The organism is Duganella hordei, assembly GCF_040369125.1.
GTDB classification, from domain to species: Bacteria; Pseudomonadota; Gammaproteobacteria; order Burkholderiales; family Burkholderiaceae_D; genus Rugamonas; species Rugamonas hordei.
Map to the genome: position 1 here is coordinate 1 of NZ_BPWI01000015.1, position 55,668 is coordinate 55,668.

Annotated in this window: 52 protein-coding genes and 1 tRNA gene (1 of these 53 only partly in view); 20 read left to right on the forward strand and 33 right to left on the reverse strand. The window is 64.9% G+C overall.

The features are described from left to right. Positions 1 to 223: 223 nt before the first annotated feature. Entirely contained in the window at positions 224 to 2,662 is a 2,439-nt protein-coding gene (locus ABWW33_RS25820) for a TonB-dependent receptor (RefSeq protein WP_353404325.1), read from the reverse strand. 243 nt (positions 2,663 to 2,905) lie between these two features. On the opposite strand from ABWW33_RS25820, the gene ABWW33_RS25825 reads away from it, so the two are divergent. After that, on the forward strand, positions 2,906 to 4,489 hold the full coding sequence (locus ABWW33_RS25825) for a tryptophan halogenase family protein (RefSeq protein WP_353404326.1): 1,584 nt from the start codon (positions 2,906 to 2,908) through the stop codon (positions 4,487 to 4,489). A 5-nt stretch (positions 4,490 to 4,494) separates the two neighbouring features. On the opposite strand, the gene ABWW33_RS25830 is transcribed toward ABWW33_RS25825, so the two are convergent. Beyond that, entirely contained in the window at positions 4,495 to 5,640 is a 1,146-nt protein-coding gene (locus ABWW33_RS25830) for an MFS transporter (RefSeq protein ID WP_353404327.1), read from the reverse strand. 157 nt (positions 5,641 to 5,797) lie between these two features. Here ABWW33_RS25830 and ABWW33_RS25835 point away from each other — a divergent pair, with 157 nt between their 5' ends. Then, positions 5,798 to 6,700 (forward strand): hypothetical protein, encoded by a 903-nt coding sequence (locus tag ABWW33_RS25835; RefSeq protein WP_353404328.1) that lies wholly within the window; start codon positions 5,798 to 5,800, stop codon positions 6,698 to 6,700. An 82-nt stretch (positions 6,701 to 6,782) separates the two neighbouring features. Here ABWW33_RS25835 and ABWW33_RS25840 read toward each other — a convergent pair whose 3' ends face one another. Both ABWW33_RS25840 and ABWW33_RS25845 read right to left on the reverse strand, forming a co-directional pair. Further along, positions 6,783 to 7,787: an alpha/beta fold hydrolase gene (locus tag ABWW33_RS25840; protein ID WP_353404329.1), complete on the reverse strand. Its 1,005-nt coding sequence runs from the start codon at positions 7,785 to 7,787 to the stop codon at positions 6,783 to 6,785. Continuing rightward, entirely contained in the window at positions 7,784 to 8,155 is a 372-nt protein-coding gene (locus ABWW33_RS25845; protein WP_176655686.1) for a GFA family protein, read from the reverse strand. The genes ABWW33_RS25840 and ABWW33_RS25845 overlap by 4 nt, the downstream gene beginning before the upstream one ends. Before the next feature lie 149 nt (positions 8,156 to 8,304). Between ABWW33_RS25845 and ABWW33_RS25850 the strand changes: the two genes are divergently transcribed. From ABWW33_RS25850 to ABWW33_RS25865, 4 genes are all read left to right on the forward strand, one after another. Next, entirely contained in the window at positions 8,305 to 8,760 is a 456-nt protein-coding gene (locus ABWW33_RS25850; protein ID WP_176655687.1) for a MarR family winged helix-turn-helix transcriptional regulator, read from the forward strand. A 45-nt stretch (positions 8,761 to 8,805) separates the two neighbouring features. After that, positions 8,806 to 8,943 carry a hypothetical protein gene (locus ABWW33_RS25855; protein ID WP_353404330.1) on the forward strand — a complete coding sequence of 46 codons (138 nt, stop codon included), beginning with the start codon at positions 8,806 to 8,808 and terminating at the stop codon, positions 8,941 to 8,943. Between the two features lie 112 nt (positions 8,944 to 9,055). Beyond that, positions 9,056 to 9,346 carry a CopG family ribbon-helix-helix protein gene (locus tag ABWW33_RS25860; RefSeq protein WP_353404331.1) on the forward strand — a complete coding sequence of 97 codons (291 nt, stop codon included), beginning with the start codon at positions 9,056 to 9,058 and terminating at the stop codon, positions 9,344 to 9,346. Continuing rightward, positions 9,334 to 9,627, forward strand: coding sequence for a type II toxin-antitoxin system RelE/ParE family toxin (locus ABWW33_RS25865; RefSeq protein ID WP_353404332.1), 294 nt, complete (start codon positions 9,334 to 9,336; stop codon positions 9,625 to 9,627). Before ABWW33_RS25860 ends, ABWW33_RS25865 begins: the two co-directional genes overlap by 13 nt. Positions 9,628 to 9,664: 37 nt before the next feature. Here the strand turns inward: ABWW33_RS25865 and ABWW33_RS25870 are convergent. Beyond that, positions 9,665 to 9,738, reverse strand: a tRNA-Gly gene (locus ABWW33_RS25870). A gap of 191 nt (positions 9,739 to 9,929) precedes the next feature. Between ABWW33_RS25870 and ABWW33_RS25875 the strand changes: the two genes are divergently transcribed. From ABWW33_RS25875 to ABWW33_RS25890, 4 genes are all read left to right on the forward strand, one after another. After that, positions 9,930 to 11,504: a methyl-accepting chemotaxis protein gene (locus ABWW33_RS25875; RefSeq protein ID WP_353404333.1), complete on the forward strand. Its 1,575-nt coding sequence runs from the start codon at positions 9,930 to 9,932 to the stop codon at positions 11,502 to 11,504. Positions 11,505 to 11,602: 98 nt separating this feature from the next. Then, on the forward strand, positions 11,603 to 13,366 hold the full coding sequence (locus ABWW33_RS25880) for a glycoside hydrolase family 9 protein (protein WP_353404334.1): 1,764 nt from the start codon (positions 11,603 to 11,605) through the stop codon (positions 13,364 to 13,366). 191 nt (positions 13,367 to 13,557) lie between these two features. Continuing rightward, positions 13,558 to 15,195, forward strand: coding sequence for a methyl-accepting chemotaxis protein (locus tag ABWW33_RS25885; RefSeq protein ID WP_353404335.1), 1,638 nt, complete (start codon positions 13,558 to 13,560; stop codon positions 15,193 to 15,195). A 73-nt stretch (positions 15,196 to 15,268) separates the two neighbouring features. Beyond that, a complete protein-coding gene (locus ABWW33_RS25890) occupies positions 15,269 to 16,534 on the forward strand; it encodes a M28 family peptidase (protein WP_353404336.1) in 1,266 nt (421 codons plus the stop codon). Between the two features lie 15 nt (positions 16,535 to 16,549). On the opposite strand, the gene ABWW33_RS25895 is transcribed toward ABWW33_RS25890, so the two are convergent. The 5 genes from ABWW33_RS25895 to ABWW33_RS25915 all read right to left on the reverse strand — a co-directional run bounded on the left by ABWW33_RS25895 (position 16,550) and on the right by ABWW33_RS25915 (position 20,358). Next, the gene (locus ABWW33_RS25895; RefSeq protein WP_353404337.1) at positions 16,550 to 17,212 is read right to left on the reverse strand and encodes a DUF799 domain-containing protein; all 663 of its coding nucleotides are present in this window, start codon (positions 17,210 to 17,212) and stop codon (positions 16,550 to 16,552) included. 1 nt (position 17,213) lies between these two features. After that, positions 17,214 to 17,582: a DUF4810 domain-containing protein gene (locus ABWW33_RS25900; RefSeq protein WP_353404338.1), complete on the reverse strand. Its 369-nt coding sequence runs from the start codon at positions 17,580 to 17,582 to the stop codon at positions 17,214 to 17,216. An 8-nt stretch (positions 17,583 to 17,590) separates the two neighbouring features. Further along, the gene (locus ABWW33_RS25905; RefSeq protein WP_353404339.1) at positions 17,591 to 18,271 is read right to left on the reverse strand and encodes a CsgG/HfaB family protein; all 681 of its coding nucleotides are present in this window, start codon (positions 18,269 to 18,271) and stop codon (positions 17,591 to 17,593) included. A gap of 116 nt (positions 18,272 to 18,387) precedes the next feature. Further along, positions 18,388 to 19,404, reverse strand: coding sequence for a TraB/GumN family protein (locus ABWW33_RS25910; RefSeq protein ID WP_353404340.1), 1,017 nt, complete (start codon positions 19,402 to 19,404; stop codon positions 18,388 to 18,390). A gap of 51 nt (positions 19,405 to 19,455) precedes the next feature. Beyond that, positions 19,456 to 20,358: a LysR substrate-binding domain-containing protein gene (locus tag ABWW33_RS25915; protein WP_176655694.1), complete on the reverse strand. Its 903-nt coding sequence runs from the start codon at positions 20,356 to 20,358 to the stop codon at positions 19,456 to 19,458. Positions 20,359 to 20,461: 103 nt separating this feature from the next. Here ABWW33_RS25915 and ABWW33_RS25920 point away from each other — a divergent pair, with 103 nt between their 5' ends. Together ABWW33_RS25920 and ABWW33_RS25925 are read left to right on the forward strand one after the other, a co-directional pair. Continuing rightward, positions 20,462 to 20,866, forward strand: a complete 405-nt coding sequence (locus tag ABWW33_RS25920) for a tautomerase family protein (RefSeq protein ID WP_353404341.1) — start codon at positions 20,462 to 20,464, stop codon at positions 20,864 to 20,866. Further along, complete coding sequence (locus ABWW33_RS25925) at positions 20,863 to 21,429, forward strand: DUF4865 family protein (protein ID WP_353404342.1); 567 nt, start codon at positions 20,863 to 20,865, stop codon at positions 21,427 to 21,429. The genes ABWW33_RS25920 and ABWW33_RS25925 overlap by 4 nt, the downstream gene beginning before the upstream one ends. 9 nt (positions 21,430 to 21,438) lie before the next feature. On the opposite strand, the gene ABWW33_RS25930 is transcribed toward ABWW33_RS25925, so the two are convergent. The 12 genes from ABWW33_RS25930 to leuS form a co-directional block, all read right to left on the reverse strand. Further along, positions 21,439 to 22,896 carry a flagellin N-terminal helical domain-containing protein gene (locus ABWW33_RS25930; RefSeq protein ID WP_353404343.1) on the reverse strand — a complete coding sequence of 486 codons (1,458 nt, stop codon included), beginning with the start codon at positions 22,894 to 22,896 and terminating at the stop codon, positions 21,439 to 21,441. 81 nt (positions 22,897 to 22,977) lie between these two features. After that, positions 22,978 to 24,573, reverse strand: coding sequence for an SEL1-like repeat protein (locus ABWW33_RS25935; protein ID WP_176655698.1), 1,596 nt, complete (start codon positions 24,571 to 24,573; stop codon positions 22,978 to 22,980). Positions 24,574 to 24,579: 6 nt separating this feature from the next. Next, the gene (locus tag ABWW33_RS25940) at positions 24,580 to 26,856 is read right to left on the reverse strand and encodes a putative bifunctional diguanylate cyclase/phosphodiesterase (RefSeq protein ID WP_176655699.1); all 2,277 of its coding nucleotides are present in this window, start codon (positions 26,854 to 26,856) and stop codon (positions 24,580 to 24,582) included. Positions 26,857 to 26,860: 4 nt separating this feature from the next. After that, positions 26,861 to 28,954, reverse strand: a complete 2,094-nt coding sequence (locus tag ABWW33_RS25945; protein WP_176655700.1) for an HDOD domain-containing protein — start codon at positions 28,952 to 28,954, stop codon at positions 26,861 to 26,863. A gap of 183 nt (positions 28,955 to 29,137) precedes the next feature. After that, complete coding sequence (locus tag ABWW33_RS25950; RefSeq protein ID WP_176655701.1) at positions 29,138 to 30,418, reverse strand: multidrug effflux MFS transporter; 1,281 nt, start codon at positions 30,416 to 30,418, stop codon at positions 29,138 to 29,140. Between the two features lie 92 nt (positions 30,419 to 30,510). Then, on the reverse strand, positions 30,511 to 31,713 hold the full coding sequence (locus ABWW33_RS25955) for a THUMP domain-containing class I SAM-dependent RNA methyltransferase (RefSeq protein WP_444551018.1): 1,203 nt from the start codon (positions 31,711 to 31,713) through the stop codon (positions 30,511 to 30,513). 54 nt (positions 31,714 to 31,767) lie between these two features. Continuing rightward, on the reverse strand, positions 31,768 to 32,370 hold the full coding sequence (locus ABWW33_RS25960) for a 2-hydroxychromene-2-carboxylate isomerase (RefSeq protein ID WP_353404344.1): 603 nt from the start codon (positions 32,368 to 32,370) through the stop codon (positions 31,768 to 31,770). Between the two features lie 10 nt (positions 32,371 to 32,380). Further along, on the reverse strand, positions 32,381 to 32,797 hold the full coding sequence (locus tag ABWW33_RS25965; protein WP_176655703.1) for a CopD family protein: 417 nt from the start codon (positions 32,795 to 32,797) through the stop codon (positions 32,381 to 32,383). A gap of 8 nt (positions 32,798 to 32,805) precedes the next feature. After that, positions 32,806 to 34,071 carry a glutamate-5-semialdehyde dehydrogenase gene (locus ABWW33_RS25970; protein ID WP_353404345.1) on the reverse strand — a complete coding sequence of 422 codons (1,266 nt, stop codon included), beginning with the start codon at positions 34,069 to 34,071 and terminating at the stop codon, positions 32,806 to 32,808. 99 nt (positions 34,072 to 34,170) lie between these two features. After that, the gene (gene holA / locus ABWW33_RS25975; RefSeq protein WP_176655705.1) at positions 34,171 to 35,190 is read right to left on the reverse strand and encodes a DNA polymerase III subunit delta; all 1,020 of its coding nucleotides are present in this window, start codon (positions 35,188 to 35,190) and stop codon (positions 34,171 to 34,173) included. Positions 35,191 to 35,199: 9 nt separating this feature from the next. After that, positions 35,200 to 35,757, reverse strand: a complete 558-nt coding sequence (locus ABWW33_RS25980) for an LPS-assembly lipoprotein LptE (RefSeq protein WP_176655706.1) — start codon at positions 35,755 to 35,757, stop codon at positions 35,200 to 35,202. Between the two features lie 11 nt (positions 35,758 to 35,768). Then, complete coding sequence (gene leuS, locus ABWW33_RS25985) at positions 35,769 to 38,396, reverse strand: leucine--tRNA ligase (protein WP_353404346.1); 2,628 nt, start codon at positions 38,394 to 38,396, stop codon at positions 35,769 to 35,771. 106 nt (positions 38,397 to 38,502) lie between these two features. Here leuS and ABWW33_RS25990 point away from each other — a divergent pair, with 106 nt between their 5' ends. The 3 genes from ABWW33_RS25990 to map all read left to right on the forward strand — a co-directional run bounded on the left by ABWW33_RS25990 (position 38,503) and on the right by map (position 40,566). Then, positions 38,503 to 39,270 (forward strand): DUF6597 domain-containing transcriptional factor, encoded by a 768-nt coding sequence (locus ABWW33_RS25990; protein ID WP_353404347.1) that lies wholly within the window; start codon positions 38,503 to 38,505, stop codon positions 39,268 to 39,270. Positions 39,271 to 39,345: 75 nt separating this feature from the next. Next, positions 39,346 to 39,711 carry a VOC family protein gene (locus tag ABWW33_RS25995; protein ID WP_353404348.1) on the forward strand — a complete coding sequence of 122 codons (366 nt, stop codon included), beginning with the start codon at positions 39,346 to 39,348 and terminating at the stop codon, positions 39,709 to 39,711. A 45-nt stretch (positions 39,712 to 39,756) separates the two neighbouring features. After that, entirely contained in the window at positions 39,757 to 40,566 is an 810-nt protein-coding gene (map, locus tag ABWW33_RS26000; RefSeq protein ID WP_353404349.1) for a type I methionyl aminopeptidase, read from the forward strand. Here the strand turns inward: map and ABWW33_RS26005 are convergent, their stop codons facing one another. The 5 genes from ABWW33_RS26005 to ABWW33_RS26025 are packed head-to-tail and all read right to left on the reverse strand — an operon-like array spanning position 40,567 to position 43,483. Then, positions 40,567 to 40,893 (reverse strand): barstar family protein, encoded by a 327-nt coding sequence (locus ABWW33_RS26005; RefSeq protein ID WP_353404350.1) that lies wholly within the window; start codon positions 40,891 to 40,893, stop codon positions 40,567 to 40,569. It abuts the gene before it with no gap. After that, a complete protein-coding gene (locus ABWW33_RS26010) occupies positions 40,893 to 41,318 on the reverse strand; it encodes an ExbD/TolR family protein (protein WP_353404351.1) in 426 nt (141 codons plus the stop codon). The genes ABWW33_RS26005 and ABWW33_RS26010 overlap by 1 nt, the downstream gene beginning before the upstream one ends. 27 nt (positions 41,319 to 41,345) lie before the next feature. Then, complete coding sequence (locus tag ABWW33_RS26015) at positions 41,346 to 42,005, reverse strand: MotA/TolQ/ExbB proton channel family protein (RefSeq protein ID WP_176655713.1); 660 nt, start codon at positions 42,003 to 42,005, stop codon at positions 41,346 to 41,348. Then, entirely contained in the window at positions 42,005 to 42,811 is an 807-nt protein-coding gene (dapB, locus tag ABWW33_RS26020; protein ID WP_176655714.1) for a 4-hydroxy-tetrahydrodipicolinate reductase, read from the reverse strand. Before dapB ends, ABWW33_RS26015 begins: the two co-directional genes overlap by 1 nt. A gap of 30 nt (positions 42,812 to 42,841) precedes the next feature. Beyond that, positions 42,842 to 43,483 carry an outer membrane protein assembly factor BamE gene (locus tag ABWW33_RS26025; RefSeq protein ID WP_176655715.1) on the reverse strand — a complete coding sequence of 214 codons (642 nt, stop codon included), beginning with the start codon at positions 43,481 to 43,483 and terminating at the stop codon, positions 42,842 to 42,844. A 268-nt stretch (positions 43,484 to 43,751) separates the two neighbouring features. Between ABWW33_RS26025 and fur the strand changes: the two genes are divergently transcribed. Continuing rightward, entirely contained in the window at positions 43,752 to 44,180 is a 429-nt protein-coding gene (gene fur / locus ABWW33_RS26030; RefSeq protein WP_176655716.1) for a ferric iron uptake transcriptional regulator, read from the forward strand. A gap of 93 nt (positions 44,181 to 44,273) precedes the next feature. On the opposite strand, the gene hrcA is transcribed toward fur, so the two are convergent. Both hrcA and ABWW33_RS26040 read right to left on the reverse strand, forming a co-directional pair. Further along, positions 44,274 to 45,290, reverse strand: coding sequence for a heat-inducible transcriptional repressor HrcA (hrcA, locus tag ABWW33_RS26035; RefSeq protein ID WP_353404352.1), 1,017 nt, complete (start codon positions 45,288 to 45,290; stop codon positions 44,274 to 44,276). 79 nt (positions 45,291 to 45,369) lie between these two features. Further along, positions 45,370 to 46,077, reverse strand: a complete 708-nt coding sequence (locus ABWW33_RS26040) for an HAD family hydrolase (RefSeq protein ID WP_353404353.1) — start codon at positions 46,075 to 46,077, stop codon at positions 45,370 to 45,372. 94 nt (positions 46,078 to 46,171) lie between these two features. Here ABWW33_RS26040 and ABWW33_RS26045 point away from each other — a divergent pair, with 94 nt between their 5' ends. From ABWW33_RS26045 to ABWW33_RS26055, 3 genes are all read left to right on the forward strand, one after another. Next, a complete protein-coding gene (locus tag ABWW33_RS26045) occupies positions 46,172 to 47,575 on the forward strand; it encodes a metallophosphoesterase (protein ID WP_353404354.1) in 1,404 nt (467 codons plus the stop codon). A 155-nt stretch (positions 47,576 to 47,730) separates the two neighbouring features. After that, positions 47,731 to 48,336 carry a hypothetical protein gene (locus ABWW33_RS26050; protein WP_353404355.1) on the forward strand — a complete coding sequence of 202 codons (606 nt, stop codon included), beginning with the start codon at positions 47,731 to 47,733 and terminating at the stop codon, positions 48,334 to 48,336. A gap of 32 nt (positions 48,337 to 48,368) precedes the next feature. Beyond that, complete coding sequence (locus ABWW33_RS26055; RefSeq protein WP_353404356.1) at positions 48,369 to 49,007, forward strand: hypothetical protein; 639 nt, start codon at positions 48,369 to 48,371, stop codon at positions 49,005 to 49,007. A 164-nt stretch (positions 49,008 to 49,171) separates the two neighbouring features. Here the strand turns inward: ABWW33_RS26055 and rsmA are convergent, their stop codons facing one another. From rsmA to ABWW33_RS26075, 4 genes are all read right to left on the reverse strand, one after another. Next, positions 49,172 to 49,954, reverse strand: coding sequence for a 16S rRNA (adenine(1518)-N(6)/adenine(1519)-N(6))-dimethyltransferase RsmA (gene rsmA, locus ABWW33_RS26060; RefSeq protein ID WP_353404357.1), 783 nt, complete (start codon positions 49,952 to 49,954; stop codon positions 49,172 to 49,174). A gap of 8 nt (positions 49,955 to 49,962) precedes the next feature. Next, positions 49,963 to 51,072, reverse strand: a complete 1,110-nt coding sequence (gene pdxA / locus ABWW33_RS26065) for a 4-hydroxythreonine-4-phosphate dehydrogenase PdxA (protein WP_353404359.1) — start codon at positions 51,070 to 51,072, stop codon at positions 49,963 to 49,965. An 18-nt stretch (positions 51,073 to 51,090) separates the two neighbouring features. Next, positions 51,091 to 52,539: a peptidylprolyl isomerase gene (locus tag ABWW33_RS26070; RefSeq protein WP_353404361.1), complete on the reverse strand. Its 1,449-nt coding sequence runs from the start codon at positions 52,537 to 52,539 to the stop codon at positions 51,091 to 51,093. A 116-nt stretch (positions 52,540 to 52,655) separates the two neighbouring features. Next, the gene (locus ABWW33_RS26075; RefSeq protein ID WP_353404362.1) at positions 52,656 to 54,917 is read right to left on the reverse strand and encodes an LPS-assembly protein LptD; all 2,262 of its coding nucleotides are present in this window, start codon (positions 54,915 to 54,917) and stop codon (positions 52,656 to 52,658) included. Between the two features lie 107 nt (positions 54,918 to 55,024). Between ABWW33_RS26075 and ABWW33_RS26080 the strand changes: the two genes are divergently transcribed. After that, a protein-coding gene (locus tag ABWW33_RS26080) for an aminoglycoside phosphotransferase family protein (RefSeq protein ID WP_353404363.1) crosses the window boundary here: on the forward strand, positions 55,025 to 55,668 show its 5' portion. Its footprint extends 412 nt past the window's final position; only the first 644 of its 1,056 coding nucleotides appear in the window; its start codon is at positions 55,025 to 55,027; the stop codon falls past the right edge of the window.

The window sequence follows — 55,668 nt, forward strand, 5'->3', positions numbered from 1 at the left end:
CGTGGTCAAAGGGAGAACGTCGGAAAGCATGGCGCGAAGGTTAACAGCCTTCGCGCATGTTTACAACAACTAACTGGGGCCGGCCTAGTTCCTTAACTTAACGGCATTAGGATCTGCCCCCGGATTTTAGGTGCAAAAAAAACCCTCGGCCCGGGAGAGGACGAGGGTTTGAAGACCACAAACAACACAGGACTTACATGAAACTCCGTGCTTACTGCTTAACTTAGAACGTCTTGCCGACGTTGACGCCGAAGGTGCGTGGAGGCAGATACTGTGCCTGCCAGGCGCCGTTCGCGCTCAAGGCGCTGGTCTTGATCTTCGCGTCTTCCGCATTGCGTACGAAGGCGTCGACATACCACTTCGAATCCGCATCGAAACGCAGACCCAGATCGGTGCGGGTGTACGACTTCTGCTGGTCCGGCGCACCCAGGTTGAACACGCTCAGCCAACTGGCGGTTTCGTAGTGGGCGCTGATGCGCGGTACCAGCGTGCCGCCGGCCAGCTGGAAGCTGTGCTGGTACATCACTTGCGCGCTGAACTTCGGCGAGTGCGGCATGGTGTTGCCGGTGACGTCCAGGCAGGTGCTGATGCCCGGCACCGAGCAAGCCGGCAGCACGTAGTCGTTGCTGCCGCCGATCAGGTGGCCCAGCTCCGCGTGGGTGTAGGCGGCGGTGAACTGCACGCGGTCTTCCTTGGTGATCTTGGCGGCGATCTCGGTTTCCAGGCCCCAGATCTTCGCGCCTTCCGCATTGGTGGTCGCCAGGCCGCGCGAGCCGTCAGGATTGGTGATCGGTGCGCTGAACTGGAAGCCCTTGAACTTCTCGTAGTACGCCGCGTTGTTCATGCGTACCGCGCCGCCCAGGAAGGTGCTCTTCGAGCCGACTTCGTAGTTGGTCAGCGTCTCGGAACCGTAAGGTACGCCGCCATCCTGCAGGCCGCCCGACTTGTAGCCGGTCGATACGCTGGCATAGACCATGTTGCTCTTGTCGATGTCGTAGTTGACGCGAATCAGGCCGGTCAGCTTGTGATCGTTGAACACGCCGTCGTTCTTCTGGTAGGTCGAGAAGCCCGACGATGGATCCAGCGGGTTGGTGCTCGGGCTCACCGGCACTTGCGGCGCGGTCGCGGCGCAGCAGCTGTTGTTGGTGCCGCCGATGTTCTTGCGCTCGTCCGAGGTGTAGCGCAGGCCGCCGGTCAGGTGCAGGCTGTCGGTCGCGTTCCACGTCGCCTGGCCGAACACCGCTTTCGAATCCACGGTTTCCTTAGGCTGGATGAAGGAACCCTGCCAGCCCACGCTGCCCTGCTGGGTACCGTTCATGATCGGGATGTCGAAGCGGATGCCGTTGTCTTCGTTGGCGTAGTACAGGCCGAGCAGCCAGTCGACATCGCGCTTGCCGGTCGATTGGATTTCCAGTTCGTGGCTGTAGTTCTTGTACTTGGACCAGACGGTGTTGTCTTCCTGGTGGTTGCCGCCGCTGGTGAAGCTGGTCGGCACCACGGCGCCGCCGTCCTGGTCGTAGGTCGACGAACCGTTGAAGCGCGAGTAGCCGGCGATGTAGGCCAGGCTGATGTCCGGCGAGATCGCATAGTCGACGCGGCTGCGCAGCGAGTTCGAATCGCGGTTGACGTTAGGCGCGGTGTCGATCAGCGCCGACCAGAACTCCTGGCCCGCGCGCGGCGTTTGCATCAGGTTCATGTTCGGCGTGCCGCGGTCGACGTAGTGCTCGTACGCGACGTTCCATTTCAGCGCAGCCGACGGTTGCCACAGGAAGCTCAGGCGCGCAGCGGTCTGGTCTTGCGCGCCGTATTTCTGGCCGTTGCGCACGAACAGGTTCTGGTTCAGCGGCTGGAAGGCCATCGGATTGCCCGGATGAGCCGTGTTCCAGGCGGCGATGACCGGATCGGCCGCCGCGTGCTGGTCCGCCAGCGAGATGTTCGGCGGCGCCTGGTAGTCGACGTAGCCGTCGTGCTGCTCGTGGACCACGGCAAAGCGCATCGCCATCGTGTCGTTGATCGGGATGTTGACGGCGCCGCGGGCGCCGAAGCGCGCGTAGCTGCCGTAGCCGCCTTCGAAGCTGCCGGCACTGCTGCCGATTTCCGGCTTCACGGTCTGCATGTTGACTGCGCCGACCGACGAGTTGCGGCCCCACAGCGTGCCTTGCGGTCCGCGCAGCACTTCGATCGCTTCCAGGTCGAACAGCAGCGCGGTCGCGCCTTCGGGACGCGGCGAGTAGATGCCGTCGACGAAGCTGGCCACTTCCGGGTCGGCGTATTCGGTCTTGGCGCTGTCGTTGCCGATGCCGCGCAAGGTCATCGTGATGACGCCGTGGTCGCCCTGCGAGGTGGCGGCGAAGCCTGGAACCAGGTTGACCACGTCCTGGATGGTCTGCACGTGGTTGTCGTCCAGCGCGGCGGCATTGAGCGCGGTGACGGCGACCGGGGTCTTTTGCAGCGAGGTGGTGCGCTTGGTCGCGGTGACGTAGACCTCGGTGATGGAGGTGGAGTTCTTGTCGGCGGCAGCGGTGGCGGCGGCCGATTGTTCGGCTGCCTGAGCGGCCGGGGCATCGGCGGCGTAGACATTGGTGCCTGCCATCAGCGCGAGGATGGCCATCTGGATAGGGGAGCGCAGGCGCTTCCCGGACTGGGGTACGTGGGTATTCATAAGTCTCCTAAGCTGGCGATCGCGGCGTGTTGGCGATGCCACATTTATCATGGAAAACGATTTCATGTTGTTTGAAAACGTTATCATTTTATCTGAAATCGTTTTCATTATTTGTGAAATCGTTTTCATGGTACATAATTAAAAACACGGATGTCAATTTAAAAATTGTAGCGTTGTTGTTTCATTGGCATTTTCATCAATGCTCAGGAGCAACAAATGCTATTTACGGAGGCGGAAGCGACCATGAAAACGTTACCAAATGTTGGCGTCAAAAACGTACTGATCGTTGGCGGCGGCACCGCCGGCTGGCTGACGGCCGCTTTTCTGGCCCGCACCCTGGGCACCGGCGCGGACGCCGACAGCGTGCGCGTCACGCTGGTGGAGTCGAAGGAGATCGGCATCATCGGCGTCGGCGAAGGCACCTTCCCCTCGATCCGCGGCACGCTGGCCGCCATCGGCATCGAGGAAGCACGCTTCGTCCGCGAATGCAACGCCACCTTCAAGCAGGGCATCAAGTTCACCGACTGGGTGCGCGAACCCGGCACGCCCGGCAACGACCACTACTTCCATCCATTCAGCCTGCCGAGCCAGCGGCCCGGCGGGCCCGAGCTGCTGCCCTACTGGCTGCAGGGCGCGGCCGCGCCGGGCGCCGGCTTTGCCGCCGCAGCCACCATGCAAAAGCGCGTGGCCGACGCCGCGCACGGGCCGAAGCGCTTCAACGACGCCGACTTCATGGGCCCTTTGAACTACGCCTACCATTTCGACGCCGGCAAATTCGCCACCCTGCTCAGCACCCACGCCCAATCGCTGGGCGTGCGGCATCTGCAGGCGACGGTGGATCGGGTGGAGCTGGACGAGCAAGGCGCCATCGGCGCCGTACACACGAAGGAAGCCGGCGCGCTGACGGCCGACCTGTACATCGACTGCACCGGCTTCCGCGCCGCGCTGATCGGCGAAGCGCTGGGCACGTCCTTCCGCAACATCAACGACACGCTGTTCGTCGACCGCGCGCTGGCGATGCAGGTGCCGTATGAGACGGCCGACGCGCCGATCCCGTCGTACACCATCGCCACCGCGCACGAGGCGGGATGGACCTGGGACATCGGCCTGCAGCAGCGGCGCGGGGTCGGCTACGTGTATTCGAGCCGCCACACCGACGACGCCAGCGCCGAGCAGGTGCTGCGCGACTACATCGGCAAGGCCAGCGAGGGACTGAATCCGCGCCAGCTCAAGCTGAACGTCGGCTACCGCGAGCAGCACTGGGTCAAGAACTGCGTGGCGGTCGGGCTGTCGGGAGGCTTCCTGGAGCCGCTGGAATCGTCCGGCATCGGCTTGATCGAAACGGCGGCCTACCTGGTCAGCTACCTGTTCCCGCACAACGGCGACATGGCGCCGGTGGCCAAGACGTTCAACGAAATGATGAAGGCGCGCTACGAGCGCATCGTCGATTTCGTCAAGCTGCACTACTGCCTGACGCAGCGCAGGGACAACCAGTTCTGGATCGATAACGCCGACCCGGCCAGCATTCCGGAATCGCTGCGCGACAAGCTGTCCATGTGGCGCCGCCGTCCGCCGCACCGCATGGACTTCGTGGTGGACCTGGAGATGTATCCGCCGTCAAGCTGGCAGTATGTCCTGTACGGCATGGAGTTCCCGACCGAGCAATACGCCAACGCCTTGACGCTGCCGCGCCTCGACGAGGCGCGCAAGGAATTCCAGATGATCGAGCTTATGTCGCACCGCGCCGTCGCCGACCTGCCGACGCACCGCGCGCTGGTCGAACACATGGTACAGCGCGGCGAACGCGGTCAGCGCAAGACAGCCTGAGCCAGCTACGCCGGCTTGCTGGCGGCGCCCAGCCGGGCGCTGGCTGCGATCAGCAGCATGGCGCCGCCCAAGCCGGCAAAGGCCACGTTCAGGCTGAGGGCATGCGCCACGAAGCCTATCGCCGCCGGGCCGGCGAGGATGCCGGCGTAACCGAGCGTGGTGATGGCGCCGATCGCCAGGCTGGCCGGCATCGCGCTCTGGTTGCCGGCGGCGGTGAACAGGATCGGCACGATGTTCGACGCCCCCAGCCCGATCAACACAAAGCCCACCAGCGCCAGCGGCACCGTCGGCGCCAGCACCGCGCCGAAGAAACCGGCGGCGCTGCATAGCCCGCCCAGCAGCAGCACGCGCTTGCCACCCAGCTTGCGCACCACACGGTCGCCGGTCAGGCGGCCGGCGGTCATGGCAATCGCAAAGGCCGCGTAGCCCAGGCCGGCGCGGCTGGCATCGAGCCCCTGCTCAGCCGTCAACAGCAAGGCGCTCCAGTCAAGGATCGCGCCTTCGGCCAGGAAGCACAGGAAGCACAGCACGCCGATGAAGATCACCGCGCCGTGCGGCACCACGAACAGCGGCGCATCGCGCTCGGAGGCATCCGGTTCGTGCAGCAGATGCGGCGCGCACACCGCCAGCGACAAGGCCACCAGCACCGCGACCACCACGCTGGCCGACACCGGACCCAGTCCCGCATACAACATCGCCGCCATCAGTCCCGCGCCGATAAAACCGCCGACGCTGAACAAGCCGTGAAAGCCGGACATCATCGACCCGCCGCTCTCGCGCTCGACGATCACGGCCTGCACGTTCATTGCCACGTCCAGCGTGCCGATGGCGGCGCCGAAGGCGAACAGCGTGCAGCCCAGCAGCAGCGGCGTCGGCGCGAAGGCCAGTCCCGGCAGCACCAGGCAGACCAGCGCGCCGGACGCCAGCACCACGATGCGGCAGCCGAAGCGCGCCGCCAGCAGGCCGGTCGCCGGCATCGCCAGCAGCGAGCCTGCGCCGAGGCATAACAGCAGCAGGCCCAGTTGCGCTTCGCCCAGCGCCAGCCGGGCCTTGGCGAACGGCACCAGCGGCGCCCAGGCCGACATGGCCAGGCCGGCGGCGAGAAAAGCGAGACGGGTAGACAGGCGCTGTTTGGGGCCGACGGTATTCATGCGTAGGACTTTCTGTGGATGAGCGGGACGGGATGCGCGGCCACAGTATAGACAAATATTCCGGGCAAAGCGCGCCGAATGTACGCGCACTAACATACCGCCCTTCCGGGTCGGGAGATGATCGGCTTCGCATCTACACCACAACAGAGGAGAAAAAATGATTACTCAACCATTGCATGCCGGCGTCGCAGTCGCCGGCGGGGAAACGGACGACGGCTACGCATCCGGCGTCTCGTGGGGCGCCGTGTTCGCCGGCGCGGCAGCTGCGGCCGCACTGTCGTTCATCCTGCTGATACTGGGCGTGGGCCTCGGCCTGTCGTCGGTATCGCCCTATCAGTACCACGCCGCGCCGATGGGCACCGCGACCATCGCCTGGATAGCCTTCGTGCAGCTGGCCGCATCGGGCATAGGCGGCTATATGGCCGGCCGCCTGCGCGTCAAATGGGCCAGCATCCACGGCGACGAAGTGCACTTCCGCGACACCGCGCACGGCCTGCTGGCCTGGGCGGTGGCGACGCTGATCACCGTGGCTGTACTGGCCGGCGGCGCCCGCGCGGTGCTGAGCGGTGCGATCGACACAGGCTCCGCAGCGGCACCGGTCGCAGCCTCGGTCGTCGGCGCGGCTGCCTCGCCGAATGGCGCCGGCCGTTCCAACACCTACTTCGCCGACATGCTGCTGCGTTCGCCGAACGGCGACGTCGCCACCGACGCGCAGCGCAGCGAAATCAACCGCATCCTGATCACCGACCTCGCGGCGGGCAAGATCAACGCGGATGATCGCAGCTACCTGGCGCAACTGATCGCCAAGCGCACAGGCATGGCGCCAGCGGAAGCCGAACAACGCGTCGACACCATCTACGCCCAGGCCGCCCAAGCCGCCAACGACGCCAAGGCCAAAGCGATGGCCGCCGCCGAAGAGGCACGCAAGGCAGCCGCCCATTCGGCGCTGTGGATGTTCGTTGCCCTGCTGCTGGGCGCCTTCATCGCCGCGCTGCTGGCCACCATCGGCGGCCGCAACCGCGACCATGCGCGCGTCATCGTGCGCACCACCACCAACTAAGGGAGAATGAAATGCGCTCAATCCTGCTTCTGTTACTTGGTATTCCACTCCCTATCGTCATCCTGATCGCGCTGTTCGTTCGTTAGAGGCGGTCGACATCGATCACGGCCTGGGCAAACGCCTGCGGCGCTTCCTGCGGCAGGTTGTGGCCCACGCCCTTGATGACGCGGTGTTCGCGCTTGCCGGAAAAGCGGGCGGCATAAGCCTTGCCGTCCGTGGCCGGCGCGACGCCGTCGCTGTCGCCGTCCAGCGTGATTGTCGGCGCGGCGATCACCGGACCGGCAGCCAGCTTGCGCTCCAGCGCATCCAGCTTCGGATCGCCTTCCGCGATGCTCAGGCGCCAGCGGTAGTTGTGGATCACGATGGCGATGTAGTCCGGGTTGTCCCACGAGGCCGCGCTGCGGTCGAAGGTGGTCTGGTCGAAGTTCCATAGCGGCGAATTGGCTTTCCAGATCAGGTTGCCGAACTCGCGGCGGTTGGCCTGGTAGCCAGCCTGGCCGCGATCCGTGGCGAAGTAGAACTGGTACCACCAGCCATGTTCCACCTTCGGCGACAGCGGCAGCTTGTTGCGTTCGCGGTTGTTGATCAGATAGCCGTTCACCGACACCATCGCCTTGCAGCGTTCCGGCAACAACGCCGCGATGATGTTGGCTGTACGCGCGCCCCAGTCGTAGCCAGCCAGGATGGCCTTGTCGATCTTCAGCGCGTCCATCAGGGCGATGATGTCCAGCGCCACCGCCGCCTGCTGGCCGTTGCGGAAAGTGGCATCCGACAGGAAGCGCGTGGTGCCATGGCCGCGCAGGTGCGGCACGATCACGCGATAGCCCTGCGCCGCCAGGATGGGCGCGACGTCGGCGAAGCTGTGGATGTCGTAAGGCCAGCCATGCAGCAGCAGCACCGGCTTGCCGTTGGCGGGACCGGCTTCGTAGTAGCCCACATCCAGCTCACCGGCGCGGATTTGCCGGATCGGCGCCAGCGCCTGCGGCACACCGGCGGCGCGCGCCAGCGAAACGAAAGGCAGCTCGGTGGCGGCCAGACCGACAGCGGCCAAAGCGCCGGTCAGCAGATTGCGACGATAGGTATTCATGCATCCTCCACGACAGATAAACTTGCGCCGTCATTGACGCCGGCGTCCAGGGAATAAGGATCGACGCCTTCGAGGCAGCCGACGTTGACGCGCCACAGCAGCGGATCCTTGCGCGTTTGATGGAACGGGTAGATCCCGCAGTGCTTGCAGAAATAATGCTTGGCCACGCGCGTGTTGAACTGGTACAGCGTCAGCGCGTCCTCGCCCTGCACGATCTTCAGTTCGGCGGCCGCGAACGGCGGCGACATCAACGCGCCCTTGCGGCGGCACAGGCTGCAGTTGCAGCGCGCGGCCGGCGCGACGGCGGTACGGACTTCGAATTTCACGGCCCCGCAATGGCAGGAACCTTTCAGCAGCTCGGCGCTCATGGCGGCCTCCTCGGGTTTTGATGTTTTTTAATCGCATCCGATGAAATCGGATAAGTCGAATAATATAGCAACCAAAAACAAAGTCAAGCAATTCCGATCAAATCGGATCCGATGTATAATATGCTCATAATTTCATCACGAGGACCATCATGACCACTCCCGCCAAAGCCGAGCCGCGCAAGCTGGCCGATTTCCTGTGTTTCGCCATTTACTCGACGAACCTGGCGTTCGGCCGCGCCTACCGCCCCATCCTCGACAAGCTGGGCCTGACCTACACGCAGTACATCGCCATCGTGGCGTTGTGGGAAGAGGATCACCAGACGGTGGGGGCGCTGGGCGAAAAGCTGTTCCTGGAATCGAACACGCTGACGCCCATCCTGAAGAAGCTTGAGGCCATGGGCTATCTGCGCCGCGAGCGCGACCCCGGCGACGAGCGCCAGGTGCTGGTCAGCCTGACGGCGGCCGGCCGCGAGCTGCGCGAAAACGGCCTGAACATCGACCTGGTCCAGGCCTGCGGCCTGACGCCGGAAGAGTTCCCGCAAATGCGCAACGCCGTCAAGACGCTGCGCGACAACCTGATCAAGTCGACGGCGGACAAGGGGTGAGCGGTGCTAGTATCAGGTTGGAGTATGACCGGATAAGGGGTCCTCATGAACATCATCGCTTTGATCACCGCTGCGTGGGAGCAATTCCAAAACCTGCTGGAAGATAAAGAGCTCCTCAAGATTGCAGAGGAAAGATTGAATGACGGGCTGGCGCCGATAGAGGTCAGCCTAGATGATTTGTGACCTTCAATTCCTCCAAAAGGCGAGACAGCGTGCGAGCTCGGATCAGCGCGAATAGGTCCGAAAGTATGCTAAGGTAATACCAATACAGACCAACCGATTCCTGAGGTGCACTGTGACAATCGCATCCACAAAACCCATAGCGATCAAAATCGATCAGGAAACTCGAGACCGCGTCAAACGTCTCGCGGATTTGCGCCAACGTACGCCTCACTGGTTAATGAAAGAAGCCATCGCGCAATACCTTGATCGCGAAGAAAAACGCGAAGCATTCCGCCAGGACGCGATCAATGCGTGGACGGAATACAAGGATACCGGCATGCATGTCGATGCGGCAGAAGTGACAGCATGGCTGGAAACGTGGGGGGATGAGAACGAGTTGGCACCGCCCAAATGCCACAAGTAAGATTTGCTCCGGCCGCGCTGCGTGATCTCGAGCGGCTACGTGAGTTCCTGCGGGCGAAAAATCCGACGGCGGCAAAGCGTGCGGCAGCAACCATCATCAAGGCCATTCAACTGCTAGGCCAACAACCGCAGATTGGCAGACCGGCACCAGAAATGGATGCTGTCTACCGGGAACTCCTGATCGACTTCGGTGACTCCGGCTACAGCGCACTATATCGCTACGACGACGGGGACAGCGTGACAGTTCTAGCTGTACGCCATCAGAAAGAAGCTGGATATTGATTCGACGCGGCCGTCCGTCAATGCCATCAGATAGGTATGGAGCGGGTGAAGGGAATCGAACCCTCGTCGTAAGCTTGGGAAGCTTCTGCTCTACCATTGAGCTACACCCGCATTAGCCGCGATTCTACGCGGCTTTGCGCATCGCTGACAACTTTTCACGCCAGACAACACGCCAAGCCTGACTGCTTGCCATCCGTCAGCCTGTTGCGCCCATGCAAAAATAATACTAACCAGAAATTAGTTGCCACTTAAGTCTGTTAGTATGCTGACCACCTTAGTCAACCCCATGCACAGGATCGTCCATGCGCAGCACATCTCACGCGACCGGCCAGGAAACCATTCTTGAAGACGGCAAGCCCATCGTCACCACCAGTGACCTCCAGGGCCGCCTGACCTACGCCAACTCCACCTTCATCGACGCCGGCGGCTACGCCGACGAGGAGCTGCGCGGGCAGTTGCAAAAATCGCTGTACCACTCCGACATGCCGTCCGAGGTGGACGCCGACATGTGGCGCACCGTGCTGTCGGGCGAGCCGTGGCGCGGCCTGGTCAAGTACGCCCGCAAGGACGGCGGCTACTTCTGGTGCATCGCGAACGCCACGCCGGTGATTGAAAAGGGCAAGACCACCGGCATCATGTCGGTGTGCACCAAGCCCAAGCGCGAACAGATCCAGGAAGCCGAGCAGCTTTACCGCAGCGTCAAGGGCGGCAATCCGGACGGCATCCGCATCGTGCGCGGCGCCGCCGCCGCGCGCGGCTGGCGCAGGCTGGCCAACGCGCTGCGCGACATCACGCTGGCGCAACGCCTGGCCGCATGCTTCGGCGGCATGGCGCTGCTGGCGCTGTCCATGGCCGCGCACGCGCTGCTGCCCTATTCCGACACGGCCCTGCATGTGCAGGCGGTGCTGATGGTGGCGCTGGCCCTGTACGGCTGGCGCAACCTGCACCTTGCCGTGGTCGCTCCGATCCAGGCCAGCATCAACGCCGCCCGCATCCTGGCCGGCGGCGACCTGACCACGCGCATGGCGGTCGACCGCCACGACGAGCTGGGCCAGCTGCAAGCGTTCGTGCGCCAGCTGAACCTGAACCTGGCGTCCATCCTGGTCGACATCCGCAGCAATTTCACGCTGACCCGCAGCACCACCACGCTGGTGCGCGCGGCCAACGTCGACCTGTCGGCGCGCACCGAGGCGCAGGCGTCCAACCTGGAGCAGACCTCGGCGCACATGGGCCAGATCACCGGCATGGTCAGCCAGACCGCCGACAACGTCAACACCGCCAGCGGCGTGGCAAGCGAGGCAACCGCGCTGGCCGAACGCACCGGCGTCGCGGTGGCGCAGGTGGTGGCGGCCATGAACGACATCAGCAGCTCCTCGCGCCAGATCGTCGACATCATCAGCCTGATCGACGGCATCGCCTTCCAGACCAATATCCTGGCGCTCAACGCGGCCGTCGAAGCGGCGCGCGCCGGCGAACAGGGGCGCGGCTTCGCCGTGGTGGCCACCGAAGTGCGCAACCTGGCTCAGCGCAGCGCGGCGGCGGCCAAGGAGATCAAGGCCTTGATCGACGTCTCGGCCGGCAAGATCGAGATCGGCGCCGGCGTCGCCGGCACCGCCGGCCAGGACATGGATGCGGTGATCGCGGCCATCGGCCGGGTCGCCTCCATCATGGGCGACATCAGCGGCTCGACGCGCGAGCAGAGCAGCGGCGTCAACCAGGTCCAGGACGCCATCATGCAGTTGGACGAGGTGACCCGCCAGAACGCGCAGATGGTCGATGAGGCATCGGCCGCCACCGGCGTGCTCGACGTGCAGGCGCAGGCGGTGGCCAAGGCGCTGGAAGTGTTCAAGCTGCCGCCGCAAACCCGCCGAGCCTGAGGCTGTCAGCGGAAAGTATTTGACTTTTCGCATGGCCTGGCCGAAGGTGTCGAGAAAACGTTTTCAAACACCCTTTTCTCGACATGCGAAGGAATATAGTGAGACTTCCCCTCTTTCAACGCGCGCTGGGCTTGTCCATCGCCGCACTGGCTGCGCCGCTGGCATGCGCTGCGCCTGCCGACGTACAAATCAAACTGAACCAGCTCGGTTTCCTGCCCGCTTCGTACAAGCTGGCCGTCGTGCCGAACGTGGCGGCTCAAAAGTTCGCCATCGTCGAGGCGGGCAGCGGTGCCGAAGTGATGGCCGGGGAGCTGGGACCGGCCGCGCTGTGGGCGCCATCCGGCGAGACCGTCAGGCAGGCCGACTTCTCCGGCCTGGTTCAGCCGGGGCGCTATCAGTTGCGGGTCGCCGGCCTGCCGGATTCGGCGCCGTTCACGGTGGCGGCGGATGCCTACCAGGCGCTCAACGCCGCGGCGATCAAATACTACTATCTCAACCGCGCCGGCACCGCCCTGCCTGAACGGCACGCCGGCGTATTTGCCCGGGCCGCCGGGCATCCCGATACCCAGGTTCTCGTTCACGATTCCGCCGCGTCGGCCGCCCGTCCCGCGGGCACGGTCATTTCCAGTCCCAAGGGCTGGTACGACGCCGGCGACTACAACAAATACATCGTCAACTCCGGCATCACCACCTACACCCTGCTGGCCGCCTATGAAGACTTTCCCGAGTTCTTCAAGGCACAGCAGCTGAACATCCCGGAAAGCGGCAACGGCATTCCCGACCTGCTCAATGAGGCGCTGTGGAACCTGGAATGGATGCTGTCGATGCAGGATCCCAACGACGGCGGCGTGTATCACAAGCTGACCAACAAGGCCTTCGACGGCATCGCGGTCATGCCGGACCAGGCCACGCAGGCACGCTACGTGGTGCAAAAAACCACCGCCGCCACGCTTGATTTCGCCGCCGTCATGGCCACCGCCAGCCGGGTGCTCGCTCCGTACGACAAGCAGCTGCACGGCATGCCGGCGCGGATGCTGGCGGCCTCGCAGGCGGCATGGCAGTGGGCGCAGGCCCATCCCAAGGCGCTGTACCAGCAGCCCAAGGATATCGCCACCGGCGAATATCCCGACCAGGATGTGAGCGACGAATTCGCCTGGGCCGCGGCCGAGTTGTATATCGCCACCCGCAACGACGACTACTACAAGGCGATGCAGGCGACGAAGCTGGAAGCGACCGTGCCGTCGTGGGGCGACGTACACGGCCTGGCCTGGATGTCGCTGGCGCGGCACCGCAAGCAACTGAGCGCGGCGGCCGACCAGGCCCTGATCGCCGGCCGGATCGATGCGCTCGCCGGCAAGCTGCTGGCGGCGTGGAAGGGATCGGCCTACGGCGTCGCCATGCAAACCGGCGACTTCGTCTGGGGCAGCAACGCCGTGGCGCTGAACCAGGCGATGATGCTGTTGCAGGGCTACCAGCTGAACGGCAGGCGCGAGTACCTGCAGGCGGCCCAGTCCAGCCTGGACTATGTGCTGGGGCGCAATCCCATCGACACTTCCTTCGTCACCGGTTACGGCATCAAGTCGCCACTGCATCCGCACCATCGTCCCTCCGAAGCGGACGGCATTGCGGCGCCGGTGCCCGGCATGATAGTCGGCGGCCCCCAGCCCGGCCAGCAAGACAAGAAGGACTGCCGGCAGCCCTATCCTTCGGCGATGCCGGCCAAGGCCTGGCTGGACAATGTGTGCTCCTACGCCAGCAATGAAATCGCCATCAACTGGAACGCGCCGCTGGTCTACGTGTCGGCCGCGATCCAGCAGCTGACGACACCAGCCGCCGGCGCATACAAGAAACAACAGCCGTGAGGATTCGATAGAATTCCTCTTGCCGTTGGGTAATTACCGTCTTACACTGGTTTCATTGCCTCAGCGGCCCCCTCCTCCCGGGGCCACTGACCGCCTCTTCCGGCCCGATCCCCGCTGGACCCCAATGATTCCAGCAATGATGTAGCAAATATTGGCAATTTCATTGGCAATCTATATCACGGGTAAAAAAAATGAACGCAATAAAAAACCTCAAGATCGGCATCCGGTTGAGCGTCGGCTTTGCCGTCATCATCGTGCTGATGACCGCGTTGGCCGCAATCGGCATCAGCCGCATCCGGGCAATCGACACGAACACCGACATCATCGTCCATGACCGCTATGCCAAGGTCGCGCTCGCGCATACGATCGAAAACGAAGTCAATCGCCAGGCCCGCGCGCTGCGCACCGCGCTGATCGCCAACGACGACCAGGTCTCCGCCAGCGAACTGGCCAAGATCAGCGACTCGGCACCGATCATCGCCGGGGCGCTCGACAAGCTCCAGCTCATCATCCATACGGAAAAGGGCAAGGCGGCGCTGCAGGCGCTGATGGCGGCGCGCGCCACGTTCACGGAACGCGAACACCATATGATCGGCTTGATCAAGGGAAAACAGGCTGACGCCGGCCGCGACTATCTGATCAAGGAAGTCCTTCCACCGCAGACGGTCTACCTGGCTGCGATCGAAGCGTTCGCCGACACCCAGGTCAAGGGCATGGAACAGTTCGCGGCCGAGGCCAGCGATATGGCCGACAACGCCAACATGCTGATGATCGTGCTGGCCGTGGCGGCGGCGCTGCTGGCCGCCGCCATCGGCTACCTGCTGACGCGTTCCATCGTCCTCCCCTTGCGCCGCGCGGTGCAGGTAGCTCAAACCGTCGCCTCCGGCGACCTGAGCACCCACTTCGACGCCTGCGCCACGGACGAAACCGGTCAGTTGCTCACTGCCTTGAAGGAAATGAACGAGAGCCTGAAAAACATCGTCGGCCAGGTACGCTCCGGCACCGAGACCATCGCCACCGCGTCGACCCAGATCGCCACCGGCAACCACGACCTGTCGGCGCGCACCGAACAGCAGGCCAGCTCGCTGGAGGAAACCGCCTCGTCGATGGAGGAAATCACCGCCACCGTCCGCGAAAACGGCAACAACGCGCGCCACGCCAACAAACTGGCCGTCTCCGCGTCGGACGTGGCGGTCAAGGGCGGCGCGGTCGTAGCCCAGGTGATCGACACCATGGGCTCGATCAACGAATCGGCCAGGAAGATCGTCGACATCATCGGCGTGATCGACGGCATCGCCTTCCAGACCAACATCCTGGCGCTGAACGCCGCCGTCGAAGCTGCGCGGGCCGGCGAGCAGGGCCGCGGCTTTGCCGTGGTGGCATCTGAAGTGCGCAACCTGGCGCAGCGCTCGGCCACGGCAGCCAAGGAAATCAAGACGCTGATCGGCGCCTCGGTCGAGAAGGTGGAGCTGGGCAGCCAGCTGGTGAACCAGGCCGGCAGCACGATGGACGAGATCGTCGCCAGCGTCAAGCGCGTGACCGACATCATGGCCGAGATCGCCTCCGCCACGCAGGAGCAAGACTCCGGCATCGAGCAGATCAATCAGGCCATCAGCGAAATGGACACCGTGACCCAGCAAAACGCCGCGCTGGTGGAGGAAGCGGCGGCCGCCGCCGAATCGCTGCAGGACCAGGCGGGTTCGCTGGCACAACTGGTCAGCGTGTTCAAGCTCGCCGGCGATATGCAGCAAGCGCCGCGCGCGGCCAGCCAGGCAACCGGCCGGCCGGCCAAGCGCGCGCCCAAGGTAGCGCGTCTGGCGATGGCCTGACGTATTGTTTCGTCCCGGCAGGCGGCAAATCATTTATATTCTTGGTTTGCCTGACATGTCGAAAGGACGTTACATGAAATCAGCAGCCCTGATGGCGGTGCTTGCGCTGGCCATCCCTCTGGCCCAGGCGCAGGCGCCAGCCGCCGCCGATCCCGCGGCCGATCCGATCTCCACGCTGGTCGGCCAGCTGGACCTGGAAAAATACAAGGCCACCATCAAAAGCCTGACCCGTTTCGGCGACCGCCGCCAGGGCACCGAACGCAATCGCCAGGCACTGGACTGGATCGAGGCGCAGCTCAAGTCCTACGGCTGCACCAACACCGAACGGCTGCAGTATCAATACACGCAACCGGCGCCGGACGCGCCGCCGGCCAAGCGCGCACCCGGCATACCGAGCGGCGGCGCCGGCGGCCCGCCGGGCCAGGGCGGCAGCACGCTGTTCGGCAACCGCATCCCCACCGGCGTGAACACCGATCCGATGCTGCAGCCGGATGAAAAACTGCGCGCGCTGAACGCCGAGCAGACTCCGGTCGGCACCTCGCAGCGCGAGAACGTCTACTGCACCAAGGTCGGCGCCACGCATCCGGAAGAGATGTACATCGTCAGCGCCCACATGGACGGCATCGGTTTCGGCGAGGCCGCCAACGACGACGGCTCCGGCACCGCGCTGGTGATGGAGTTGGCGCGCATCTTCAGCGCGCCCGGCGTCGAGACGGACCGCTCGATCCGCTTCGCCTTGTGGAACAACGAGGAAACGGGCCTGAACGGCGCCACCGCCTACGCCATGCAGCGCAAGGACTTGCAGGGCATCGAGTCGCCCAAGGGCTCGGGCAAGTATCCGGAGCCGAAGTGGCTGGGCATGATCCAGCACGACATGATGATGTGGGACCACGGCATGCCGATCCCGAAACTGGATGCCGCCGGCAAGCCGGTGCTCGATGCGAAAGGCCAGGCGGTGTACGTGTCGCCGCCCGAGCAGCGGCGCGAGGCCGACGTCAACATCGAATACCAGTCGGTGTCGAAACAGGCGGAGGCTTCGGCCAAACTGGCGTGGGCCTTCCGCGCCGCCAACGACAAGTACGCGACCAACTATCCGGCCGCCGTCGGCTTCCACATGACGAACACCGATTCGACGCCGTTCATGGACCTGGTGCCGTCGATTTCGCTGCGCGAGAATGAGCGCGGCCAGCAGATCGGCGCCGGCTGGGACCCTAACTGGCACCAGCCGTCGGACGTGTACGCGACCTACTCGGACAAGGATTTCCTGCTCGGCCTGAACGCCGCCCAGACCACACTGGCCGGCGTGGCGCAGCTGGCCGGGGCGCGTATCAGGAAGTAGTCCGCCGGGAAGTCATTACTGTTGCTGGTACTTTTCCGAACGGGGGCCGTACAACATGCCGTTGGCAAGGCCGCCCGACAGCAGGCGGGCGCTGGTCACGCCGGCCACCGGATGTGAAGCATCGGTGGTGCTGTTGATGATCTGTTTGACGGCAGCTGCCACCAGCGCGCCGATCAAGCCACCGCCGCCGTTGTTGCCGCCCTCGTTGTTGGAGGCGCTGGCGGTGCCGGTCCACAGCACCGCGCCGGTCTTCAGATCCACCAGCTTGGCATTGGCCGACACCACCACCACGCTGTTGAGCACCGTGTAGCTGGCGCCGTAGTTGGTGATGGTGACGTACATCGCGGCGTCGGCGCCAAAGATCTCTTTCAGCTTCGCCGTATCGACCGCATGCATGTCGCTCGCGCTGGTCAAACCGTTCTGCTTGAAGGTCTCGCCGACCAACGCCACCGGCAACACATAGTAACCGGCTTCGGCCAGCGGATAGGTGACTTGCTCATAGACGCTGTTGGCAGCGTTGACGTCCGGCGAATTGTTCAGCGGCGGCAGCACCAAAATCGAACGCGGCCTGGCCGCCTTGAAGGCGGTATAGTCATATGGCGCCTTCGGCGTCGCGCAACCGACGATCAGGGCGGCGGGCGCCATCACGGCGGCCAGTTTCAGGATTCGGTTCAGCATATCAGTTCACACTCTTCTTGGTTTTCGCCAGCAGGAAATCCATATAGACCGCCGACTCCGGGAATAATTTTTTCTCGTCCTCGAACTGAGCGACGACCTGGTCCGGCTTGCCGGCGATCGAGTACAGCATGCCGAGGTGCGCATGGAAGCCCGGTGGCGCGGTCTGTCCCTTGGCGCTGATGTTCTGCAGCGCCAGCTCCATCGCGGCGATCTGCTGGTCCGGGCTTTCGCCTTTCAGATGCTGGTATACCTGCGGCTGATAGCCTTCCCAGCCGTACATAGTCTTGGGCGCGCTCGCGCACCCAGTCAACGCCACGCCGGCGGCCAGCGCCAGCACCATGCCGGCGCGCTTGATCATTGTCTGTTTCATGGGTCGCCTTATTGAGTGCGGGTATTCATCGCGCCGGCTTCGACGCCGGCCACCAGGTGGTCGACCGCTTCGCGCACGGCCAGGTCCAGCACCTTGCCGTTCAGCGTGGCGTCATAGCTGGCGGTGCCGCCAAAGCCCAGCACTTCGCGGTTGGACAGGCTGTACTCGCCCGCGCCCTGGCTGGAATACACCACTTCCGAAGTGGCGATGTTGACCACGTTCAGCGTGACCTTCGCGTAAGCGACCTGGGTCTTACCGCGCCCCATGATGCCGAACAGTTGGTGGTCACCCACTTCCTTGCGGCCGAACTCGGTCACATCGCCGGTGATGATGAAATCGGCACCCTTGATGCTCTGGCTTTGCTTTTTGAAGTCGGCTTCCTGCTTGGTCTCAGACAGGTTGTCGCGGTCCAGCACATTGAAGCGGTTGGTCTGCTGCATGTGCGAGATCAGGATGGTCTTGGCTTGGCTGCCCAGACGGTCGACGCCGTCGGAGAAAATGCCGCGCATGAAGCTGGAGCGGTTATCGAACTTGCCGACGGCGACCAGGGTGCGGGCGCCGGCGTAGGGACGGGCGGCGCTCGTCACGGTCGGCACAGCCAGCGCCTGCGAGCTTTCAGTTGCGCAGCCTGCCAGCGCCGAGATCATTGCCGCGCCAATCGCCAGCGCGCTCAGTGTATTTCTTTTCATTTTTACCCCGGAGTTAAAATTTTATATGAAGCAATTTTTCTTCGAGGCAAGTGTACTTGATTGCAGGCCAAACAATCTATCCAATAGTCACTGGACAAAAGACAGGCGGTCGCCCCTTACTGCGGCGCCTCCACCTTGTACCCCTTGGCCTGCAAGGCTGCGATATAGCCCTGCGGGTCGAGGATGTCTTTCAGGCGCAGCACCGCGAACGTCGATGCGTTGGCGGCCAGCGATTTCTCCGCCGCCGTGACCCATACTTCACGCAGGCGCGCATCCATGTCCTTGAAACCCGGCTGGCTCTTGAGGAAGTCGCTGTTGGTCAGCGCGGCCTTGCATGCGCTCTCGCGGTCGGCGTAACTGAGCTTTTGTATCGCTTCGATGTCGCCCACCGCCCAGGCGTTGGCGCGCACGCGCATGGCGTCAAGATCGGTCTCCAGCCGCTCCAGCGTGGTCGAGAAACATGCCACGTCGTCCATGGTGGACTTCTTGAAGTCGCGCAGCGCCTTGACCTGGCTGTCGATTTCCAGCTCCACGCCTGGCGACGTCGATTTGATGTTGTTCTTCTTGACGATCTTGTCGATCGTCGCGTACACCTCGCCGCCCGACGACAGTCCGGCATGCGCCAGTCCTTTGCTGTACAACTCGTCGGCCACGAAAATCGGACGCTCGCTCTCGATGCCGTTGTCCTTGCCGATGTACTTGTCCTTGAGCCGCTGCCAGCGCGCATAGACGTCGGCCGGCAGCACGTCCTTCAGTTTCGCGCCGTCCGGATTGTCCTTCAAGCCGACGACGAAAGGCAGCAGCGTCAGCGAACGAAAGAATCCGACGTGCGCGCCGGCCATCGGCTGCTTCAGATATTCCTGCGAGCCGGCCAGGATGGATTCCACCTGGCGCGAGCGCCATTCCATGTTTTTCGGCAGCGGCGAATAGCTGCCGAACACCCACAGCACATGGTCGTCCTTCGATATTTTCCATAGGCCCGGGCCAGGGCGCTGGCCGGTGACGAGGATTTGTTCCGGCACCGCTTCGGCGGCCTCCGCCACCGGCGCGGCCGGCGCAGTTTCAGCGGTTTGCGCCCATGCTGGCGCGGCCAGCGCGCCGAGATACAACGAGAACATCAAGCGTTTCAACATGGTGATAGTCCCTGTACGTGGCGGAGTCGGATGCTGCGCCCACGTTGCAAATTATATATCTCCCGCCGTATGCGTCGCCAGGGCTTGCAGCACGATGTCATGCAGGCGCTGCGCCGGCGCGTTGAGTTCCGCCTCGCCCCGGTGCAGGTGCAGGCCGATCACCGGCAGCGGCGGCAACCCGCCCTGCTCCAGCATGCGCAGCGACGGCGGCAGGGCGACGCCGGTGCGCACGGTGACGCCCAGCCCCGCCGCCACCGCCGCCCACACGCCGCCCAGGCTGGGGCTGGTGAAGGCGATCCGCCACGCGATGCCGGCCCGGTCCAGCGCCTCCATCGCGGCCGAGCGCATCAGGCACGGGGAATCGAACACCACCAGCGGCAGCGGCTCGCCGCCGGCCAGCGACGGCGCCACGCCGTCCCTGGCCACGATCCAGCGCAGCGGCACGCGCGCCACCTCCCGCGTCTGGCGCGGCTGCAGTTGCGACAACGACGTGCCGGCGTGGTCCCAGGCCAGCGCCAGGTCCAGCCGGCCGCCGGCCAGCAGCGCCAGCAGGTCGGCGTTGCGCGCCACGCTGGCTTCGATGCGCAGCTTGGGATGCACGCGGGCGAAACGGCCCAGCACCTCCGTCAGCAGATGCTCGCCGAAGTCCTCCTGCATGCCCAGCCGCACGCTGCCCGCCAGTTCGGCGCCGCGCACGGCCGTCGCCGCCTCGTCGTTCAGCTCCAGCAGCCGGCGCGCATAGCCCAGCAGCGACTCGCCGGCCGGCGTCACCACCATGCCGCGTCCCTCCTTGCGCAGCACCGGCATGCCCACCTGTTCCTCCAGCTTCTTCAGCTGCGCGCTGACGGCCGAGGTGGAACGCCCCAGCCGGTCGGCCGCCCTGGCGAAACTACCCAGGTCGACGCCGGTGACAAAAGTGCGCAGCACGTCCAGGTCGAAAGTAATCCGTCGCATGACAATCCCGTTTTATCGAACCATCTATCAAAATATTCCTGATTTTCAGGATCAAAATAGACCTGTATCGTGAGCCTGTCAATCACACAAACAGGAGCGCATCATGCCGATGAGCCGCATTTCACTGCTGAAGGGGAAATCCCCCGAATACCTGGCCGCGCTGTCGGCCAGCCTGCACCGGGCGATGGTCGAGGCCTTCAACGTGCCCGCCAAGGACCGCTTCCACGTCATCCACCAGCATGAACCGCACGAACTGGTTTTCGACCGCGACTACGAAAGCGAAGGCGGGCCGCGCTCCGACGATTTCGTGCTGATCGCGATCACCATCGGCAAGCCGCGCACGGTGGAGCTCAAGCAGGCGTTCTACCGGCGGCTGGTCGAACTGCTGGCCGACGCGCCCGGCCTGCGGCCGGTGGACGTGATGGTGGTCGTCAGCAGCACCAGCGGCGAGGACTGGTCGTTCAGCGGCGGCATGCCGGCCGCCTCGCTGCTGGGAGCGCAGCGATGATCGCCATGCAATACGGCTTCACGCTGCCGGCCGACTACGACATGGGCATCGTGCGCGAACGCATCGCCACCAAGGGGCCGTTGCTGGACAACTTGCCGGGCCTGGTGTTCAAGGCCTACCTGTATGCCGACCGCGCCGGGCATGTCGACGCAGCGGATAACCGCTACGCGCCGTTTTACCTGTGGCGGGACGAGGAATCCATGCACGGCTTCCTCAACGGCCCCGGCTTCGCCGGCGTGGCGCAGGCGTTCGGCTGGCCTTCGGTGCAGACCTGGACGCCGTGGCACGCCAGCGTCGGCGGCGAGCTGCGGCAGGCGCGTCATGCCACCCGCAGCGTCGAGGCCATCGCGCCCTACAGCGACCTGGCGGCGCTGCGCCTGCGCGAGGAAGGCCATGCGAGGCATGCGCTCGAATGCGGCGCGCTGGCGGTGGTGATCGGCTTCGAGCCGGCCGGCTGGAGCATCGTGCGGATGGTGCTGTGGCGCGGCGAACCGGCACTTCCGCCATTGCCGCATGAACAGCGCTACCGGATCGGCCACCTGTCAGCGCCGGGGCTGGCCTGACGCTAAAGGTCAGCGCAGCAGCAGCAAGGCGCTGCGCGGCTGCGCGTTGGCCTGGGCCACCATCGAGGCGCCGGCCTGGCGCAGGATGCTGGCGCGCGTCAGTTGCGCGGTTTCGCTGGCGTAGTCGGTGTCGCGGATGCGCGAACGCGCCGCTTCCAGGTTGACGGCGCCGTTGTCGGCATTGCCGGCGGCCGCCGACAGCCGGTTGCTGGCGGCACCCAGCAAGGCGCGGATGCTGCCGATGTCGTCGATCTTGCCGTCGATATAGGTCAGCGCATCGGTGGCGCCGCTGAAAGTGGACAGGTCCAGCGGCGGCTCGCCGGACGTGTACGCGCTCACTTCCTCCAGATCGGGCGGGCCGATCACGACCGATGCCTGCGCCCCCGCGCTGAGCCCCGCCGCCGCCGGGTTGGCGCCGGCGATGCTCATCGCATGTCCTCCGGGACGGGGTGCCTCGGTCACCGTCACCGTGCCTTTGTGGTTGCCCAGCGCCAGCCCAAGCGAACCGGCGCTGCCGGCGTTCGCTTCGGCGATGACGATATCGCGGCCATCGGCGGCGCTCAGCGTCAGCGTGCCGCCCACGGCGCTGGCGGTGACGCCGCTGGTGCCGGCCTCGTTGCTGATGGCGGCGGCGGCACTGGCCGCGCGCGCGGCGGCCGTAACGCCGCCGATGGCGCCGATATCGACGCCGTTGATGGAAAAGCTGGCGGCCGCCAGCGCGCCGGCGGCGCCGACCGCGCCATCGAGCGTGGTCGACGCCGACGCCGAGACGTTGCGGATATTGGCCGTGTTGACCGCCGCCGCCACCGCATAGGCGCTGCCGGCGCTTTGTCCCGGCAGAGCGCCGGCCACCGAGGCGCCCACCACCTTGTTGTTGATCACCACGTCGCCGTACTGTATCGCTCCCAGCACCGTGGTGCCGGCCGCCGTCGCCTGCTGCGGCGCCACGTCGGCCATCGTCTTCTCAAAGCCCGGCTGGATGATCGCGCGCGGTATCGTCAGCATCATGGTCTGGCTGGCTTCCGCGCCCACTTGCAGCTGCTGCGAGTAGCTGCCGTCCAGCAGGCCGATGTTGTTGTAGCGCGCGCCGGCGGCGATGTCCTGGTTGGAGGCGGCCAGCGCGTTGGCCTCGATCTGGATCGCCGCGCGGTCGCCCTGGCTGTTGGTGTCGTTGGCCGCCTGCACCGCCAGCTCGCGCATGCGCTGGAAGTTGTCCAGCAACTGCGCGGCCGCGCCGTCGGCCACCTGCAGTAGCGAAATGCCATCGTTGATATTTTGCCTGGCGCGGTGCAGGCCGTTGACGCCGGCCGTCATGCGCTCGCTGACGGCCAGCCCGGCGGCATCGTCGCGCGCGGAGTTGATGCGCAGGCCGCTGGAGAGCTTTTGCAGGCGCGCAGCAACGTCCTCGCCCGAGCGCGCATAGCTGCGCTGGGCGTTCAGGGAGGAGAGGTTGGTGTTGATCTGCATGCCGGCCGTTAGCGTCGCAACCGCGGAATCGCGGTTGTCGGTTAACTAACGGCGGAAACGCCGAAGACTTGAGACGCCGGCTCAGCCGGGCAACAGCTCCAGCCGCTCGCGCGCCTGCGCCAGCTGCTCGCCGTCCATGCGGGCGGCGGCAGTTTTCAGATAGCGGGCGGCCGCGGTAAAGCCGGCGCGGTCGGCCATCGCCAGCCATATCCATGCCTGGCCGATATCGGCGCGCACGCCCTGGCCGAACATCAGCATCAACCCGAGGTTGAACTGCGCCCGCGCGTGGCCCTGGCCGGCGGCCTTCAGGTACCAGTGGTGCGCCTGCGCGTAATCCTGCGCCAGGCCCTGGCCGTTGTCGTAGCGCAGGCCCAGCGTGAATTGCGCCAGCGCGTGGCCCTGCTCCGCCGCCTTGGCGTACCAAGCGTTGGCCTGCGCGCAGTCGGGCTGCGGACCGTCGTCCTTGTCGAACAGCAGGCCGAGGCTGTACTGGGCCGCCGCGTAATCCTGCTCGGCGGCGCGGCGGTACCAGCCCATCGCCTTGCGTTCGTCGCGCGGCACACCGCGTCCCGTTTCGTAGCGCAGGCCGAGATCGAACTGCGCGCGCAGGTGGCCCTGGTCGGCCGCCTTGCGGTACCAGAAGATCGCCTCCTGCGGATCCTGCACCACGCCGTGGCCGGCGTCGTACAGCATGCCCAGATGGTATTGCGCGCCGGGGAAGCCCTGCTCGGCCGCCTTGCGGTACCAGAACTGCGCCTGCTCGTAATCCTGCGGCACGCCCTGGCCGTGGTCGTAGCGCAGGCCCAGGTTGTTCTGCGCCGCCGCATGGCCCTGTTCTGCCGCCTTGCGGTACCAGTCCAGCGCCTTCTGCTCGTCGCGCGGCACGCCCTGGCCGTTGTCGTAGATCAGGCCCAGGTTGAACTGCGAACTGGCGTGATCCTGCTCTGCCGCGCGGCGATACCACAGGATGGCCTTCTGGCTGTCCTGCGCGATGCCGTCGCCCTTGTCGAAGCGCAGCGCCAGGTTGAACTGCGCCGGCGCGTAGCCCTGGTCGGCCGCCTTGCGGTACCACGACATCGCCTGGCCCACGTCCTGCGGCACGCCCTGGCCGTTGTCGTAGCGCAGGCCCAGATTGAACTGCGCGCGCGGATAGCCCTGCTCCGCCGCCTTGCGGTACCAGGAGATCGCCTGCTTGAAATCCTGCGGCACGCCCTTGCCGGTGTCGTACATCATGCCGAGATTGTTTTGCGCGCCGGCGTCGCCCTGATCGGCCGCCTTGCTGAACCAGTGCATGGCTTTCTGCGTGTCCGCGTCCACTCCCTGGCCCTTGGCGTACAGCCAGCCCAGGTTGTACTGGGCGGCGGCGTAACCCTGCTCGGCGGCCAGCTGGTACCACGCCGCCGCCTCCTGGTAATTCTGCTCGACGCCCTGGCCCTTCTGGTACATCACGCCCAGGTTGTACTGCGCGTGTTCCAGGCCGGCGCTGGCGGCCTGGCGATACCAGACCACGGCCAGCTCATAGCTCTGCGCCACGCCCTGGCCGTTGAAGTACATGAAGCCCAGGCTGTGCTGGGCATTGGCGACGCCGCGCTCGGCCAGTCCTTTGACGCGCAGGAATTCGGCTGTGTAGGTGCTGCCGTTGTTCGCGTCGGCTTCGTTGGGACCGTATTTCGTCATGCTGGCTTAGGCTTGGATCGCGATCATCGTCGGTTGAGGTTGAGGGTCGACGCTGGGCACCGCGTGCAGCACGGCGTGGCCGTGGCCATGCGCCATGGACGGCACCGATGCGAGGTTCTGCGCCTGCAGCACATCGATGAAGCTGGTCAGCGAGATCGGGCGGTGGTACAGATAGCCCTGCATCGTGGTGCAGCCGTTGGCCTGCAGGTAGCGCGCCTGCACGTCGGTTTCCACGCCCTCGGCCACCAGGTGCAGGCCGAGGCCGCGCGCGATCGAAATGATCGCCAGGATCACCGGGTAGTGGCCGTTCTCGTCGTGGATCTCCTTGACGAAGGACTGGTCGATCTTGATCGTGTGGATGGGGAAGCGGTGCAGATACGACAGCGACGAATAGCCGGTACCGAAATCGTCGATCGCCACCGACACGCCCAGCTGGCAAAGCTTGTTGAGCTGCTCGATCGCGTACTGCGGATTGCGGATGCAGATGTTCTCGGTGATCTCGACCTCGATCTGCGCCGGCGAAATGCCGTAGCGCGTCAGCGCGCCGCGCATCTTCTCGAAGAAGTCGCCGCGGTCGAGGTATTGCGGCGACAGGTTCAGCGACAGGCGGATCGCCTCGCCGCCGGCGGCGTTCCACTGCAGCAGGTCGCGGCACAGCGCGCCCAGCATCCAGTCGGAGATCGGCAGCATCAGGCCGTTCTCTTCGGCGAACGGCAGGAACTCGCCGGCCGACAGCAGCCCGCGCTGCGGATGGTTCCAGCGCATCAGGCCTTCGGCGCCGATGATGCGGCCGCTGGCCACGTCGACCTGCGGCTGGTAATACATTTCCAGCTCGTTCAGTTCCAGCGCCTTGCGCAGGCTCTGCTCCAGCGCGATCTTCTGGTGCGACACGTCCAGCATCGAGTTGTGATAGAAGCTGTGGCCGTTCTTGCCCAGCGCCTTGACCTGGTACATGGCGATGTCCGCGTGGCGCAGCAGCTCGTCGATGGTCTCGCCGTCGCCCGGATAAATCGCGATGCCGATCGAGGCCGAGATGTGCACCTCGTGGCCGTCCAGGTCGAACGGCTTGTGCAGGCTCTCGAGGAACTTGTCGGCGATGGACTTGGCGTCCTGGCGGTCGCGCAGCTCGGGCAGCACGATGGTGAATTCGTCGCCGCCCTGGCGCGCCAGCGTGTCGCCGCGGCGCAGGCAATCCTTGAGCCGCTGCGCCACCTGCTGCAGCAGCTCGTCGCCCTTGACGTGGCCCAGCGTGTCGTTGACCAGCTTGAAGCGGTCCAGGTCGACGAACATCACGGCCAGCTCGGTCAGCTTGCGCTTGGCCTGGATCACGGCCAGGCCCAGGCGGTCCTTGAACAGCATGCGGTTGGGCAGGTCGGTCAGGATGTCGTGGTAGGCCTGGTAGGAGATCACTTCCTCGGCGCGCTTGCGGTCGGTGATGTCGCGCGCGACGCCGTAGGTGCCGAAGAATTCGTGCTTCTTTACCTCGTGGTCCGGGATGTGCATGCCGATCGCGTTGAGCGAGATCGTCATCAGCGTGTTGTTGAAGGTGCGCTCGATGCCGCCGCCGGTATTGCACTTCAGGCGCAGCTCGACGTTGCGCGAGGCGCGTTCGTCGACGCGGCGCTCGTTGAAGGCGTAGCGCGCGCGCTCCTGGTCCTCGTCGTGCACCAGGATCGAGTAGTGCTTGCCGATCAGCTCTTCGCGGGTGAAGCCCAGCAGCTGCTGCACGCGGTCGTTGACGAAGGTGAACTTGCCCTCGTGGTTCAGCGTGTAGATGATGTCCGGTGAACTGTCCACCAGGTAGCGGTACATCTTCTCGGAGTTTTCCAGCTTGGAGGCGATGCGCTCGTTGTCGATGGCCAGGCGGCGCTTCTGCAGCGCGTTCTCCACCGTCTTGAGCAGCTCCTCGCGGCTGTAGGGCTTGCGCAGGTAGTCGTAGGCGCCGCGTTTCAGCGCGCCGATCGCCGCCTCGATGCCGACGTCGCCGCTCATGACGATGACGTCGCCGTCGATGCCCTTGGCGTTGATGAAGTCCATGATCTCGTGGCCGCTCATGTCGGGCAGGCGCAGGTCGAGCAGGATCAGGTCGAACTGGAGCCTGGTCAGCTGGGCCAGCGCTTCACTGCCGCAGGTCGCGGTCACCAGGTGGTAGTCGCGGTCGCGCAGCAGTTCGTACAGGGATGACAGCAGGCGCGGCTCGTCGTCAACGAGCAGGATGCGCGGGCAGTTATCGGTAGCAATGGCGACGGGGGCGTGGTCGTCAGGGTTCACAAGATTCATCATGGCCTTAAACTGAATCCATCACCCGCGTTTGCACGCCGGTGATTTGACTGGCGCTGCCACGGGCGGGCAGCAGAATTTCAAAGGTAGTACCCGTTTTGCCGGATCGGCAGGTAATCAGGCCCTGCATTTTCTTCACCAGGCTATGGACGATGGACAGGCCCAGGCCATGGTGCGCACCTTCCTTGGTGCTGCGTACCGCCGAGAACAGGTTGGCCAGTACTTCGGCCGACAGTCCCGGTCCGGTGTCGCTGATCACCAGCTCCAGATACAGTTTGCGTTCGCGGTTGACGTGACCGCGATGCGATATTTCGATCTTGCCGCCGCCGGTCAGCGCTTCGACCGCGTTCTTGATCAGGTTGACCAGGATCTGCTTGAGCAGGTCGGCGTCGCCGTCGATCTCGGCCGGCTCCTCCTGCATGCGCACCACGATCTGCACCGAAGCCGGCACGAACTCGGTGGCGCGGAACAGGCGCAGCACGTCGTCGACCACGCGGGCGACGTCGGTCACGCGCGAGGCGTCGGTCGGCTGCAGGTCGGCCAGGCCGTTGATCAGCTGGCCGACGCGGTCGATTTCCTCGTTCAGGATCGACATCTCGCCCACCACCGGCTCGCGCTTGGCCAGCTTGCTGTCGAGGACCGACAGGTAGTTCTTGATGATCGACAGCGGGTTGTTCACCTCGTGCACCACGCGGCGCGAGGCTTCGCGGTATTCTTCGGCCACATGGGCGATCTGGCGCCGGGCGTGGCCGCGTTCGCTGATCGCCGTTTCCAGCGCGGCCGCGGCCTGCGTGCCGAACGACTGCAGGAAGCGCTCGCGTTTCTGGAACGACGGCATCTGCCAGGCCGGCGCGCCGCCGATCAGGATGCCGAGGCAGCGCTGGTTGGCCACCAGCGGCAGGCACACCATGCCCTCGCTGCCGAGGATGCGGAACAGCTGTTCCTCCGCCACGTTCAAGGTCGGCGACTCGCGGCTGATGTAGGTCAGCTTGCGCTCCAGCGCCGATTCCGCCACCACGCCGCCCTTGTTGAGCGGGATGACGAATTCGGCCAGCTTCTGCAGGTGCTCGCCGGTGGCCATGCCGTGCAGCGCATGGCCGGTCGGATTCTCCATCAGCACCACGGCGTTTTCGAAATCGAACAGGATGCGCGCCGAGCGCGTCATCGATTCCAGCAGGCCGGATTCGCCCTGCTGGCGCGCGAAGGTCTGGCCCATCTCGGACACCAGCACCATGTTGCGCACTTCCTCGGACAGCCGCTGCTGCACCGGATCGACCGCCGGCGGCGCATAGGCGGCCGGCGTCGGGATGTCGTCGGCGCCGGCCAGGTCGATGCCCAGGTAGGCGGCGGACTTCTCCACCTGGCGCGCGGCGTTGCGGATGATCTGTTCCAGCGTCCCGGCGTCGAGGCCGCACAGCTGGCTGGCGTCTTCGATGGCCTGCTCCTCCTCGCCCTCGTGGAAGCACAGCAGGTGCGCCAGGCGCACGATGCGGATCAGCGGATGCGCCGACTCCAGGCGCGCAATCGGCTCGTGGTGATACAGCACGCTGTCGGCCAGGAAGGAATCGAGGTGCCAGCGTTCGATCAGCCAGGCGCCCGCTTCCGAGTGCGTGATTTGCAGCGTGCGCTGCTCGACGGCGCACAGATCCTCGTCGTCGCGCGCCGTGAAGTTGAACGAGTATTCCTTGGGCGCGGTCGCCAGCAGCGCCAGCCGGCCGACGTTGTGCAGCAGGCCGGCCAGGTAGGCTTCCTCGACGTGCGGGTACTCCATCTTCTTGGCCACGTCGCGGGCGATGACGGCGGTGGTGAGGGAACCTTTCCAGAAGCCGCGCAGATCGGTGCTGCCCGAATGGGGGAAGCTGTTGAAGGTCTGGAACACGGATTCGCTGATGACCAGCGTCTTGATCATGTCGGTGCCCAGCGACACCAGCGATTGCTCCAGGCCGACCGTGCGCTGGTTGCGGTGGTAGGCCGAGCTGTTGGCGACGGTGAGTATCTTGCTGGTCATCGCCGCATCCTTGGCGATGAGGGCGGCCAGCTCCGGCATGCCAGCGTCGTCGGCTTGCAAGTGCTCAATCAACTTAATGAGTATCTGCGGCATTGCCGGCAGACGGGCAATCAGCAGGCGATTGCGAATATCATGGTCAGGTTGATGCATCGTATCAAGCGGTCTTGGGGGCCAGGAAACGTTGTATTAAAAAATTATACTAACATAAAGTCTCGTAGTAACTTAATAGCAAGTAAGATTTCTTTCTAAACTAAGTGAATTTCCTGCCGTTAATGATTATCGGACCGGATGGCGTAGAAGCATGCGCCGGTAATAGCGCGACGTCAACCACAAAACGAGAGCAGAGGTACTAAATGCCATCTGTCCCGCGGCTAACCACAGCACCGAATGTGATAGAAAGGGTGCAATCACCCCCGCCACCATCGCTCCCAGCAGGGTCACGGCGAAAGATTGGCAGGATGCCACCGTCCCCCGGATATGCGGAAACAGGTCCAGCGCCAGCAAGGTTGCCCCCGGGGCAACGAGCGACATGCCGAAGGCATACACGAACATCGGCGCCACCGACCACGGCAGCGAAGCGGGCATCAGCGCATGGTATGAAAGGTTAAATATCGACGCCGCCAGCAGGAAACAAAAGCCGATGCCGATCTGTCGCGAAAATGTCATCTTTCCGGCAATCCGGTTCGCCGCCAGCGCGCCGAGGAAGATCCCCGCCACCGATGGAATGAACAGCCAGCCGAACTGGCCCGGCCCCAGGCCCAGGTGTTGGGGCAGGAACACCGGCGCCGACGAGATATACAGGAACAATCCGGCGAAGTTCAGCGCCACCACGCCGGACTTCATGTGGAACAGCGGCGAGCGCAGGATTTCGCCGTAATTGCGCAGCAGGAAGCGCGGATTGAAGGGATGGCGCTTTTCCTTCGGCAGCGTTTCCGGCAGGCGGCGGTAGCAGTAGATGAACAGCAGCACGCTGTAGGCCAGCAGCGCCAGGAAGATGGCGCGCCAGTCGAACAGCGTGACCACCCAGCCGCCCAGTATCGGCGCGATGGCCGGCGCGATCGAGAAGATCATCGTCACCATCGACAGCAGGCGCGCGGCGGCGGCATCCTCATACAGGTCGCGGATGATGGCGCGGCCGACCACCACCCCGGCCCCCGCCGACACGCCCTGCAGGATGCGGAACACCCACAGGTACTGGACCGTGTGCGCGGCGGCGCAGCCCAGCGTGCCGATGGTGAACGTCACCAGCGACACCAGGATCACGTTGCGGCGGCCGAAGGCGTCCGACAGCGCACCGTGCCACAGCACCATGCAGGCAAAGGACAGCATGTAGAAGGTCAGGCTTTGCTGGACCTCGATAGCGCTGGCATGCAGCGTGGCCTGGATGTTGGGGAAGGCCGGCAGGTAGGCGTCGATCGAGAAAGGCCCCAGCATCGACAACGCGGCCAGCGTGGCGGCCAGCGCGCCGGCGGAGAGCACCCTCATGTGCGAAGGCGGCGGCGGCGGAATGTCCGCGGCGGGGTCGGGAGGAATATTGGCGGGAGGCGTAGGGAACATAAAACGTTTTCCTTCGAGAGCGCATGCTGTCACCCCCAACCGCGATGCCGCAGCCGGGGTCGGACCCCGCGCGGCCCCGCGGGGTTAGGCGGTTAGACTTCTTTGGGTTTGGCGGCTTCGCGGCGGTTGAAGCCAGCCACCATATCGAAGCGGAACAAGCGGCATTCCAGCGCGCCGTTGAAGAACGGCGTCTTGCGCGATTCCTTCAGGCGCAGCAGCTTGGGCAGGCCCAGGTCCGCCGTGAACAGGAACACCGTCCAGCCGGCGAAGCGCTGCTTGAGCGTGGTCGACAGCGCCGAATAGAAGCTGCTCGCCAGCTCGTCTTCCGGCAGCGTGCTATCGCCGCGCACGCCGATACGCTCGCCGTACGGCGGGTTGGTCAGCAGGATGCCCGGCTGCTCGGTCGGCGCCTTCACTTCCTGCGCCTCGATCTGCTTGAGCGGCACGTCGAACATGATGCCGGCGCATTTCAGGTTATGGCGCGTCATCGCCACCATGTCGCCCGAGATGTCGGAGCCGAAGATGGTCGGCGACTCCGGCAGCGGATTGGCCTTGATCGAATTCTTCATGTCGTTCCACGGCGCCGGATCGAAGTCGTTGAAGGCTTCGAAGGCAAAGCGGCGGCGCGCGCCCGGCGGTATGCCCTGCACCATCTGCGCCGCTTCGCACAGGATGGTGCCGGAGCCGCACATCGGGTCGAACAGCGGGATGCCCGGCTTCCAGCCCGACACGCGCAGCAGGCCGGCGGCCAGGTTCTCGCGCAGCGGCGCGTCGCCGGTTTCCTCGCGCCAGCCGCGCTTGAACAGCGCCTCGCCCGAGGTATCGAGATAGATGATGAACTGGCGCGCGTCGAGGAAGCCGACGATGCGCATGTCCGGTTCCTTGGTGTTGACCGAAGGACGCTTGTCGAACTGGTCGCGGAAGCGGTCGCAGATGGCGTCCTTGATCTTCAGCGTGGTGAACTCCAGGCTTTTCAGCGGCGACTTCACGGCGGTGACGTCGACGCGGATGGTATGGTCGTAGGTGAACCAGTCTTCCCACGGCTGCGCCAGCACCAGGTCGTAGATGTCGTTCTCGTTCTGGTAGCCGGTGACGGCCATGCGCATCAGCACGCGCGAGGCGATGCGCGAGTGCAGGTTGATGCGGTAGGAATCAAGCAGGTCGCCCGAGCAGTGCACGCCGCCCGGAACCTGGTTGTGCACCTTCATGGTGGTGCTGAGTTGGGCGATCTCGCCCAGTTCTTCGGCCAACGCCGCTTCCATGCCGCGCGGGCATGGGCAAAAATAGGATGCCATAGGTGTACCTTTTGTCCGTTAAAAAATGCGCGCCGCCCGAGTGGCGCGGCGCGTTTACTTCTGCATTGCCCGCTCCAGGAAGTCCAGGCGGTCCTGGCCCCAGAAGCTTTCTCCATCCAGCACATACCACGGCGAGCCGAATACGCTGGCCGCCGTCGCATCTTCCGTGTTGCGGTCGTACTCGGCCTGCACGCTGGCCGTTTCCGCCGATTTGATCAGCGCGCGGCCATCGAGGCCGCAGCTGCCGGCGATCTGCGCCAGCGTGTCTTCGTCGCCGATATTCTTGTCTTCAGCCCACAGCGCGCGCATGACGGCGAACGACAGCGCCAGCGCCACGTCGACGCCGTGCGTCAGGCGCGCCGCCACCACCATCTTGTTCGACAACTCCGGCGACACCGGGAAAAACTTCGGCTGCACATTCAGCGGAATGCCGAGAAAATCCGACCAGCGCGTCAGCTCCAGCAGCCGGTAAGCCTGGCGCTGCGGCGCGCGCTTGGCCAGCGGCAGGCCGCCGGACACGCCGAACACCTTGCCCAGGTCGAAAGGCTTGACCTCGATCTGAACGCCATGCCGGCGCGCCATCTCAACCAGGCGGTCATGGCCCATGTAGGCCCACGGCGAATGGGTGGCGAAAAAATACTGGCAAACTTTGCTCATGACGCTCCGATCAGAATGGTTTGACGACTACCAGCAGCACGATCGCCAGCATCAGGAACACCGGCATTTCATTGAAGACGCGATACCACTTGTGGCTGCGGGTATTGGCACCCTTCTCGAACTTCTTCAGCATGCCACCGCACGCGTGGTGATAGCCGATCACCAGCACCACGAAGAACAGCTTCGCATGCAGCCAGTGCGGCATCTGCGCGCCATACTGCATGTAGACCAGGATCGCGCCGAACACCACCGCAAACACCGACAACCACATCGAGAAGCGATACAGCTTGCGCGCCATGAGCAGCAGGCGCGCGGTGGCGGCCTTGTCGGTCTCCATCGCCAGGTTGACGAAGATGCGCGGCAGGTAGAACACGCCGGCCATCCAGGCAATGACGAAGAATATGTGCAGCGCTTTAATCCAGAGCATGGCTTCCTTTATTGACGGATTTCGCCGTGACCGAACACGACGTACTTCAGCGAAGTCAAACCTTCCAGCCCGACCGGGCCGCGCGCGTGCAGCTTGTCGTTCGAGATGCCGATTTCGGCGCCCAGGCCGTATTCGAAACCGTCGGCGAAGCGGGTCGAGGCGTTGATCATCACCGAGGCCGAATCGACTTCGCGCAGGAAGCGCATCGCGGCCGTATGGTCTTCCGTGATGATGGCTTCCGTGTGCTTCGACGAGTACTTGTTGATGTGCTCCATCGCCTCGTCGATGCCGTCGACGATCTTCACCGACAGGATGGCCGCCAGGTACTCGGTCGACCAGTCTTCCTCGGTGGCCGCCGCCAGATGCGGATAGCCCGCCAGGATCACCGCCGCTTCCGCGTCGGCGCGCAGCTCGACCTGTTTGGTCGCGTACAGCTTGGCCAGCTCCGGCAGCACCGCCGGTGCGATCGCGCGCGCCACCAGCAGCGTTTCCATGGTGTTGCAGGTGCCGTAGCGGTGGCACTTGGCGTTGAAGCCGATGTCGACCGCCTTCTTCAAATCGGCCCTGGCGTCGATGTAGACGTGGCAGATGCCGTCCAGATGCTTGATCATCGGCACGGTGGCTTCCTCCATCAGGCGCGCGATCAGGCCCTTGCCGCCGCGCGGGACGATGACGTCCACGTATTCCGGCATGGTGATCAACGCGCCGACGGCGGCGCGGTCGATGGTGTCCACGACCTGCACGCCATCCTCCGGCAGGCCGGCGCCGGCCAAACCTTCCTTGACCAGCTTGGCCAGCGCGCGGTTGCAATGGATCGCTTCCGAGCCGCCGCGCAGGATGGTTGCGTTGCCGCTCTTGATGCACAGCCCCGCCGCATCGACCGTGACGTTCGGACGCGACTCGTAGATGATGCCGATCACGCCCAGCGGCACGCGCATCTGGCCCACCTGGATGCCCGACGGGCGGAATTTCAAGCCGGAGATTTCACCGATAGGGTCCGGCAGCGCGACGATCTGGCGCAGGCCTTCCACCATCGTGGCAATGGCCTTGTCGGACAGCGCCAGGCGGTCCAGCATGGCCGGCGCCAGGCCGTTGGCGGCCGCCGCGTCCATGTCCAGTTGATTGGCGGCGCGCAGTAGTGCGGCGTCGCGCTCGATCGCATCGGCGATCAGCGTCAGCGCGCGGTTGCGCGTGGCGCTGTCGGCGCGGGCCATGGCGCGCGATGCCTTGCGCGCCTGCTGGCCCAGTTGTTCCATGTAGTGCTTGATATCCATCGCTATCCCTTGTACCGTCATTCCCGCGCAGGCGGGAATCCATGCCGAGCATCCTGGCCGGCGCTCTATGGATTCCCGCTTTCGCGGGAATGATGGCGGTTATCCGCCGCGGGCGACTCTTAACGCCAACTGCAGCATCGAATCCCACGCGTCGCCGGCATGCGCTTTGGCGCGCAAGCCCTTGATCATCTTGTCGACCTGCGCCGCGTCCTTCATCGCCGCCTCCAGTACAGGCAGCGAGATGCGGCGCAGCGCCGGCTCCATCATGCGTTCCTTCGGTCCCCAGATACGATACTCCTTGAGCAGCGCACCCAGCGGACGGCCCTGCGCCATGCCCGACTTGAGCTTGAGCAGCGTGCGGATTTCCTCCGACACGGCCCACAGCACCAGCGGCAGCGCTTCGCCCTCGCCCTTCAAGCCTTCCAGCATGCGCACCAGACGCGCCGGATCGCCCGACAGCATCGCTTCGCTGAGCTTGAACACGTCGTAACGCGCCACGTTCAGCACCGCATCGTGCACCTGCTCGTAGGTCAGCTTGCCCGGCTCGTGCAGCAAGGCCAGTTTCTGTATCTCCTGATGGGCCGCAAGCAGGTTGCCTTCAACGCGATCGGCGATGAAATCGATGCTCTGCCGGTCCGCGCTCTGCCCTTGTGCGGCAAGGCGCTGGCCTATCCAATTGGGCAACTGCGCCCGTTCCACCTGCGCGATGTCGATATACACCGCGGCTTGTTGCAGGCTGGCGACCCAGGCCGCCTTCTGCGTCTGCCAGTCCAGCTTGGGCAGCGTGATCAGGGTCAGGTTGTCCGGACTCAGATCCTTCACATAATTCTGCAGCGCCGCGCCGCCATCCTTGCCCGGCTTGCCGGTCGGGATGCGCAGCTCGATCAGCTTCTTGTCGCCGAACAGCGACAGCGCCTGGTTGGCCGCCAGCAGCTCGCCCCACTTGAAGCTGCGCTCCACGGTCAGCACGTCGCGCTCGGAATAGCCTTGCGCGCGCGCCGTCTTGCGGATCTTGTCGGCCGCCTCCAGCGCCAGCAAATGCTCGTCGCTGGTGATGACGTACAGCTGCGACAGCGATTTGCTCAGATGGCCGTCCAGCGCTTCCAACCTTAATTGCATCGCGCGTCCTTACGCCTTCGGCGGCAGCGAAACCTGCGGCACCTTGATGGCCGCGATACGGCGCATCATCTGCTGCACCAGGTCGGTCTGCATATCCTTGTACAGCAGCGCTTCTTCCTGCTCCTTCGCCAGCAACTGGGTTTCGTTAAAGTCGATCGGGCGGGTCAGCAGCAGCTGGGTGTTCCCCAGCAGCTCCTTGCCCTGTTTGTCCAGCACGCGGAACACGATGTTGTACGACAGCAGATACTGACGCACGCGACCATTGCTGTTCAGCGACAGGATGGACTTGGTGCGGGTCTTCTCCGGATCGGAAATCACTTCGATCACGCCGTCGGCATCCTTGGGCGAATTGACGATCGTCGTGCCGCCGTTGGCGCGGATGTTGCGCTTCAAATCGATCGCCAGCGGCGACGACTCCGGCAGCCCGACATACATCGTCGGGAACGGCAGCGTGTAGTGGCCGCCGTCGCCGCGCAGATGGAAGCCGCACGCCGACAGCACCAGCGACAGCGCCAGCAGCGCCGCCCAGAGCCGGCCGCGCCGGAACAGATTCGAAGTAGTCGCCATGTTGTATCCGTTTAAACCACGATGTTGATCAATTTTCCCGGCACCACGATGACCTTCTTCGGCGTGCCTTCGATGAACTTCTGCACGCTTTCCTCGGCCAGCGCCGCCGCCTCGATGCTCGCCTTGTCGGCGGTTTTCGACACGACCACGCTGCCGCGCAGCTTGCCGTTCACCTGGATCATCATCTCGATCTCGGCCTGCTCCAGCGCCGCGGGATCGACCTGCGGCCACTGCACGTTGAGGATGTCGCCGTGCGCCTTGGCGTAGCCCAGCTCTTCCCACAGCACGTGGGTGATGTGCGGCGCCACAGGGTTCAGCAGGCGCAGGAAGATCGCGTAGCCTTCGGACACCGACGCGGCGTCCGCATCCTTGGCCGATTCCAGCGTGTTGAGCATCTTCATGCAGGCCGACACCACGGTGTTGTACTGGATGCGCTTGATGTCGTAGTCCGCCTGTTGCAGCACCTTGTGCAGCTCGCGGCGCAGGGTCTTGCCGGCGTCGGTGGTGGCGGCGGCGGTCAGCGGCGCGCCGGCGGCGGCGATGGCCTCGCGCTGCGCGTAGCCGAACGCCCACACGCGGCGCAGGAAGCGGTTGGCGCCTTCGACGCCGCTGCCCGACCATTCCAGCGTCTGTTCCGGCGGCGAGGCGAACATGGTGAACAGGCGCGCGGTGTCGGCGCCGTACTGTTCGATCTGCGCTTGCGGATCAATGCCGTTGTTCTTCGACTTGGACATCTTCTCGGTGCCGCCGATCAGCACCGGCTGGCCGTCGGCCTTGGACACGGCGCCTTGCGGACGGCCCTTGTCGTCCAAGGTCAGGTCGACGTCGGCCGGGTTGAACCAGGTCTTCTTGCCGGCCGCGTCTTCGCGGTAGTAGGTCTCGTTCAGCACCATGCCCTGCGTGAGCAGGTTGACGAACGGCTCGTCGAACTTGACCAGGCCGAAGTCGCGCATGATCTTGGTCCAGAAGCGCGCGTACAGCAGGTGCATGACCGCGTGTTCGATGCCGCCGATGTACTGGTCCATCGGCATCCAGTAGTCATTGCGCTCGTCGACCATCTTGTCCGCACCCGGCGAGGTATAGCGCATGTAGTACCACGACGAATCGACGAAGGTGTCCATGGTGTCGGTTTCGCGGCGCGCGGGCTTGCCGCACTGCGGGCAGTCGCACTTGAGGAAGGCTTCGTATTTGTTCAGCGGGTTGCCGGTACCGTCGGGTACGCAGTCTTCCGGCAGCACCACCGGCAGGTCTTTTTCCGGCACCGGCACCACGCCGCAGTCGCCGCAATGGATCATCGGGATCGGCGTGCCCCAGTAGCGCTGGCGCGAGATGCCCCAGTCGCGCAGGCGGAAGGTGATCTTCTTCTCGCCCAGTCCCTTGGCTTCCATGTCGGCGGCCACGGCGTCGACCGCTTCCGCGTAGCGCAGGCCATCGTATTTGCCGGAGTTGGTGACGATGGAGATGTCCTTGTCGCCATACCATTCCTGCCAGGCGTCGGCGGAGAACTCCTTGCCTTCGGCCTTGATGACCTGCTTGATCGGCAGATTGTATTTCTTGGCGAAGGCGAAGTCGCGCTCGTCGTGCGCAGGCACGCCCATGACGGCGCCGTCGCCGTAGGTGATCAGCACGTAGTTGCCGACCCAGACCTCGACCTGATCGCCGGTCAGCGGATGGGTGACGAACAGGCCGGTCGGCATGCCCTTCTTCTCCATCGTCGCCATGTCCGCTTCGATGACGGAGCCCAGCTTGCACTCGGCGTTGAACGCGGCCAGTTCCGGATTGGTCTGCGCGGCGTGGATCGCCAGCGGGTGCTCGGCCGCCACGGCGGCGAAGGTCACGCCCATGATGGTGTCCGGACGGGTGGTGAAGACGTACATCTTGCCGTCCTGGATCAGGGAGCCGTCGGCGCCCTTGATCTGGTGCGGGAAGGCGAAGCGCACGCCGGTCGACTTGCCGATCCAGTTGGTCTGCATGGTGCGCACACGCTCGGGCCAGCCTGGCAGCTTGTCGTCGACATAGGCCAGCAGCTCGTCGGCGTAGTCGGTGATGCGGGCGTAGTACATCGGGATTTCGCGCTTTTCGATCAGCGCGCCCGAACGCCAGCCGCGGCCGTCGACCACCTGCTCGTTGGCCAGCACGGTCTGGTCGATCGGATCCCAGTTCACGGTGCCGGTCTTTTTGTAGATGATGCCTTTTTCCAGCATCTTCAGGAACATCCACTGGTTCCACTTGTAGTATTCCGGCTTGCACGCGGTCATTTCACGCGACCAGTCGATCGCCAGGCCCATCGACTCCATCTGCTCGCGCATGTGGGCGATGTTGGAATAGGTCCATTGCGCGGGCGGCACGTTGTTGGCCATCGCCGCGTTTTCCGCCGGCATGCCAAACGCGTCCCAGCCCATCGGCATCAGCACGTTGTAGCCGTTCATGCGCAGATAGCGGTACATCACATCGTTGATCGTATAGTTGCGGACGTGACCCATGTGCAGCTTGCCCGATGGGTAAGGCAGCATCGAGCATGCGTAATACTTGCCTTTCGGGAAACGCGGGTCGTGCTCGACGGCTTTGTAGGCGTCGATGGCTTTCCAGTGGGATTGCGCGGCTTTTTCTACGTCGGCGGGACTATATTTATCTTGCATGGTGGTGTGGCGCCAAAAGTGAATATGAACCGGACATTATACTGGCTGAAGCGCCAATAGCGCACGAGAGTCGGCCCCGGCAACCCTCTGAGGTAAGATAGTTCCCATGCTTTACCGCGAATATCCCCCTCATCCCGCCCTTGCCGCCCATGTGGAGTGCATGTGGACGGCCTGCGTGGCGGGCGTCGCGTCCGGGCAAACCCACACGCACCGGGTGTTGCCGGACAATTGCGTCGACATCCTCTGGCAGGACGGCGGCCAGGCCGGTTTTGCGGTGGGCATGATGACCAGCGCCATCCAGGTGGCCAGCAGCGGGCCCGTGCGGACGGTGGCGGTGCGCTTCAAACCGGGCGCCGCCGGGGTTTTCCTGGCCTTGCCGCTGCACGTGCTGACCGACCAGCGCGCCGATATCGACCAGTTGTGGGGCCGGAGCGAGGCCGACCGGCTGGCCGACGGGCTGTGGACCGGAGAGCTATCCGACCATCAGCGCATAAAATTAATTGAAAAACAACTCCTGCAACGCTTGGCCGAACGCGTCGCGGACGGCGGCGCGGGCGCCGATGCGCTGGTGCGCCGGGCACTGTCCGCGCTGGACGCCAGCGGCGGCGGCCTGCGCATCGAGGACCTGGCGGCGCGGATGGGCGTGTCGCGCCAGCACATGGCGGCGCAGTTCCGCGAGCGGGTCGGCCTGTCGCCCAAGCTCTATGCCCGCATCTGCCGCTTCCGCCGCGCCACCAGTGCGCTGAAAGCCGCTGCAGCGCCGGACTGGGCGCAACTGGCGCTGGACTGCGGCTATTTCGACCAGTCCCACCTGATCCACGAGTTCCAGGAATTTTCCGGCAGCGCCCCGGAGCGCTTCCTGCTGGCGGCCTAGCTTCCATTTTTACAATCGCCGCCGCTGGCTATGTGCCAAGATGATGTTTTCAACATCTTCATGGAGACAGGCATCATGATCAAGGGACTACGTACTGCGGCATATCCGGTGGCGGACCTGGCCGCCGCCAAGGCCTGGTACGGCAAGGTGTTCGGCACCGGGCCGTATTTCGACCAGCCTTTCTACGTCGGCTTCAACATCGGCGGCTTCGAACTGGGGCTGATACCGGACGGCACGCCGGGCACCACCGGCAGCATGGTCTACTGGGGCGTGGACGATATCGAGGCCGAAGTCGCGCGCATCGTGGCGCTGGGTGCCACCTTGCCGGGGGCGATCCAGGACGTCGGCGAGGGCATCAGGACGGTCGAACTGGCCGACCCGTTCGGCAACCTGCTTTGCCTGATCGACAACCCGCACTTCGATTTGGCAGCAGTCCGCTAGCGGATGTGGCACACTACTGCCTCTGAAAAATAAAGAGGTAGTGCCATGTCCCGCCGTAACGCCAACCTGATCAAGTCGCCCGAGCAAATCGTCCTGGCGCGTGTCGCCGCCCAGCTGGCGGCCGATGTGCTGACGATGATCGGCCCGCACGTCAAGGCCGGCGTGACCACCGGCCACCTCGACAAGCTGTGCAACGACTACATCGTCAACGTGCAGCAGGCGATACCTGCCAACGTCGGCTACGGCGGCTTCCCGGCCACCGTGTGCAGCTCGGTCAACCACGTGGTCTGCCACGGCATTCCGGCCGACGACGAGGTGCTCAAGGATGGCGACATCATCAACATCGACGTGGCCGTCATCAAGGATGGCTGGCACGGCGACACCAGCCGCATGTACTACGTCGGCGAGCCGTCGAAATCGGCGCGCAAGCTGGTCGAGACGACGTATTCGGCGATGTGGGCCGGCATCCGCGCCGTCAAGCCGCGCGCCACCTTGGGCGACGTCGGCTTCGCGATCCAGACCATCGCCGAGAAGGCCGGCTACAGCGTGGTGCTGGACTACTGCGGCCACGGCATCGGCATGGTGTACCACGAGGAACCGCAGGTGACGCACTACGGCCGTCCGGGCCAGGGCGTGGTGCTCAAGCCGGGCATGCTGTTCACGATCGAACCGATGATCAACGCCGGCCGCGCGGCAACCAAGGAATTGAGCGACGGCTGGACCGTCGAGACGCGCGACAAATCCTTGTCGGCGCAGTGGGAACACATGGTGCTGGTGACCGAGACCGGGTTCGAGGTGCTGACGCTGGCGCCCGGCGAAACCGGCGCCAAGGCGCAAATCCCTATCGCCGGCTGATTATTTCAGCGTCAGCTTCAAGGCCGGCTTCTCGCCGTAATCTTCGTAACGCTCGTTGATGCCGGCCACGCAGTACGCCACCTCTTCCAGGATATCCGGCACGGCGGCCTTCATCGCCCCGGCGTCCTGGATGACGATCTCCAGCACCTCGTTCGGCTTCAGGCGGAACTTGCTCATGCCGTCTTCATCGCGCAGATAGCTCAGACAATCGACCCAGGCGTCCATCGTGTTGCCGTAGCCGTCGGGGAAGCCCATCGCCGCCTTGCAGGCCGCGTGGAAGCTGCCGAAATCGACGATCGCCGCGCCGTTCAATTCTGCGGTTGCCATTATTTTTTCTCTTTCCTGGGGTCCGTCACGAATCCCAACTTCGTCAATCCGTTCGACTGCGCCGCCGCCATCACCTGCGCCACCACTTCGTAGCGGGTGTCCTTGTCGGCACGCAGCTGCAGTTCCGGCTGCGGGTCCAGTTTGGCCGCTTCGACCAGGCGCTTTTCCAGCCCATCCTGCTCGACCGCGTCGTCGTTCCAGTAGATCTTGCCGGCGCCGTCGATAGACAGCGTCACCGTGGCCGCCTGCTGCGGACTGGCTTGTGCCTGCGCCTTCGGCAGGTCCAGCTTGACGGCGTTGGTGAACATCGGTGCGCTGAGGATGAAGATCACCAGCAGCACCAGCATCACGTCGACCATCGGCGTGACGTTGATGTCGGCCATCGGCCCCGGATTGCGGTGGTGGTTGAATGCGCCAAAGCTCATGCTTGCTCCCGGCAGTGGATTACCTGCTTATTTTGTCAGATACGCGTGCAGGTCGTGCGCGAAGGCGTCCAGCTCGGCCAGGGTCAGCCGGTTGACGCGGTTGAAACCGTTATACGCCAGCACCGCGGGGATCGCCACCGTCAGGCCGATGGCCGTCATGATCAGCGCCTCGCCGACCGGGCCGGCCACCTTGTCGATCTGCACCGTGCCGCTGGCCGACACATTGGCCAGCGCGTGGTAGATGCCCCACACGGTGCCCAGCAGGCCGACGAAGGGCGCGGTGGCGCCTATCGACGCGAGCAAGGTCAGGCCGCCTTCGAGCCGGTTGGTGGAGCGCTGGATCGCCACGCGCAGCACGCGCGTGACCTGCGCCGCATGGTTCATCTCGCCGCCCAGCGAAGCACGGCCGGAGGCGGCCAGCTGCGCCGCGCCCTGCTGCGCCAGCGGCAGGAAAATCTGCTCGGGATCGGCCAGGGCCAGCGTGGCGACACCGTCCGTCATCGACGGCGCGTCCCAGAACCCCTGCACGGCCGGTGCGCTGCGGCGGATGCGCCAGGCGGCATAAGCCTTGGCCAGGATGAAGAACCAGCTCACCAGCGACATCGCCAGCAGCACCAGCGCCACGATGTGGCTGATGGTGTCGCCCTGTTCCCAGTAGCTGGCCAGGGTGAAGTGGTTGGGCGTCATCAGTTCAGCGCCAGCACGTCGTTCATGTCGTACAGGCCGGTGGCCTTGTCGGCCAGGAAGCGGCAGGCGCGCAGCGAGCCGTGCGCATAGGTCACGCGGCTGCTCGACTTGTGGCTGATCTCGATGCGCTCGCCGGTGCCGGCGAACAGCACGGTGTGGTCGCCGACGATGTCGCCGCCGCGGATGGTGGCAAAGCCGATCGACGACGGATCGCGCTCGCCGGTCACGCCTTCGCGGGCGTAGACGGCGCAGTCCTTCAGGTCGCGGCCCAGCGCGTCGGCCAGCACTTCGCCCATCTTCAGCGCGGTGCCGGACGGCGCGTCGACCTTGTGGCGGTGGTGCGCTTCGATCACTTCGATGTCGTAGCCGACCGACAGCGCCTTGGCGGCCTGCTGCAGCAGCTTGAGCGTGACGTTGACGCCGACGCTGAAATTGGGCGAGAACACGATGGCGGTTTTCTTGGCCGCCTCGGCGATCGCCGCCTTGCCCGCCGCGTCGAAGCCGGTGGTGCCGATGATCATCTTGATGCCGTGCTCGGCGCAATAGGCCAGGTGCTCCAGCGTGCCTTCCGGACGGGTGAAGTCGATCAGGAACTGGGCGCCGGCCAGGCCCTTGGCGAATTCCGATTCCACCAGCACGCCGGCCGGCTTGCCGAGGAAGGCGGCAGCGTCGCTGCCGACGTTGGCCGAACCGGCGCGGTCCAGCGCGCCGGACAGGCGCGCGTCCGGCGCGTCCAGCACCGCTTCGATCAGGATGCGGCCCATGCGGCCGCCGGCGCCGGCGATGGCGATGTTCATGTCAGTCATGCTGCTGTCCTCGTGTTTGTTCGTTGGTGCTTATTTCTTGTCGTTCGTCACCGTGACGCCGACCGGCGACGCGGCGGCGTTGTCGCTGCCGGCCGGGATCGGCGAGGTGTTGCCGACCGGCCGGGCGTCCGGCACGTCCAGGTTTTTCTTGACCTTGGGCGCCGGGCCGGCGATGCGGGCGATGTATTCTTTTTCGGTCGGCAGGTTGCCGCCTTCCCAGCGCGCGACCTTGTTGTCCTTGTCGAAGAACACGATCACGCGGCTGGTGGTGATTTCGCCGTTGCCCTTGGCCATGCGGAACGCGTAGTCCCAGCGGCTGGCGTGGAAGGGGTCGGTCAGCAGCGCGGTGCCGAAGATGAAGCGCACCTGGTCCTGGGTCATGCCGACCTTCAGCTGCGCCAGCATTTCCTCGGAGACGAAGTTGCCCTGCTGGATGTCCGGACGATACGGCGAGAAGAACCACATGAACTTCTGCAGCTGGGTGATGGTGGTCGTTTGCGCGCCCTTGTTGGCGTCCAGCGTGGCACCGGTTTCTTTCACTGCGGTCGATTTCTCGCCCAGCGTGGTGTTGGAAGCGCAGCCGCCCAGCGCCAGCGCGACGCACACAGCGCCTGCGAGCCGGGGAGTGAAACGGTGCAACAAAGACTGCGATAAAGCCTGGGTGACGCGCATGGTTGTCCTCAATCTGATCGAGCGGAAGTGCCGAAAAACGCCATATCATAAAGCACAAGCCGCGACATGGGGCTGCGTGGGCACTCGAAGAGATCGCATTATCCAGCAAATCGGATGTTATGTCCTTGTTTTATAAAGAATAATTGTAAAACATTGCAAATGTAAATTTCCCCCCGGCGCGCGCCGCGGGGGCGATTTAGCTGCGGCGGCACCCGGAGTGCGTTAAACTGTCACCTCGCACCGCCAACCACATTATAGAGTCTCGACCATGGGTAACAATCCTACCGATCTGAAGGCCAGCGGCCTGAAAGCCACGCTGCCACGCCTCAAAATCCTGGATATTTTCCAGAACAGCGAAGTGCGCCACCTGACCGCCGAGGATGTCTACAAGATCCTGCTGGCCGACAATATGGATGTGGGCCTGGCCACCGTCTACCGCGTGCTGACCCAGTTCGAGCAGGCCGGCCTGCTGAACCGCAACCACTTCGAAACCGGCAAGGCCATCTTCGAGCTGAACGAAGGCTCGCACCACGACCACCTGGTGTGCCTGGACTGCGGCCGCGTGGAGGAATTCTTCGACGAGGCAATCGAAACGCGTCAGCAACTGGTGGCGAAAGAGCGCGGCTTCAAGATCGCCGAGCACGCGCTGGCGATCTACGGCAACTGCACCAAGACCGCCTGCCCGCACCGCCCTTGAAAATCCGGGGTCAGATCCGACATTTGGACACGGGCTCTACCGTAGCAGCCGCTACGGTAGAGCCCGTGTCCAAATGTCGGATCTGACCCCGGATTAGTTGTGGCTCAGCGCGTTCGATAGCAGCTTGGCGGTGATGTCGACGATCGGTATCACCCGCTCGTAGGCCATGCGCGTCGGGCCGATCACCCCCAGCGTGCCGACGATCTTGCCGTTGGCCGTGTACGGCGCGGTGACCACGCTCATCTCGTCCATCGGCACCAGGCTCGATTCGCCGCCGATGTAAATCTGCACGCCGCTGGCCTTGCTCGACACGTCGAGCAGCTGCATCAGCCCGGTCTTCTGCTCGAACATGTCGAACATCTGCCGCAGCGACGTCATGTTCGACGACAGGTCGCTGACCGACAGCAGGTTGCGCTCGCCCGCGATGACCATGTCGTCCGAGTTGTCGGCCATCGCCTCGCTGCCCGCCTCCACCGCCGCCTGCATCAGCCGCCCCATGTCGTCGCGCAGCTGGCGCAGCTCGTGCTGCAGCCGCGTGTGCACCTCGTCGAAGGCCAGCCCGCCGTAGTTCTGGTTGATGTAGTTGGCCGACTGCACCAGCTGCGCCGGGCTGTAGTCGACGTCGGTCAGCAGCAGGCGGTTCTGCACGTCGCCGGTCGGGCCGACGATCACCAGCAGGATGCGCTTCTCGCCCAGGCGCAGGAATTCGATCTGCTGGAACACCGACTCGCGCCGCGGGCTGAGCACCACGCCGGCGAACTGCGACAGCGACGACAGCATCTGCGCGGCGTTGGAAATCATCTTCTGCGGCTGCGGCGCCTGCAGCCGCATGCGCCCCTCCACCGATTGCTCGTCCAGGTGCTGCACCGTCAGCAGCGTGTCGACGAAGATGCGGTAGCCGCGCGGCGTCGGCACCCGGCCGGCCGAGGTGTGGGGACTGGCCACGTAGCCCAGCTCCTCCAGGTCGGCCATGATGTTGCGTATCGTCGCCGGCGACAGGTCCAGTCCGGAGATCTTGGACAGCGCGCGCGAGCCTACCGGCTGGCCGTCCGCGATGTAGCGTTCGACCAGGGCCTTGAGCAGTGTTTGTGCGCGTGTATCGAGTTGCATGTTGAGTCTATCGAGGTAGTTCCGTCGGGTTTGCTTCTATTATGCACGCTCCGCGCCGGACGGGGGCCGCGGCGTGGCGTCAATGCCGCATTTGCTCGCGTACCCAGGCCAGAAGTTCGTCGAACGAGGCGCAGATGGCGTCCGGCGCGATGCCGGCCTCGAGGTGCGCGCTGCCGCCGCCACGGTTCATCCATACCGCCCGCAGCCCCGCCCCTTGCGCGCCCTGCACGTCCAGCCGCAGGTCGTCGCCGACGTAGACCGCGTCCCGCGGCGCCACCCCCATCGCCTCGCAGGCGGCCAGGAAGATGTCCGGGTCCGGCTTGGCGCGGCCGAACCTGGCCGACGCCAGCGTGTATTCAAAATGGTGGTGCAGCCCTATGACTTCAAGATCGGCATTGCCGTTGGTGATCACGCCCAGCCGCAGCATGCGCTGCAGCTCGGCCAGCGCCGGGACCACGTCGGCGAACGGCGTGACGGCGTTGCGGCACTCGGCGAAGTGGCGCATCGCGCCTTCCACATGGACGGCGTCCTCGCCGGTTTCGGCAAACACGTCCAGCAGCGCCTGGCGGCGCAGCTGGTACAGGTCGGTCACCAGCTCGGGCCGGCGCTCCAGCAGCGCCATGCGCATGGCGCGCAGCTCGGCGATCGTATATTTGCCGGTCACCTTGGGCGCGCGCTCGGCCAGCCAGGCGTGCCAGCTGACTTCCGCCGCCGCGATGACCGGGCCGATCGGCCACAGGGTATCGTCGAGGTCGAACAACAAGGCGTGGGGGCGGCGTGAGGTCATGGCGGGCCAAAAATAGTGGACAAGCGGTATTGTCGCACCGATCACGGCGCCGTGACGGCATGGTAAATTATTGGATTACTCAGCCGGAGATGCCGTGTTCCCGACCACTCTTTGCCGTCCAATGCCGGCCCTGGCGCTGGCCTCGCTGCTGGCCGGCTGCGCCACCGCCGTCCAGCAGCCGGACTTTTCCTCGTTCGTGGTGATGGGCGACAACGGCGCCGCCGTGGCGCGCGTGCTGGTCGCCGCGCCGGCCTGCCCCGACATCGTCATCGACGGCCGCCCGCTGGCGATGGCCGTGCGCGCGCCGGCCGCCACCATCGCGCTGCGCTCCACGCCATCGGCGCCGGCCGACTCCAGGCCGGCCAGCTTCCCGCTGCTGACCTGCGAGGCGCCGCTGCCGGCGGGCGGCCAAGGCGCCACCGTGCTGGGCCGCGCGCTGCCGCTGCCGAAGGCCGAGCCGCAACGCATCGTCGTCATCGGCGACACCGGCTGCCGCCTGCAAAAGAGCAGCGCCAGCTACCAGGCCTGCAACGACGGCGCCGCCTACCCGTTCGCCGCCGTGGCGGCCCAGGCCGCCGCCTGGCGTCCGGACCTGGTGATCCACGTCGGCGACTACCATTACCGCGAAAACGCCTGTCCCGACGGCGACGCCGGCTGCGCCGGCAGTCCCTGGGGCTACGGCTGGGACGCGTGGAACGCCGACTTCTTCGCCCCCGGCGCGGCGCTGCTGCGGGCGGCGCCGTGGATCATGGCGCGCGGCAATCATGAAAGCTGCCCGCGCGGCGGCCAGGGCTACTGGCGCTTCCTCGACCCGCGCCCGCTGCTGGCCGGCCGCGACTGCAACGCCGACGCCGACGACGCCGTCGGCAACTACAGCGATCCCTACGCCGTGACTATCGGCCAGTCCACCCAGCTGATCGTCATGGACACCGCCGCCACCACGTGGAAGGGCCTGAAGCCGGGCGACCTCGGCTACGACAAATACCGCGAGCTGTACCGCAAGGTCGACGCGCTGTCGCGGCAGGCGCCGCACAACATCGGCATCACCCACCACCCGCTGCTGGGCATGGGCGCCGACCGCAAGGGCGACGGCCCCATCGTGCTGCTGACGGGCGACGCCGGCCTGCAGCAGGCGTTCGGCTCGCTCAACCCGCAACTGCTGCCGGCCGCGATACAGACCATGCTGTCCGGCCATGTGCACCTGTGGGAACAGGTCAGTTTTTCCAGCGGCCACCCGAGCCAGCTGATTTCCGGCTTTTCCGGCACCGCCGAGGATATCGTCCCGCTGCCCGAGCGGCTGCCGGCCGGCGCCACGCCCGCGCCGGGCGCGGTGGTCGACAGCTTCAGTTCCTGGGTCGACGGCTTCGGCTTCATGACCATGGAGCGGCGCGGCGCCGAGCAATGGGAGGTGCTGGTGCACGATCTGCAGGGCAAGGTGCGCAACCGCTGCCGCATCGACGGCCGCCGCTCCAGTTGCGACGCCGCGCAGGTCAAATAAGGCGGCAGCCGCCGCCGCCGCCGGTCCGGTGTCACATGCTGTTACATCGGTTCAGGGCCCGGCGTTACCAAATGCACTAAAATACCGGGCAATTCCGTGTAATATGCTGCACCCAGTGGTGTTGCCGGCCCTATTCGTTTTGGAGAGAGATTTTTATGAAAAGTTTGTATCTGCGTTCGGGCCTCGCCCTGCTGTGTGCCGTCATTTTGAGCGCCTGCGGCGGCGGCAACGGCAGCCTGGCCCTGTCCGGCACCGTCAGCAACCTGACCAAGGATGGCCTGGTGCTGGTCAACACCAACACCGGCGAGAAGCTGCCTATCCCGAACGGCACGAGTACTTTCGTCTTCACCAAGCTGGCCGCCGTCGACGAGCAGTTCAACATCGTCGTCGATACCCAGCCGACCGGCGCCAAGTGCGCTCCGAGCGGCACCACCAACACCGGCAAGGCCAACGTCTACACCGCCTACTACATCGCCTTCATCTGCGTGACCAATCCGTGGACCCTGGGCGGCACCGTCACCGGCCTGGACACCAAAGGCCTGGTACTGGCCAACGGCTCCGACACGGTGGCGATCCTGCCGGGCGCATCGGCCTCGACGCCGGTCAGCTTCACCTTCCCGACCAAGGTCGGCGACGGCTCGCCGTTCGGCGTGACCATCCTGTCGCAGCCCAAGGACACCACCAAGACCTGCACCATCGCCAACAACGTCGGCACGATGCCGGCCGGCGACTACTCGCCGGTCACCGTCACCTGCCAATAATTGCCGGCCCCGCTTATTTTTTGGAGTAATACATGAAATTTTCGACTTTGGGCGCCGGCGCGGCGCTGATCCTGGCTGCGGCGCTGGCCGGCTGCGGCGGCAAGGCGCAGTTCGCGGTGCAGGGCACGATTGCAGGCTTGAACAACGACGGCCTGGTGCTGGCCAACGGCAGCGACACCGTCAAGGTGCCGGCCGGCGCCAGCAGCTTCGTGTTCCCGCACCAGATCCCGTACGGCTCCGACTACAACATCACCATCCAGACCCAGCCCGCGCACATGGCGTGCGCAATAGGAGGGAATGTCGGCTCGGCCGGCCACAACGTCGCCATCGCGGCCCAAATAGTGTGCAAGCAGGCCACCCACACGCTGGGCGGCCAGTTCAGCGGCCTGTTCCAGTACAAGGACGCGACCTCGGCCACGCCCGACACGCTGCTCAACCGCAGCGTGGTGCTGCTGAACGGCTCGAGCGGCGGCCAGTTGACGGTCAGCAGCCCGACCGACAGCAGCGGCAAGGGTGATTTCGTGTTCGGCAGCGAAGTGGCGGACGGCCAGGCCTACGGCGTGACCATCCTGACCCAGCCGGTCGGCGCCACCTGCACGCTGGTCAACGGCACCGGCGTGATGCATGAAAACAATGTCAGCAACCTGGTGCTGACCTGCACGACGAACTAAGCGAAGGACGGGAAGCGGGAGGAGTGTTATTCACATTCATGATGTTCGATATGTGAAAAATAAACTTGTGTTATATGCCGCGTCGCAGCATAATTCACCTGTCTCCTCCACTTCTTGCAAAGGAATTGGATTTAGCCCGCTTTAACCAGCGGGCTTTTTTTTGCCTAGACGGTTTGCGGCTTGAGCAGGTTGGCCAGCGCGACGTACTGGGCCAGGCCCACCGTTTCCGGACGCATGGTCGGGTCGATGCCGGCGGCGACGATCTGTTCCTCGGTGAACATGCCGGCCAGGCAGTTGCGGATCACCTTGCGGCGCTGCGAGAACGCCTTCAGCACCACCGCCTCCAAGGTCGGGCCGTCGCACGGCAGCGGGTTGGCCACCGGGATCATGCGCACGATCGCCGACTCCACCTTCGGCGGCGGATCAAACGCTTCCGGCGGCACCACGAACAGCAGCGACATGTCGTAGCGCCATTGCAGCATCACCGACAGGCGGCCGTAGGTCTTGCTGCCCGGCTCGGCCACCATGCGCTCCACCACTTCTTTTTGCAGCATGAAATGCTGGTCCTGCACCTGCGGCGCGAACGTCGCCAGGTGGAACAGCAGCGGGCTGGAGATGTTGTACGGCAGGTTGCCGACGATGCGCAGCTTTTGGCCGGCCGGCACCGGGATCGTGGAAAAATCGAACTTCAGGGCGTCGCCGGCGTGGATGGTCAGCTTGGCCGGGTTGTAGGTCTTTTCCAGCCGCGCCACCAGGTCGCGGTCCAGCTCGACAACGTGCATCATCTTCAGCGTGCGCATCAGCTGCTCGGTCATCGCCCCCAGGCCGGGGCCGATTTCCACCATCGCGTCGTCCGGCGCCGGGGCGATGGCGTCGGTGATGCTGGAGAGGACGTATTTATCGTGTAAAAAGTTTTGGCCGAAGCGTTTGCGGGCGACGTGTTTCATGATTGTTCTTATTGAGAGTGATTAGGAGGCTGGGAGGCCGCGGCGTTGGCCATGGCGACGGCGGTGTCGATCGCCGCCTCCATGCTGCCGCAATCGGCCAGCCCCAGGCCCTTGGCGGCCAGGTCCAGCGCGGTGCCGTGGTCGACCGAGGTGCGTATCAGCGGCAGGCCCAGCGTGATGTTGACGCCCTGGCCGAAGGTGGCGTACTTCAGCACCGGCAGGCCCTGGTCGTGGTACATGGCCAGCACGCAGTCGGCGTCCTTCAGGTATTTGGGCTGGAACAGCGTGTCGGCCGGATACGGGCCGGAGGCGGCGATGCCGCGCGCCCGCGCCGCCGCGATGGCCGGCGCGATGACGTCGATCTCTTCGCGTCCCAGGTAGCCGCCCTCGCCCGCGTGCGGGTTCAGGCCGCACAGCAGGATGCGCGGCGCGGCGATGCCGAATTTGGTCTTCAGGTCGTGGTCTATGATGTCGAGGATGCGCGCCAGCCCGTCCTGGCTCAGCGCGGCGGCGACGTCCTTCAGCGGCAGGTGCGTGGTCGCCAGCGCCACGCGCAACGGCGGCAGCGGCGGCGCGCCGGCGGGCGACGCCGGCATGCCGGCCAGCATCATCACCACCTGCGGCGTGCCCGTCTGGTCGGCGAAGTATTCGGTGTGGCCGGAGAATTTGACGCCGGCGTCGTTGATGGTGCTCTTTTGCAGCGGCGCGGTGACCACCGCTTCGAACCAGCCGGCCCGCACGCCCTCGATGGCGGCGTCCAGCGTGGCCAGCACGGCGCGGCCGTTTTCCTTGTCCAGCCGGCCCGGCACCACGTGCGCGGACAGCGGCACGTCGATCACGCTGATGCGCCCGGGGCCGAAGTGCGGCAGGCCGCCGTTGCGCACCGCCTGCAGCGACAGCGCCGACAACTGGATCGCGGGATCGATGGCGCTGGCCGTCATGGCCAGGAAGGCGGCGTCGCCCAGCAGCACGCAGTTGACGTCATGGCGCCGCGCCCAGGCGGCGCGGATCGAGATTTCCGGGCCGATGCCGGCCGGCTCGCCGACCGTGACGGCGATCGCCGGACGGGCGGACGGGGAACGCACTGCGGTGCGCCCAGGGTTCAAAGTGGCGCTCACGCGTGGTCCCCTTGCCGCTTATTTGTTGACGTTGTTGCCGTCGTCGGTGCGGTACTCGACGTAGGCACGGTCGCGCACTTCACGCTGCCAGCTTTCCGACGCTTCTTCCAGCTTGCGCTCGCGGATCGCCTGGCGCGCGTTGTTGCGCTCGCGCTCTTTCGACACGTCGTCGCTCTTGCGCTCGAGCACTTCGATCAGGTGGATGCCGAAGCTGGTCTCCACCGGCTGGCTCACTTCGCCGATCTTCAGATTGTTCATCGCCGCCTCGAATTCGGGCATGGTGTCGCCCGGGTACAGCCAGCCCAGGTCGCCGCCCTTGGCGGCCGAGCCGTCGTTGGAGAACAGCCGCGCCAGTTCCTCGAACTTGGCCGCCTTGTTGTCCAGGCGCTCCTTGAGCTCGGTCAGCTTGCGCTTGGCGTCGGCCGCGCTCATCGTCGGCGTGACCTTGATCAGGATGTGGCGCGCGTGGGTCTGCTGCACCGAGGCCGCCGCCTGCGCCTCGGCCACGCTGCGGCGGTCGACCGCCTTCAGGATGTGGAACGCGCCCACGCTCTTGATGATGGGCGTGACCTGGCCCGGCTTGAGCTTGACCAGCGCCTCGGCAAACACCGGCGGCAGCCGCTCGGGCTGGCGCCAGCCGACCACGCCGCCCTGCAGCGCGTCGCTGGCGTCCGAATAGGTGGCGGCCATCTTGGCGAAGTCGGCGCCGGTGCGCAGCTGGCGCATCACTTCCTCGGCGCGCGCGCGGCGCTGGGCGATCACCTCGGCGGTGGCGTTGTCGGGGATGCGCACCATGATCTGCGAGATGTTCACCTCGAACTGCTCGGCGGCGGCGGCCTTTTCGGCGGCCATGAAGCTATCGACCTCGGCGTCCGAGATCTGGATCTTGGAGTCGACCTCGTGCTCGCGCAGGCGCTGCATGATGATCTCTTCGCGGATCTCCTCGCGGAAGGCGGCGAACGGCGTGCCGTCCTTTTCCATCTGGTTGCGCAGGTCCTGCACGGTCAGCTTCTGCGCCTCGGCGATGCGGGAAATCGAGCGGTCGAGCTGCAGGTCGTCGACGCGCACGCCCATCTCCTTGGCCATCTGCAGCTGGGCGCGTTCGACGATCATGCGCTCGAGCAGCTGGCGGCGCAGGTCGGCCGGGTCCGGCATCTGCACGTTCTGCGCCTTCATGCGGGCGGTGACGGCCTTGATCCGGTTGCTCAGCTCGCGCTGGGTGATGACGTCGTCGTTGACCACGACCACGATCGAATCGATGGCGACGTTGCCCGACTCGCCAGGCGGCAGGAAGCCGCCCTTGCCGTCAGACTTGTCGGCCTTGGCCGGCGCGGCCGGCGTGGTGTTCAAGGCCGTGGCGGCGGGCGCGGACGCCGGCGCGGCGGCGGGCGTCGGCGCAGGCTTCTTCGAGAACACGCTGCAACCGCCGAGGGCGGCCGTGCACAGCAGGACTGCGAGGATTTTCATTTCGAACTTCATCTGCATGGTGGAACGCTCATGAGTCAGGTGTAAAAAAAATCAAAAAGCGCCCGCTGCCGCTGTTGTTGCCATTGCTGCTGCGGCGGGCGCCGGGTTGCCTTGCTTTAGCGGCCGTAGCCCTCGTTCAAACGCTGATAACCGGGAATGCTGCTCTTCATCGCTTCAAGCGGACTGCCCACGCCCAGGTGCGACAGCCCGTTCAATTCCAGCTGGAAGAAGATCTGCGTCGAGGCCTTGGTCGAGGTGGTCACGAAACGCTGGGCGCCGGTGCGGAACACCCAGCAGTCGGCGTTGTACTCGAGGCCGACCAGGCTCTCGAGGATCTTCTTGTCCTGCACCGAGTAGCTGACCCGGCCCACGCCATACCAGCGCTGGAAGATCGGCCACTGGCTCGACAGCTCGATATTCTTGAAGCTGCCGCGCAGGTAGCGGTAGCCCAGGTTGAGCACCTTCTTGGCGCCCGGCACCCACTGCGCGGTATAGCTTTCCGACACCACCCGGCTCTGGCTCGGGTTGTACTGCACCGCGCTGTCGAAGGTCCAGGTCTCGGAGATGCGGCCGGTGGCCGCCAGCAGGATGTCGGAATGGGCGTCGACCACCGGCGTCGACGAGTCCAGCTGCACCTTCTGGTCGCGGAAATAGAAGCGCTGGCCGAACGCCAGGCGCAGCGCCTCGCCGCCGTTGGCGTCGAGGAAGCGCGAGGTCAGCGCGGCCGTCAGCTGGTTGGCGTCGCCGATGCGGTCCGAGCCGACGAAGCGGTTTTCGCTGAAGATCTGGCTGAAGTTGAACGTGGCCGCGTCGGTGTCGAAGGTGGGGAAGCGGCTCTGGTCGCGGTACGGCGTGTTGACGTAGAACAGCCGCGGCTCCAGCGTCTGGGTCATGTCCTTGCCGCCGAACTTGATGTCGCGCTCGAACACCAGGCCCGAGTCCAGCGAGAACGTGGGCACCGCGCGCGACAGGTTTTCCGATTTCTGCGTGCCGTAGGAATCGAGCTGGTAGCTGCCCAGGTTGACCATCACCTTGGGCGTGACGAAGTAGCTCGGCCCGACGATCGGATAGCTCAGCTGCGGGATCGCCACCAGGCGGGTGCCGTTGATCAGGGTCGGGTGGTAGAAGCGCGTCAGCTCGGAATCGAAGGCCCAGTCGAAGCCGCCCGCCACGTCGTACTGCGCGGCGTGGAAATTGACCGCCGGCAAGCGGTCGTAGGGGCGCGAGACGAACAGCGACGGATCGACCACCGATTCCGGATCCTGCAGCACCTGGTACTTCTGCACGCGCGCGGTCAGGGTCCAGAAGTCGCCGTGATAGTCGGTGCGCAGTTCGCGCAGCAGCTGGCGCTCGGTCGAGCTCGACACGGTCTTGGAAAAGTCGTTCGGGTAGTTGTCGTCCGACGCCGCGCGGATGCTCCAGCCGTACGACCAGCTGGGGCTCAGGTCCTGGGTGTGGTTGGTCCGTATCATCCAGCGGTCGCTCTGGTCGTTCGGATTGGCCTTGGCGTACTCGCGGTCGTGCGGCATGTACTCGATATACGTCTCGCCCTGGTACAGGCCACCGGCGGTCTCGCCCAGGTAGCGGCCGCTGGCGCCGAGCTGCATGCCGCGGTTGGAGATGATTTTCGGATACACGGTCAAGTCGCGGTTGGGCGCGATATTGAAGTAGTACGGCACCGTCAGCTCGGCGCCGTTCTTGGAGCCGAAGCCCGGCGTCGGCGACAGCCAGCCGGAGCGGCGCGCGCCCGACAGCGAGAACGACATGGCCGGCGTGCCCAGGATCGGCACGTCCTTGAAATAAATGATGGTCTTGCCGGCCGTGCCGACGTCGCGGCCGGAATCGAGGTTCAGCGTGTTCGAGCGCAGATACCAGTCCGGATTGTAGCCCTCGCAGGTGCTGTAGGTGCCGTTGAGCACCACCGCCTCGTCTTCGTTGATGAAGTTGATGCGCTCGGCCTTGCCCTGGGCGTGGTTCGCTTCCAGCTTGTATGTCGGGTTAAGCATATAGCCCTTGCCCGTGTCCATATTCAGCTTGAGCTCGTCGCCGGTGAAATAGTCGCCGAAGCGCCAGATCTTGACGTTGCCCTTGGCCTCGACCTCGTCCTCGACCTGGCGGTAGCAGGCGGTGTCGGCCTTGACGCGGGTCTTGTCCTTGACCAGCTCGGCGTCCCGCTCCAGCGTGATTTCCCGTTCCGGGCGGCCGCCGATGTCCTCGGCCTGGACCGTGGTGACGGCGTTCTTGTCCTCCACCCGCGGCGCGCGCGGCTTGGGCGCGCCGGTCTGGGCGTAGCTCGGCGCTGCCGAGACGGTGACGATGGCAGTCAGGGCATACGCCCAGCGTTGCGAGGTAGAGGGGGGGGCCAGTAGCCAGCGCATGCAACTCATGAAAAGAAGGGATGAAACACCATGACAGGCGATTTTTTGATTTGAATCCCTTATTATATGGGAATCTTCACCTGATACCGGTTTCCACGGCTCGCTTAATGTCTTTATTACAGAATTTAACTTCCGATACATCTTCCGACCCCCGCCTCGAACAGCTGACCGCCTGGCTGGCGACCCTGGGCGTGGTCGACGTGGCCAGCGCCCGTCCGGCCTCGGCCGACGCCAGCTTCCGCCGCTACTTCCGCGTCGATGTATTGCCGAATCAACAAGCCGCGCTGGGCGCCACCTTGATCGTCATGGACGCGCCGCCGGAGCGCGAGAACGTGCTGGCCTATGTCAAGCTGGACGAAATGCTCACCCATGCCGGCGTGACGGTGCCGCGCATCGTCGCCACCGACTACGAGCGCGGCTTCATGCTGATGTCCGACCTGGGCGTGACCACCTACCTGCAGGTGCTGGACCACGACAACGCCTCGACCATGTACGCCGAGGCGCTGGAGGCGCTGGTCAAGTTCCAGCTGACCAGCCAGCCGGGCGTGCTGCCCGAGTACGACCGCGCCTTCCTGCTGCGCGAAATGAACCTGTTTCCCGAGTGGTACATCGGCCAGCACCTGAAGGCCACCCTGAGCGACAAGCAGGCGGCCGAGCTGCAGGGCGTGTTCGAGGCCATCCTGGCCAACGTCACCGCCCAGCAGCAGATCTATGTGCACCGCGACTTCCATTCGCGCAACCTGATGTGGAT

What these genes read in the sequence shown, in the direction of transcription:
- ABWW33_RS25980 (WP_176655706.1), bottom strand. Translation starts at nt 35,757, where the DNA reads ATGGCGACTACTTCGAATCTGTTCCGGCGCGGCCGGCTCTGGGCGGCG.
- map (WP_353404349.1), top strand. Translation starts at nt 39,757, where the DNA reads ATGTCCCGCCGTAACGCCAACCTGATCAAGTCGCCCGAGCAAATCGTC.
- ABWW33_RS25830 (WP_353404327.1), bottom strand. Translation starts at nt 5,640, where the DNA reads ATGAATACCGTCGGCCCCAAACAGCGCCTGTCTACCCGTCTCGCTTTT.
- holA (WP_176655705.1), bottom strand. Translation starts at nt 35,190, where the DNA reads ATGCAATTAAGGTTGGAAGCGCTGGACGGCCATCTGAGCAAATCGCTG.
- ABWW33_RS25910 (WP_353404340.1), bottom strand. Translation starts at nt 19,404, where the DNA reads ATGTTGAAACGCTTGATGTTCTCGTTGTATCTCGGCGCGCTGGCCGCG.
- ABWW33_RS25850 (WP_176655687.1), top strand. Translation starts at nt 8,305, where the DNA reads ATGACCACTCCCGCCAAAGCCGAGCCGCGCAAGCTGGCCGATTTCCTG.
- ABWW33_RS25950 (WP_176655701.1), bottom strand. Translation starts at nt 30,418, where the DNA reads ATGTTCCCTACGCCTCCCGCCAATATTCCTCCCGACCCCGCCGCGGAC.
- ABWW33_RS25825 (WP_353404326.1), top strand. Translation starts at nt 2,906, where the DNA reads ATGAAAACGTTACCAAATGTTGGCGTCAAAAACGTACTGATCGTTGGC.
- ABWW33_RS26015 (WP_176655713.1), bottom strand. Translation starts at nt 42,005, where the DNA reads ATGACGCCCAACCACTTCACCCTGGCCAGCTACTGGGAACAGGGCGAC.
- ABWW33_RS26040 (WP_353404353.1), bottom strand. Translation starts at nt 46,077, where the DNA reads ATGACCTCACGCCGCCCCCACGCCTTGTTGTTCGACCTCGACGATACC.
- ABWW33_RS25995 (WP_353404348.1), top strand. Translation starts at nt 39,346, where the DNA reads ATGATCAAGGGACTACGTACTGCGGCATATCCGGTGGCGGACCTGGCC.
- fur (WP_176655716.1), top strand. Translation starts at nt 43,752, where the DNA reads ATGGGTAACAATCCTACCGATCTGAAGGCCAGCGGCCTGAAAGCCACG.
- dapB (WP_176655714.1), bottom strand. Translation starts at nt 42,811, where the DNA reads ATGACTGACATGAACATCGCCATCGCCGGCGCCGGCGGCCGCATGGGC.
- ABWW33_RS25915 (WP_176655694.1), bottom strand. Translation starts at nt 20,358, where the DNA reads ATGCGACGGATTACTTTCGACCTGGACGTGCTGCGCACTTTTGTCACC.
- ABWW33_RS26010 (WP_353404351.1), bottom strand. Translation starts at nt 41,318, where the DNA reads ATGAGCTTTGGCGCATTCAACCACCACCGCAATCCGGGGCCGATGGCC.
- ABWW33_RS25895 (WP_353404337.1), bottom strand. Translation starts at nt 17,212, where the DNA reads ATGCTGAACCGAATCCTGAAACTGGCCGCCGTGATGGCGCCCGCCGCC.
- ABWW33_RS25935 (WP_176655698.1), bottom strand. Translation starts at nt 24,573, where the DNA reads ATGACGAAATACGGTCCCAACGAAGCCGACGCGAACAACGGCAGCACC.
- ABWW33_RS25855 (WP_353404330.1), top strand. Translation starts at nt 8,806, where the DNA reads ATGAACATCATCGCTTTGATCACCGCTGCGTGGGAGCAATTCCAAAAC.
- ABWW33_RS25940 (WP_176655699.1), bottom strand. Translation starts at nt 26,856, where the DNA reads ATGATGAATCTTGTGAACCCTGACGACCACGCCCCCGTCGCCATTGCT.
- ABWW33_RS25890 (WP_353404336.1), top strand. Translation starts at nt 15,269, where the DNA reads ATGAAATCAGCAGCCCTGATGGCGGTGCTTGCGCTGGCCATCCCTCTG.
- ABWW33_RS25820 (WP_353404325.1), bottom strand. Translation starts at nt 2,662, where the DNA reads ATGAATACCCACGTACCCCAGTCCGGGAAGCGCCTGCGCTCCCCTATC.
- ABWW33_RS25875 (WP_353404333.1), top strand. Translation starts at nt 9,930, where the DNA reads ATGCGCAGCACATCTCACGCGACCGGCCAGGAAACCATTCTTGAAGAC.
- ABWW33_RS25930 (WP_353404343.1), bottom strand. Translation starts at nt 22,896, where the DNA reads ATGCAGATCAACACCAACCTCTCCTCCCTGAACGCCCAGCGCAGCTAT.
- ABWW33_RS25925 (WP_353404342.1), top strand. Translation starts at nt 20,863, where the DNA reads ATGATCGCCATGCAATACGGCTTCACGCTGCCGGCCGACTACGACATG.
- rsmA (WP_353404357.1), bottom strand. Translation starts at nt 49,954, where the DNA reads ATGAAACACGTCGCCCGCAAACGCTTCGGCCAAAACTTTTTACACGAT.
- ABWW33_RS25955 (WP_444551018.1), bottom strand. Translation starts at nt 31,713, where the DNA reads ATGGCATCCTATTTTTGCCCATGCCCGCGCGGCATGGAAGCGGCGTTG.
- ABWW33_RS26075 (WP_353404362.1), bottom strand. Translation starts at nt 54,917, where the DNA reads ATGCGCTGGCTACTGGCCCCCCCCTCTACCTCGCAACGCTGGGCGTAT.
- ABWW33_RS25845 (WP_176655686.1), bottom strand. Translation starts at nt 8,155, where the DNA reads ATGAGCGCCGAGCTGCTGAAAGGTTCCTGCCATTGCGGGGCCGTGAAA.
- ABWW33_RS25945 (WP_176655700.1), bottom strand. Translation starts at nt 28,954, where the DNA reads ATGCCGCAGATACTCATTAAGTTGATTGAGCACTTGCAAGCCGACGAC.
- ABWW33_RS26055 (WP_353404356.1), top strand. Translation starts at nt 48,369, where the DNA reads ATGAAATTTTCGACTTTGGGCGCCGGCGCGGCGCTGATCCTGGCTGCG.
- ABWW33_RS25990 (WP_353404347.1), top strand. Translation starts at nt 38,503, where the DNA reads ATGCTTTACCGCGAATATCCCCCTCATCCCGCCCTTGCCGCCCATGTG.
- ABWW33_RS25900 (WP_353404338.1), bottom strand. Translation starts at nt 17,582, where the DNA reads ATGAAACAGACAATGATCAAGCGCGCCGGCATGGTGCTGGCGCTGGCC.
- hrcA (WP_353404352.1), bottom strand. Translation starts at nt 45,290, where the DNA reads ATGCAACTCGATACACGCGCACAAACACTGCTCAAGGCCCTGGTCGAA.
- ABWW33_RS25905 (WP_353404339.1), bottom strand. Translation starts at nt 18,271, where the DNA reads ATGAAAAGAAATACACTGAGCGCGCTGGCGATTGGCGCGGCAATGATC.
- ABWW33_RS26070 (WP_353404361.1), bottom strand. Translation starts at nt 52,539, where the DNA reads ATGAAAATCCTCGCAGTCCTGCTGTGCACGGCCGCCCTCGGCGGTTGC.
- ABWW33_RS25835 (WP_353404328.1), top strand. Translation starts at nt 5,798, where the DNA reads ATGATTACTCAACCATTGCATGCCGGCGTCGCAGTCGCCGGCGGGGAA.
- ABWW33_RS26005 (WP_353404350.1), bottom strand. Translation starts at nt 40,893, where the DNA reads ATGGCAACCGCAGAATTGAACGGCGCGGCGATCGTCGATTTCGGCAGC.
- ABWW33_RS25970 (WP_353404345.1), bottom strand. Translation starts at nt 34,071, where the DNA reads ATGGATATCAAGCACTACATGGAACAACTGGGCCAGCAGGCGCGCAAG.
- leuS (WP_353404346.1), bottom strand. Translation starts at nt 38,396, where the DNA reads ATGCAAGATAAATATAGTCCCGCCGACGTAGAAAAAGCCGCGCAATCC.
- ABWW33_RS25865 (WP_353404332.1), top strand. Translation starts at nt 9,334, where the DNA reads ATGCCACAAGTAAGATTTGCTCCGGCCGCGCTGCGTGATCTCGAGCGG.
- ABWW33_RS25920 (WP_353404341.1), top strand. Translation starts at nt 20,462, where the DNA reads ATGCCGATGAGCCGCATTTCACTGCTGAAGGGGAAATCCCCCGAATAC.
- ABWW33_RS26050 (WP_353404355.1), top strand. Translation starts at nt 47,731, where the DNA reads ATGAAAAGTTTGTATCTGCGTTCGGGCCTCGCCCTGCTGTGTGCCGTC.
- ABWW33_RS25885 (WP_353404335.1), top strand. Translation starts at nt 13,558, where the DNA reads ATGAACGCAATAAAAAACCTCAAGATCGGCATCCGGTTGAGCGTCGGC.
- ABWW33_RS25965 (WP_176655703.1), bottom strand. Translation starts at nt 32,797, where the DNA reads ATGCTCTGGATTAAAGCGCTGCACATATTCTTCGTCATTGCCTGGATG.
- ABWW33_RS26025 (WP_176655715.1), bottom strand. Translation starts at nt 43,483, where the DNA reads ATGCGCGTCACCCAGGCTTTATCGCAGTCTTTGTTGCACCGTTTCACT.
- ABWW33_RS25840 (WP_353404329.1), bottom strand. Translation starts at nt 7,787, where the DNA reads ATGAATACCTATCGTCGCAATCTGCTGACCGGCGCTTTGGCCGCTGTC.
- ABWW33_RS25960 (WP_353404344.1), bottom strand. Translation starts at nt 32,370, where the DNA reads ATGAGCAAAGTTTGCCAGTATTTTTTCGCCACCCATTCGCCGTGGGCC.